The 54,232-nt window shown below is 66.7% G+C and carries 58 protein-coding genes (2 of these 58 cut by a window edge); 26 read left to right on the top strand and 32 right to left on the bottom strand.

Going from position 1 to position 54,232, the window contains the following annotated elements; genetic code table 11:
- The 3 genes in view from rimM to trmD are tightly spaced (at most 3 nt apart) and all read left to right on the top strand, a layout consistent with a single transcriptional unit that may run on beyond the window.
- Window positions 1-262: the 3' portion of a ribosome maturation factor RimM gene (gene rimM, locus BMZ69_RS18465; protein WP_092159260.1), read on the top strand. The gene continues 260 nt to the left of window position 1, outside the view; only the last 262 of its 522 coding nucleotides appear in the window; its start codon lies off the left edge, out of view; the stop codon is at window positions 260-262.
- On the top strand, window positions 252-923 hold the full coding sequence (locus BMZ69_RS18470; RefSeq protein ID WP_092159262.1) for an HAD family hydrolase: 672 nt from the start codon (window positions 252-254) through the stop codon (window positions 921-923). Before rimM ends, BMZ69_RS18470 begins: the two co-directional genes overlap by 11 nt.
- A 3-nt stretch (window positions 924-926) precedes the next feature.
- A complete protein-coding gene (trmD, locus tag BMZ69_RS18475; RefSeq protein WP_092159264.1) occupies window positions 927-1,646 on the top strand; it encodes a tRNA (guanosine(37)-N1)-methyltransferase TrmD in 720 nt (239 codons plus the stop codon).
- A gap of 100 nt (window positions 1,647-1,746) precedes the next feature.
- Here the strand turns inward: trmD and BMZ69_RS18480 are convergent, their stop codons facing one another.
- On the bottom strand, window positions 1,747-2,169 hold the full coding sequence (locus BMZ69_RS18480; protein ID WP_092159266.1) for a rhodanese-like domain-containing protein: 423 nt from the start codon (window positions 2,167-2,169) through the stop codon (window positions 1,747-1,749).
- A gap of 54 nt (window positions 2,170-2,223) precedes the next feature.
- Window positions 2,224-3,426 (bottom strand): pyridoxal phosphate-dependent aminotransferase, encoded by a 1,203-nt coding sequence (locus tag BMZ69_RS18485; RefSeq protein ID WP_092159268.1) that lies wholly within the window; start codon window positions 3,424-3,426, stop codon window positions 2,224-2,226.
- A gap of 266 nt (window positions 3,427-3,692) precedes the next feature.
- On the opposite strand from BMZ69_RS18485, the gene BMZ69_RS18490 reads away from it, so the two are divergent.
- Entirely contained in the window at window positions 3,693-4,508 is an 816-nt protein-coding gene (locus tag BMZ69_RS18490) for a transglutaminase-like domain-containing protein (protein WP_092159270.1), read from the top strand.
- Between the two features lie 12 nt (window positions 4,509-4,520).
- Here the strand turns inward: BMZ69_RS18490 and BMZ69_RS18495 are convergent, their stop codons facing one another.
- The 5 genes from BMZ69_RS18495 to BMZ69_RS18510 form a co-directional block, all read right to left on the bottom strand.
- Window positions 4,521-4,724 (bottom strand): hypothetical protein, encoded by a 204-nt coding sequence (locus tag BMZ69_RS18495; RefSeq protein WP_092159272.1) that lies wholly within the window; start codon window positions 4,722-4,724, stop codon window positions 4,521-4,523.
- Window positions 4,721-4,855, bottom strand: coding sequence for a hypothetical protein (locus BMZ69_RS32385; protein WP_280142117.1), 135 nt, complete (start codon window positions 4,853-4,855; stop codon window positions 4,721-4,723). Before BMZ69_RS32385 ends, BMZ69_RS18495 begins: the two co-directional genes overlap by 4 nt.
- 218 nt (window positions 4,856-5,073) lie before the next feature.
- Window positions 5,074-5,307: a hypothetical protein gene (locus BMZ69_RS18500; RefSeq protein ID WP_092159274.1), complete on the bottom strand. Its 234-nt coding sequence runs from the start codon at window positions 5,305-5,307 to the stop codon at window positions 5,074-5,076.
- 4 nt (window positions 5,308-5,311) lie between these two features.
- A complete protein-coding gene (locus BMZ69_RS18505) occupies window positions 5,312-5,542 on the bottom strand; it encodes a hypothetical protein (protein ID WP_092159276.1) in 231 nt (76 codons plus the stop codon).
- 10 nt (window positions 5,543-5,552) lie between these two features.
- The gene (locus tag BMZ69_RS18510; protein WP_139219088.1) at window positions 5,553-5,738 is read right to left on the bottom strand and encodes a hypothetical protein; all 186 of its coding nucleotides are present in this window, start codon (window positions 5,736-5,738) and stop codon (window positions 5,553-5,555) included.
- Window positions 5,739-5,864: 126 nt separating this feature from the next.
- Here BMZ69_RS18510 and BMZ69_RS18515 point away from each other — a divergent pair, with 126 nt between their 5' ends.
- The 5 genes from BMZ69_RS18515 to BMZ69_RS18535 all read left to right on the top strand — a co-directional run bounded on the left by BMZ69_RS18515 (window position 5,865) and on the right by BMZ69_RS18535 (window position 10,637).
- Window positions 5,865-6,344 (top strand): YaiI/YqxD family protein, encoded by a 480-nt coding sequence (locus BMZ69_RS18515; protein WP_092159280.1) that lies wholly within the window; start codon window positions 5,865-5,867, stop codon window positions 6,342-6,344.
- 95 nt (window positions 6,345-6,439) lie between these two features.
- Complete coding sequence (locus tag BMZ69_RS18520; RefSeq protein WP_092159282.1) at window positions 6,440-7,414, top strand: Bug family tripartite tricarboxylate transporter substrate binding protein; 975 nt, start codon at window positions 6,440-6,442, stop codon at window positions 7,412-7,414.
- Window positions 7,415-7,422: 8 nt separating this feature from the next.
- On the top strand, window positions 7,423-8,016 hold the full coding sequence (locus BMZ69_RS18525; RefSeq protein WP_092159284.1) for a histidine phosphatase family protein: 594 nt from the start codon (window positions 7,423-7,425) through the stop codon (window positions 8,014-8,016).
- A 25-nt stretch (window positions 8,017-8,041) separates the two neighbouring features.
- Window positions 8,042-9,346, top strand: a complete 1,305-nt coding sequence (locus tag BMZ69_RS18530) for an NAD(P)H-dependent oxidoreductase (RefSeq protein ID WP_092159286.1) — start codon at window positions 8,042-8,044, stop codon at window positions 9,344-9,346.
- Window positions 9,347-9,521: 175 nt separating this feature from the next.
- Window positions 9,522-10,637 (top strand): PQQ-dependent sugar dehydrogenase, encoded by a 1,116-nt coding sequence (locus BMZ69_RS18535; protein ID WP_092159432.1) that lies wholly within the window; start codon window positions 9,522-9,524, stop codon window positions 10,635-10,637.
- Window positions 10,638-10,835: 198 nt separating this feature from the next.
- On the opposite strand, the gene BMZ69_RS18540 is transcribed toward BMZ69_RS18535, so the two are convergent.
- From BMZ69_RS18540 to BMZ69_RS18555, 4 genes are read right to left on the bottom strand one after another with little or no spacing between them, the layout of a single operon-like run.
- On the bottom strand, window positions 10,836-11,138 hold the full coding sequence (locus BMZ69_RS18540; RefSeq protein WP_139219089.1) for a hypothetical protein: 303 nt from the start codon (window positions 11,136-11,138) through the stop codon (window positions 10,836-10,838).
- 32 nt (window positions 11,139-11,170) lie between these two features.
- Window positions 11,171-11,932 (bottom strand): class I SAM-dependent methyltransferase, encoded by a 762-nt coding sequence (locus BMZ69_RS18545; protein ID WP_092159290.1) that lies wholly within the window; start codon window positions 11,930-11,932, stop codon window positions 11,171-11,173.
- Window positions 11,933-11,936: 4 nt separating this feature from the next.
- Window positions 11,937-12,293, bottom strand: a complete 357-nt coding sequence (locus BMZ69_RS18550) for a DMT family protein (protein ID WP_092159292.1) — start codon at window positions 12,291-12,293, stop codon at window positions 11,937-11,939.
- Window positions 12,294-12,332: 39 nt separating this feature from the next.
- Window positions 12,333-12,593, bottom strand: a complete 261-nt coding sequence (locus BMZ69_RS18555; RefSeq protein ID WP_091831449.1) for a SemiSWEET family sugar transporter — start codon at window positions 12,591-12,593, stop codon at window positions 12,333-12,335.
- 145 nt (window positions 12,594-12,738) lie between these two features.
- Between BMZ69_RS18555 and BMZ69_RS18560 the strand changes: the two genes are divergently transcribed.
- Both BMZ69_RS18560 and leuB read left to right on the top strand, forming a co-directional pair.
- A complete protein-coding gene (locus BMZ69_RS18560; RefSeq protein ID WP_092159294.1) occupies window positions 12,739-13,920 on the top strand; it encodes a lytic murein transglycosylase in 1,182 nt (393 codons plus the stop codon).
- A gap of 80 nt (window positions 13,921-14,000) precedes the next feature.
- Window positions 14,001-15,110, top strand: a complete 1,110-nt coding sequence (leuB, locus tag BMZ69_RS18565) for a 3-isopropylmalate dehydrogenase (protein WP_092159296.1) — start codon at window positions 14,001-14,003, stop codon at window positions 15,108-15,110.
- A 19-nt stretch (window positions 15,111-15,129) separates the two neighbouring features.
- On the opposite strand, the gene BMZ69_RS18570 is transcribed toward leuB, so the two are convergent.
- From BMZ69_RS18570 to BMZ69_RS18595, 6 genes are all read right to left on the bottom strand, one after another.
- Window positions 15,130-16,854: an ABC transporter ATP-binding protein gene (locus tag BMZ69_RS18570; RefSeq protein ID WP_092159298.1), complete on the bottom strand. Its 1,725-nt coding sequence runs from the start codon at window positions 16,852-16,854 to the stop codon at window positions 15,130-15,132.
- Window positions 16,855-16,994: 140 nt separating this feature from the next.
- Window positions 16,995-17,288, bottom strand: a complete 294-nt coding sequence (locus tag BMZ69_RS18575; protein WP_092159300.1) for a hypothetical protein — start codon at window positions 17,286-17,288, stop codon at window positions 16,995-16,997.
- Between the two features lie 17 nt (window positions 17,289-17,305).
- Entirely contained in the window at window positions 17,306-19,261 is a 1,956-nt protein-coding gene (locus BMZ69_RS18580; RefSeq protein WP_092159302.1) for a bifunctional 2',3'-cyclic-nucleotide 2'-phosphodiesterase/3'-nucleotidase, read from the bottom strand.
- A 181-nt stretch (window positions 19,262-19,442) separates the two neighbouring features.
- Window positions 19,443-20,291 carry an HTD2 family dehydratase gene (locus tag BMZ69_RS18585; RefSeq protein ID WP_092159304.1) on the bottom strand — a complete coding sequence of 283 codons (849 nt, stop codon included), beginning with the start codon at window positions 20,289-20,291 and terminating at the stop codon, window positions 19,443-19,445.
- A gap of 5 nt (window positions 20,292-20,296) precedes the next feature.
- Window positions 20,297-21,454, bottom strand: coding sequence for an acyl-CoA dehydrogenase family protein (locus tag BMZ69_RS18590; RefSeq protein WP_092159433.1), 1,158 nt, complete (start codon window positions 21,452-21,454; stop codon window positions 20,297-20,299).
- Between the two features lie 7 nt (window positions 21,455-21,461).
- Window positions 21,462-22,604, bottom strand: a complete 1,143-nt coding sequence (locus tag BMZ69_RS18595) for a CaiB/BaiF CoA transferase family protein (protein WP_092159306.1) — start codon at window positions 22,602-22,604, stop codon at window positions 21,462-21,464.
- A 372-nt stretch (window positions 22,605-22,976) separates the two neighbouring features.
- Between BMZ69_RS18595 and BMZ69_RS18600 the strand changes: the two genes are divergently transcribed.
- The 7 genes from BMZ69_RS18600 to BMZ69_RS18630 all read left to right on the top strand — a co-directional run bounded on the left by BMZ69_RS18600 (window position 22,977) and on the right by BMZ69_RS18630 (window position 30,170).
- Window positions 22,977-24,272 (top strand): ABC transporter substrate-binding protein, encoded by a 1,296-nt coding sequence (locus tag BMZ69_RS18600; RefSeq protein WP_092159308.1) that lies wholly within the window; start codon window positions 22,977-22,979, stop codon window positions 24,270-24,272.
- A gap of 165 nt (window positions 24,273-24,437) precedes the next feature.
- Window positions 24,438-25,343: a branched-chain amino acid ABC transporter permease gene (locus BMZ69_RS18605; protein ID WP_092159310.1), complete on the top strand. Its 906-nt coding sequence runs from the start codon at window positions 24,438-24,440 to the stop codon at window positions 25,341-25,343.
- On the top strand, window positions 25,343-26,293 hold the full coding sequence (locus BMZ69_RS18610; protein WP_092159312.1) for a branched-chain amino acid ABC transporter permease: 951 nt from the start codon (window positions 25,343-25,345) through the stop codon (window positions 26,291-26,293). The genes BMZ69_RS18605 and BMZ69_RS18610 overlap by 1 nt, the downstream gene beginning before the upstream one ends.
- Window positions 26,290-27,039, top strand: a complete 750-nt coding sequence (locus BMZ69_RS18615; protein ID WP_092159314.1) for an ABC transporter ATP-binding protein — start codon at window positions 26,290-26,292, stop codon at window positions 27,037-27,039. The genes BMZ69_RS18610 and BMZ69_RS18615 overlap by 4 nt, the downstream gene beginning before the upstream one ends.
- A gap of 1 nt (window position 27,040) precedes the next feature.
- Window positions 27,041-27,736 (top strand): ABC transporter ATP-binding protein, encoded by a 696-nt coding sequence (locus BMZ69_RS18620; protein WP_092159316.1) that lies wholly within the window; start codon window positions 27,041-27,043, stop codon window positions 27,734-27,736.
- Window positions 27,737-27,902: 166 nt separating this feature from the next.
- Complete coding sequence (locus BMZ69_RS18625; protein ID WP_092159318.1) at window positions 27,903-29,336, top strand: aldehyde dehydrogenase family protein; 1,434 nt, start codon at window positions 27,903-27,905, stop codon at window positions 29,334-29,336.
- 111 nt (window positions 29,337-29,447) lie between these two features.
- On the top strand, window positions 29,448-30,170 hold the full coding sequence (locus tag BMZ69_RS18630; RefSeq protein WP_175506863.1) for a class I SAM-dependent methyltransferase: 723 nt from the start codon (window positions 29,448-29,450) through the stop codon (window positions 30,168-30,170).
- A gap of 3 nt (window positions 30,171-30,173) precedes the next feature.
- Here the strand turns inward: BMZ69_RS18630 and BMZ69_RS18635 are convergent, their stop codons facing one another.
- Complete coding sequence (locus BMZ69_RS18635; protein ID WP_092159322.1) at window positions 30,174-30,728, bottom strand: Lrp/AsnC family transcriptional regulator; 555 nt, start codon at window positions 30,726-30,728, stop codon at window positions 30,174-30,176.
- A gap of 48 nt (window positions 30,729-30,776) precedes the next feature.
- Between BMZ69_RS18635 and BMZ69_RS18640 the strand changes: the two genes are divergently transcribed.
- On the top strand, window positions 30,777-31,958 hold the full coding sequence (locus BMZ69_RS18640; protein ID WP_092159333.1) for an MFS transporter: 1,182 nt from the start codon (window positions 30,777-30,779) through the stop codon (window positions 31,956-31,958).
- A 3-nt stretch (window positions 31,959-31,961) separates the two neighbouring features.
- Here the strand turns inward: BMZ69_RS18640 and BMZ69_RS18645 are convergent, their stop codons facing one another.
- Together BMZ69_RS18645 and BMZ69_RS18650 are read right to left on the bottom strand one after the other, a co-directional pair.
- On the bottom strand, window positions 31,962-33,086 hold the full coding sequence (locus BMZ69_RS18645; RefSeq protein ID WP_092159335.1) for a zinc-dependent alcohol dehydrogenase family protein: 1,125 nt from the start codon (window positions 33,084-33,086) through the stop codon (window positions 31,962-31,964).
- A gap of 209 nt (window positions 33,087-33,295) precedes the next feature.
- Window positions 33,296-34,258, bottom strand: a complete 963-nt coding sequence (locus BMZ69_RS18650) for a LysR family transcriptional regulator (protein ID WP_092159337.1) — start codon at window positions 34,256-34,258, stop codon at window positions 33,296-33,298.
- Window positions 34,259-34,466: 208 nt separating this feature from the next.
- Here BMZ69_RS18650 and BMZ69_RS18655 point away from each other — a divergent pair, with 208 nt between their 5' ends.
- A complete protein-coding gene (locus BMZ69_RS18655; RefSeq protein ID WP_092159339.1) occupies window positions 34,467-35,453 on the top strand; it encodes an MBL fold metallo-hydrolase in 987 nt (328 codons plus the stop codon).
- A 109-nt stretch (window positions 35,454-35,562) separates the two neighbouring features.
- Here BMZ69_RS18655 and BMZ69_RS18660 read toward each other — a convergent pair whose 3' ends face one another.
- The 8 genes from BMZ69_RS18660 to BMZ69_RS18695 form a co-directional block, all read right to left on the bottom strand.
- Window positions 35,563-37,458: a bifunctional sugar phosphate isomerase/epimerase/4-hydroxyphenylpyruvate dioxygenase family protein gene (locus tag BMZ69_RS18660; RefSeq protein ID WP_092159341.1), complete on the bottom strand. Its 1,896-nt coding sequence runs from the start codon at window positions 37,456-37,458 to the stop codon at window positions 35,563-35,565.
- Window positions 37,459-37,624: 166 nt separating this feature from the next.
- A complete protein-coding gene (locus BMZ69_RS18665) occupies window positions 37,625-38,362 on the bottom strand; it encodes an ABC transporter ATP-binding protein (RefSeq protein ID WP_092159343.1) in 738 nt (245 codons plus the stop codon).
- Window positions 38,363-38,373: 11 nt separating this feature from the next.
- Window positions 38,374-39,117, bottom strand: coding sequence for an ABC transporter ATP-binding protein (locus BMZ69_RS18670; RefSeq protein WP_092159345.1), 744 nt, complete (start codon window positions 39,115-39,117; stop codon window positions 38,374-38,376).
- A complete protein-coding gene (locus BMZ69_RS18675; RefSeq protein ID WP_244543434.1) occupies window positions 39,114-40,127 on the bottom strand; it encodes a branched-chain amino acid ABC transporter permease in 1,014 nt (337 codons plus the stop codon). Before BMZ69_RS18675 ends, BMZ69_RS18670 begins: the two co-directional genes overlap by 4 nt.
- Window positions 40,124-41,002: a branched-chain amino acid ABC transporter permease gene (locus BMZ69_RS18680; protein WP_092159347.1), complete on the bottom strand. Its 879-nt coding sequence runs from the start codon at window positions 41,000-41,002 to the stop codon at window positions 40,124-40,126. The genes BMZ69_RS18675 and BMZ69_RS18680 overlap by 4 nt, the downstream gene beginning before the upstream one ends.
- A gap of 226 nt (window positions 41,003-41,228) precedes the next feature.
- On the bottom strand, window positions 41,229-42,365 hold the full coding sequence (locus BMZ69_RS18685; RefSeq protein ID WP_092159349.1) for an ABC transporter substrate-binding protein: 1,137 nt from the start codon (window positions 42,363-42,365) through the stop codon (window positions 41,229-41,231).
- A 66-nt stretch (window positions 42,366-42,431) separates the two neighbouring features.
- Window positions 42,432-43,316, bottom strand: a complete 885-nt coding sequence (locus tag BMZ69_RS18690; RefSeq protein WP_092159351.1) for a shikimate dehydrogenase — start codon at window positions 43,314-43,316, stop codon at window positions 42,432-42,434.
- A 116-nt stretch (window positions 43,317-43,432) separates the two neighbouring features.
- The gene (locus BMZ69_RS18695) at window positions 43,433-44,347 is read right to left on the bottom strand and encodes a LysR family transcriptional regulator (protein ID WP_092159353.1); all 915 of its coding nucleotides are present in this window, start codon (window positions 44,345-44,347) and stop codon (window positions 43,433-43,435) included.
- A gap of 151 nt (window positions 44,348-44,498) precedes the next feature.
- Here BMZ69_RS18695 and BMZ69_RS18700 point away from each other — a divergent pair, with 151 nt between their 5' ends.
- Window positions 44,499-44,954 carry a hypothetical protein gene (locus BMZ69_RS18700; RefSeq protein ID WP_092159355.1) on the top strand — a complete coding sequence of 152 codons (456 nt, stop codon included), beginning with the start codon at window positions 44,499-44,501 and terminating at the stop codon, window positions 44,952-44,954.
- Window positions 44,955-44,964: 10 nt separating this feature from the next.
- Complete coding sequence (locus BMZ69_RS18705; protein ID WP_092159357.1) at window positions 44,965-46,197, top strand: HlyD family secretion protein; 1,233 nt, start codon at window positions 44,965-44,967, stop codon at window positions 46,195-46,197.
- 33 nt (window positions 46,198-46,230) lie between these two features.
- Here BMZ69_RS18705 and BMZ69_RS18710 read toward each other — a convergent pair whose 3' ends face one another.
- From BMZ69_RS18710 to BMZ69_RS18725, 4 genes are all read right to left on the bottom strand, one after another.
- On the bottom strand, window positions 46,231-46,470 hold the full coding sequence (locus tag BMZ69_RS18710; protein ID WP_175506864.1) for a hypothetical protein: 240 nt from the start codon (window positions 46,468-46,470) through the stop codon (window positions 46,231-46,233).
- A gap of 68 nt (window positions 46,471-46,538) precedes the next feature.
- Window positions 46,539-48,134: a bifunctional aspartate transaminase/aspartate 4-decarboxylase gene (locus BMZ69_RS18715; protein ID WP_092159361.1), complete on the bottom strand. Its 1,596-nt coding sequence runs from the start codon at window positions 48,132-48,134 to the stop codon at window positions 46,539-46,541.
- Window positions 48,135-48,151: 17 nt separating this feature from the next.
- Complete coding sequence (gene aspT, locus BMZ69_RS18720; RefSeq protein WP_092159363.1) at window positions 48,152-49,837, bottom strand: aspartate-alanine antiporter; 1,686 nt, start codon at window positions 49,835-49,837, stop codon at window positions 48,152-48,154.
- 212 nt (window positions 49,838-50,049) lie between these two features.
- Window positions 50,050-50,718 carry a GntR family transcriptional regulator gene (locus BMZ69_RS18725; RefSeq protein WP_092159437.1) on the bottom strand — a complete coding sequence of 223 codons (669 nt, stop codon included), beginning with the start codon at window positions 50,716-50,718 and terminating at the stop codon, window positions 50,050-50,052.
- A gap of 261 nt (window positions 50,719-50,979) precedes the next feature.
- Between BMZ69_RS18725 and BMZ69_RS18730 the strand changes: the two genes are divergently transcribed.
- From BMZ69_RS18730 to BMZ69_RS18745, 4 genes are all read left to right on the top strand, one after another.
- Window positions 50,980-52,008, top strand: a complete 1,029-nt coding sequence (locus BMZ69_RS18730) for a 4-hydroxythreonine-4-phosphate dehydrogenase PdxA (RefSeq protein ID WP_092159365.1) — start codon at window positions 50,980-50,982, stop codon at window positions 52,006-52,008.
- A gap of 68 nt (window positions 52,009-52,076) precedes the next feature.
- Window positions 52,077-53,072 (top strand): Bug family tripartite tricarboxylate transporter substrate binding protein, encoded by a 996-nt coding sequence (locus BMZ69_RS18735; RefSeq protein ID WP_092159367.1) that lies wholly within the window; start codon window positions 52,077-52,079, stop codon window positions 53,070-53,072.
- Window positions 53,073-53,226: 154 nt separating this feature from the next.
- Window positions 53,227-53,715, top strand: a complete 489-nt coding sequence (locus BMZ69_RS18740; protein ID WP_092159369.1) for a tripartite tricarboxylate transporter TctB family protein — start codon at window positions 53,227-53,229, stop codon at window positions 53,713-53,715.
- Window positions 53,716-53,737: 22 nt separating this feature from the next.
- Window positions 53,738-54,232, top strand: partial view of a tripartite tricarboxylate transporter permease gene (locus BMZ69_RS18745; protein WP_092159371.1) — the start only. It continues 1,023 nt past the right edge of the window; 495 of the gene's 1,518 nt are visible here — the first part of the coding sequence; it begins with the start codon at window positions 53,738-53,740; the stop codon falls past the right edge of the window.

Here is a 54,232-nt window from a genome sequence, read left to right on the forward strand (position 1 = left end):
GCCCGCGCCCGAGGACGAGGACGAGTTCCTGCAGGCCGACCTCGTCGGCTGCAGCGTCATCGGTCCTGACGGAGCCATTCTCGGGACCGTCACCGCCGTCGCCAATTACGGCGCCGGCGACCTCATCGACATCGAGACGCCGGATGGCCGCTCGGTGCTGATGCCGTTCACCAAGGCCTATGCGCCACGCATCGACATCGCCGCCAAGCGCATCGAGGCCCTGCCTCCCGCCGGTCTGTTCGAGGATGACGATGCTGCCTGAGACGCCGGCCAAGGGCCTGATCTTCGACATGGACGGCACCATCGTCGACAATATGCGCTACCACGACGACGCCTGGGCGAGCTGGCACCGCAAGCACGGCCTGCCCTTCGAACGCGCGACCTTCTCGGCGCGCACCGCCGGCATGGCGGTCGCTGACATCATCGGCCCGCATTTTCCCGGTGTCGACGCGGCCGAGCTCCACCGGCTCGCCGAGGAGAAGGAAGAGCTCTATCGCGAGGTCTACGGCCCGCTGGTCAAGCCGCTCGGAGGATTGATCGACCTGCTCGACCGGGCGCGCGATCATTCCGTCCCGATGGCGGTCGGCACCGCCGCCGCTCCGCCGAATATCGCCCTGATCCTCGACACGCTGTCACTTCGCCAGCGCTTCGCCACCATTGTCTCGCCGAGCCAGGGCTATCCCGGCAAGCCGCATCCCGACATGTTCCTGGCGGCGGCCGAGCGCATGGGCGTCGCCCCGGCCGACTGCATCGTCTTCGAGGATGCGCCGAACGGCGTTGAAGCCGCACGACGCGCCGGCATGCGCGCGGTAGCGGTGCTGACCATGCTGCCGGCGCAGGCTTTTGCTGCCTTCGACAACGTCATCGCCAGCGTCAATGACTATGCGGCGCTGGACGGCAATCCGGCGCTGCGCTTTGCTTGAGCGATGGCATTCCGCGCCTCGGTCCTGACCCTCTATCCCGAGATGTTCCCCGGCCCGCTCGGCGCCTCGCTGGCGGGTGAGGGCCTGCGCACCGGGCTCTGGTCGCTGGAGGCGCACCAGATCCGCGAGCACGGCATCGGCCGCCATCGCAATGTCGATGACACGCCTGCCGGCGGCGGCGCCGGCATGGTGCTGCGCTGCGATGTGCTGGCGGCGGCGATCGATGCGGCGGTTCCGGCCGACGATACTCGGCCGCGCCTCCTGATGTCGCCGCGCGGCCGGCCGCTCAGCCAGCGCATGGTGCGGGACTATGTCGCCGGGGACGGTGTCGTCATCGTCTGCGGCCGCTTCGAGGGCGTCGACGAGCGCGTGATCGAAGGGCGTGGCCTGACAGAGATCTCGGTCGGCGACTACATCCTCTCCGGTGGCGAGATGGCCGCCATGGTGCTGCTCGATGCCTGCGTGCGCCTGATCCCCGGCGTGATGGGCAAGGAAGCTTCCGGCGCCGAGGAGAGCTTCGAGAACGGCCTGCTCGAATACCCGCACTACACCCGCCCGCGCGAATGGGAGGGCAGGGGTCTGCCCGAGGCGCTGCTCTCCGGCGACCATGCCCGCATTGCGAGGTGGCGGCGCGAGCAGGCGGAGGCGATCACAAGGGAGAGAAGGCCGGATCTCTTGAACCCTTCTCCCCTCGGGGGAGAAGGTGGCAGCGCGAAGCGCTGACGGATGAGGGCAGGACAGGCTCAGTTGGTCCTTGTCTCACCCCGTCGTACCGCCCTCATCCCCTGCCGGACCTTCTCCCCCGAGGGGAGAAGGAAGCGCGTCATTGATAGCTCGTCACCGGCAGGCCTTCCGCCAGCCAGCCCTTGTCCTTGGGATTGCCGAGCAGGCCGCCGCGAACATCGACCAGCTCCTTCCAGCCGCGCGCGGTGAGCGTCTTCTGCAAGGTCGAGGTCCGGTTTCCGGTCCGGCAGATCAGGGCGATCGGCTTGCCGGGATGGTCGAGCTTCAGGGCCGCCAGTCTGACCTCGAAGGCGCTGCCGGTCATGTCGAGCTTGATCGCGCCGTCCGGCACGCCGGTATCGGCCCATTCCTCGGGCGTGCGGATGTCGACGAGGACGAGCTTGCCGGCCTTGTTCGCCTCATGCGCCTCGCGCACTGAGAGCGAGGGCGGGGCAGATTGCGCCCGTGCCGGCCCGATGACGGCTGTGGTGGCAAGGCTCAGCAGGAAGGAACGGCGATCCATACCGCAAGCGCTAGCCTGTTGGCGCGCTTGCGGCAATTCACAAGTCGATGCGCCTCAGCGCAGCTCGGCGCAGAAGCGCTGGATGCGGCGGCAGGCCTCTTCCAGCTTCTCGTCCGAGGTGGCGTAGGAGATGCGGAAGTTCGGGCCGAGGCCGAAGGATGAGCCGTGCACGGCCGCGACCGCCTCGTTCTCCAGCAGGCCCATGACCAGATCCTCGTCGGTCTCGATTGTCTTGCCGTTCGGCAGGGTCTTGCCGATCAGCTCCGAGCAGTCCGGATAGACGTAGAAGGCGCCTTCCGGCGTCGGGCACTTCAGCCCGCGAGTCTGATTGAGCATGGAGACCACGAGGTCGCGCCGACGCTCGAACGCCTTCTTGAACACCGGGATGTGCTCCTGCGTGCCGTCGAGCGCCTCGACCGCGGCCCATTGCGAGATCGCCGAGGTGCCGGAGGTCTGCTGGCCCTGGACCAGGTCCATGGCGTTGATCAGGTGCTGCGGACCGGCGGCGTAGCCGATGCGCCAGCCGGTCATGGCGTAGGACTTCGAGACGCCGTTCATGGTCAGCGTGCGCTCGTAGAGGCCGGGCTCGACCTGCGCCGGGGTGACGAACTTGAAATCGCCATAGACGAGGTGCTCGTACATGTCGTCGGTCAGCACCCAGACATGCGGATGGCGCATCAGCACCTCGGTCAGCGCCTTCATCTCGGCATGGGTGTAGGCGGCGCCCGACGGGTTCGACGGCGAATTCAGGATCAGCCACTTGGTCTTCGGCGTGATCGCGGCCTCGAGATCGGCCGGCTGGAGCTTGAAGTTGTTCTCCAGGCGCGCCTCGCAGAAGGTCGGCGTGCCCCCGCAGAGCGCGACCATCTCGGGATAGCTCACCCAGTAGGGCGCGACGCAGATCACCTCGTCGCCCGGGTTCAGCGTGGCGAGCAGGGCGTTGTAGATGACGTGCTTGCCGCCGGTGCCGACGATGGTCTGCGAAGCCTTGTAGTCGAGGCCGTTCTCGCGCTTCAGCTTGCGGGTGATCGCCTCGCGCAGCTGCGGGATGCCGGGGACCGGCGTGTACTTGGTCTCGCCGCGGCGGATGGCGGCGATCGCCGCTTCCTTGATATTGTCCGGCGTGTCGAAATCGGGCTCGCCGACGGAGAGCGAGATCACGTCCTTGCCCTGCGCTTTCAGATCGCGCGCCTTCTGCGTGATGGTGATGGTCGCAGACGGCTTCACGCGCTTCAGGGCGTCGGCAAGGAAAGCCATGATCCAGATCTCCGGGAGAACAATGGCGCCCGTCGCGGGCGCGGGGCGTGGTTTAGGCCCCCGGGGCGGGCACTGCAAGCGACACTGCTTGATATCGGCCAGAAACGACAGGAATGGCAGCGGGGCGTGCCCATGATCCGGGGGGCGAAAACGGCCTATCCCCGGCAGACGCCCGCAGCTGTATCGCCTTGGCCCGAAACGTGCTTGGTAGAGCAGGCTGGGGAGCCAAAAAGAATACAGCGCGCTGACGCGCAGAAGGCTCATGCATGAAACTCCGGATCGGCTACGAGCTCGACTACGTCATTCCGCAGCCGACCCCGATGATCTTGATGCTGAACGTGCATTTCAGCCGGGTCTCCGATCTCTCGGCGCCGGATCACATGCGCATCCAGCCTCCGACGCCGGTGACCGCCTATCGCGACGGCTTCGGCAACTGGTGCAGCCGCCTCGTGGCGCCGCAGGGCACGATGCGCATATCCGCCGATGCGGTGATCAGCGATAGCGGCCTGCCGGAGGCGTTCGACCGCAAGGCCGGGCAGGTGCCGGTCGAGCGCTTGCCGGAAGAGTGCCTGGTCTTCCTGCTCGCCAGCCGGTTCTGCGACAGCGATCGCCTGCTCGATCTCGCCTGGGAGCTTTTCGGTCACACGCCGCCCGGCGCTGCGCGGGTGCAGGCGATCTGCGACTTCGTCAACCAGCGCATCGCCTTCGATTATATGGACGCCAGCGTCACGCGCAGCGCTTCCGAGGCCTATCGCGAAGGGCGCGGCGTCTGCCGCGACTATGCTCATCTCGCCATCGCCTTCTGCCGGGCGATGAACATCCCGGCGCGCTATTGCACCTGCTATCTCGGCGATGTCGGCACGGAGCCACCCTATCCGCCGGGCGATTTCGCCGCCTCCTTCGAGGCCTTTCTGGATGGCGGTTGGCAGATGTTCGACCCGCGCAACAATGTCCCGCGCATCGGCCGGGTGCTGATTGCGCGCGGACGCGATGCCGCCGATGTCGCGATCGCCACCACCTTTGGACCGAATACGCTGACCGGATTCAAAGTCTGGACGGACGAGGTCAGCGAGGCGGCCTGAGGCCGCCCGGCCTCACTTGTCGAAGAGCGGGGCAGCCTCGGTCTTTTTCTTCGCCCGTAAAGGCGTCCTGCGGGTCAGGCCCTTGCGGTTCGCCGGAGTGGCGCTTGCATCCTCCGGCTTCGACGCTGCTGCTGCGGTCGCGACAGGCTTCACAATGGCGGGCTGCGGTGCCGGCTTCTCGGGCTGGACAGGGTCGATCGTGCGGAAGCGGATCATTTCTTCTTCGGACCCGCCGCTGCCTTGGCGACGGCCGAGGCGAAGCCCGCCGGAGGGGTCGCGCTCGCCTTCGGCTTGATCTGCTTGGGCTTCTTGGCCTCGCGATTGCTGCGCTGCTCGCCTTTTGCCATGTCTCGTCTCCTTCGGTCGGGATGACAGGTATCGCCACTTCGAATCGAAGGGGCTCGAACCTGCGCTGGTCGGGACGGCTGCGGGTCTCAACTCATGGCGGCCGGCTTCCGGCTGCCGCGGCCGGCCCGCGGAAATCGGGCCGTGAAGTCGAAGCAGAAGCGGAGCCTAGGGCAGAGTCGCGGCGAGAGCACGCGCTTTCTTCACGAGAACGCCCCGCTCAGGCGGCCTCGCGCAGGCGCTCCCGCCGGCGCAGCACGGTCGAGACCGCGACGGCGTTCCAGCGCGGCCGGCCGAAGCAGGGGAAGCCGCGGCGGTTGAGGCGGCGGGCGATGTCGGCGGGATCGGTGATGCCGGCGCCGACGAGCTGATCGATCAGCGCGCCTGCGGCTTCGAGGAAAACGGCGAGCAGCGCCCTGTCGAGGTCGCGGCTCGCCTTGTTACCGGCGGACATCCCGTCAATGGATGCCCAGGCCATAGCTCGGCTCGACCTCGTTCGGGGAGAGCAGCACGGCATTGGGGTGGCCGCCCTCCGACAGCGCGAATCGGACCGCGTCCTTCTGGTTGCGGAAGATGCCCTCACTGCGGCCTTCGAGATCGCGCGCGACCCAGAAGCCGTGGCTGGACTGGCCGACCAAGAAGAGATGGCTCTCGCTATTGAGCGGCTGCAGCGGCTTGAATTGTCCCATTGTGGCGTCCTCAGTTCGGCAAGGCGAACCAGGCGCGCAGGCCGATGAAGGCTGCAGCTGCCAGTGCGAACACGGCGAGCGCAACCATCTCGGCACAGAGGATTCCGACGGCCGGGCGGCGGCTGGCGACGCTGTCATAGACGGCGCGGGCGCGGCGCTGCTGGCTGGTGCGGAACAAGGTGTTGTTCATCGACATATCGACCTCCATCGATGCCGATGATGTAGGTCCGGCCCCGGTAAGGCCGCCATGCGGAAGGCGATCGGGCGCATAAGGCCGGCATAAAGGCTTGCGCAGCGTCGTCGCGACTGCGATGCCGGCGACATGGACGCTCCCCCGAACACCGTCGCGATCTATGTCGACGCCGATGCCTGCCCGGTGAAGCCGGAGGTCTATCGCGTCGCCGAGAGGCACAAGCTCAAGGTCTTCGTCGTCGCCAACAGCTTCCTGCAGGTGCCGCGCGAGCCCTGGATCGAGCGCGTCGTCGTGTCCGGCAATTTCGATGCGGCCGATGACTGGATCGCCGAGCGCGCACGCCGCGGCGCGATCGTGATCACCGCCGACATCCCGCTCGCCGACCGCTGCATCAAGGCCGGCGCCGACGTGATCGGCCCGACCGGCAAGCCCTTCACCGAAGCCTCGATCGGCATGGCGCTGGCGACCCGCGACATGATGGAGGACCTGCGCGCCATGGGCAGCGTCGGCGGCGGGCCGAAGCCGTTCTCGCAGAAGGACCGCTCGGCCTTCCTGCAGGCGCTCGACGTCGCGGTGCAGCGCCTGAAGCGGGCGGGGTTCACCGCCTGATGAGCCTCGCGCTCGGGCCGCTGGACGAAAAATCTCTTTGCCCCTAATCCTGCCGCGAAAGCCCGTCTCCCAATCGGGCTCCCGGGAGGAAATTCATGTCGCTGACCCGCCGTTCCACGCTCGGCCTCGTTGCCGGCGCCGTCTTCGCTCCGGCCATCGTGCGGGCGCAAAGCTATCCGTCGAAGCCGATCACCCTGGTCGTGCCCTATCCGGCGGGCGGGCCGACCGATGCGATCGCGCGCTTCGTCGCGCAGGACCTCTCGACCTCGATCGGCCAGAACGTCGTCGTCGACAACCGCGCCGGCGCCTCGGGCGCGGTCGGCACCCGCGCCGTCGCGCATGGCGCTGCCGACGGCCACACCTTCATCTTCGGCAACAACCAGACGCACGGGAACAACATGTTCCTGCTGAAGGACCCCGGCTATGACGCGGTCAAGGACTTCGCGCCGGTCGCCGGTGTCGGCGCCTTCGAGCACGCCTTCGTCGTCCGCAACGACCTGCCGGCGAAAAGCATCAAGGAGCTGATCGCGCTCGCCAAGGCCGATCCGGGCAAGCTCAACTATGGCTCGACTGGCGTCGGCTCCGGCTCGCACCTCGCCATGGAGCTGTTCATGCAGCGCACCGGCATCAAGATGACGCATGTGCCGTTCCGCGGCGCGGCGCCTTTGGTGCAGGAGATCATCGGCGGGCGCATCGACATCGCCAATTCGACGCTGCCGTCCGTGCTGGAGCAGATCAATGCCGGCACGCTGCGCGCGATCGCGCTGGCGAGCCCGGAGCGCAACCCGCGCGCCAAGGACATCCCGACCCTGCGCGAGCAGGGGGTGAGCGATGCCGACGCCGACAGCTGGGCCGCCTTCTTCGCCCCAGCCGCGACGCCGGCGCCGGTCCTCGACACCCTGTCGAAGGCCGTATTGGCTTCGCTCGCCAAGCCGGCTGTCGCCGAGCAGATCCTGAAGCTCGGCTTCACCCTCAAGGTCCGCGATCCCGCCGCCTTCCGGCCCTATCACCAGCAGGAGATCGCGACCTGGGAGAAGATCATCAAGGAAGCCGGCGTCAAGCCGGAGTGAGCCTTCCGATGGGCGTGCCCGCGTCGCTGCCGCGCCGGCTCGTGCTGGTCGCGCTCGCCACGCTGCCGCTTGCGGCGACTGGGGCGGCGCGTGAGAGCGCAGACGCCCTGTGGGATGCGCTTGCCACGCCTGGGCACATCGCGCTGCTGCGTCATGCCGACGCTCCCGGGGTCGGCGATCCGGCCGGATTCCGGATCGGCGACTGCGCGACACAGCGCAATCTTGGCGAGCAAGGCCGGGCACAGGCCCGCCGGATCGGGGATGAGTTTCGCCGGCGCGGCGTGCGCGTCGGCCTCGTGCTCACGAGCCAGTGGTGCCGGGCGCGCGACACGGCGCAGCTTATGGGCCTGGGGACCGTCGAGGACGCACCCGAGGCGCTGAACTCCTTCTTCGGCCGCTCCGGCGAGCGCGAGGCCGCAACGAATGCACTCCGACGGCGGCTGTCCGGCCTGCCGCGCGATGCGGGAACGGTCGTGATGGTGACCCATCAGGTCAACATCACCGCGCTGACCGAAGTGTTCCCCAGGTCGGGCGATATCGTGGTGCTGCGTCGCGAGCCTGACGGAGGCATCAGCGTGCGCGGCACGATTCCTGCGCCGTGACGACCAGCGAGAAAAGGGCGATGCGATGAATCTGATGCCGAAACTGGTCGCCCGCGCCGAGGCCGGCCGGCCCGTCCGCTGTGCCTTGATCGGCGCCGGCAAGTTCGGCTCGATGTTCCTGGCGCAGGTGCCGCATATCGAAGGGCTGGAGGTCGCCGCGATCGCCGATCTCGATCCCGAGCGGGCGAAGACTGCCTGCCGCACCGTCGGCTGGGACGAGGCCCGTATCGCCGCGACGCGCTTCGTCGATAGCGGCGTCACCGCCGCCGAGATGGACGGCGTCGAGGTGGTGATCGAGGCGACCGGGCATCCGGCCGCCGGTGCCCGCCACGCGCTCGCCGCGATCGCGGCAAAGCGCCATGTCGTCATGGTCAACGTCGAGGCCGATGTGCTGGTCGGTCCGCTGCTGGCGGCGAAGGCCAGGGCGGCCGGCGTGGTCTATTCCATGGCCTATGGCGACCAGCCGGCGCTCGTCGCCGAGATGGTCGACTGGGCGCGCGCGACCGGATTCACTGTCGCGGCCGCCGGCAAGGGCACCAAATACCTGCCGGCCTATCATCGCGTCACCCCGGACGAGGTCTGGAGCCATTACGGTTTGACGCCGGAGGCGGCGAAGGCCGCCGGCATGAACCCGCAAATGTTCAACTCCTTCCTCGATGGCACGAAGTCGGCGATCGAGATGGCGGCGATCGCCAATGCCAGCGGGCTCGACGTGCCGGAGGGTGGCCTTACCTTTCCGCCCTGCGGCGTTGACGACCTCGCTCATGTCCTGCGGCCGAAGGCAGTCGGCGGCCAGCTCGATCATGACGGCATGGTCGAAGTCGTCTCCTCGCTGGAGCGCGACGGCCGGCCGGTCTTCCGTGACCTGCGCTGGGGCGTCTACGTCGTCCTGAAGGCGCCGAACCCTTACGCCGCCGCCTGCTTCAAGCAATACGGTTTGCCGACCGATTCCACCGGCCTCTATGCCGCAATGTACAAGCCCTTCCACCTGATCGGGCTCGAGCTCTCGATTTCGGTGCTGAATGCGGCTTTACGTGGCGAGCCGACCGGCACGACCAGGAGCTGGCGCGGCGATGCGGTAGCGACCGCCAAGCGCGACCTTAAGGCCGGCGAGATGCTGGACGGGGAGGGCGGCTACACCGTCTACGGGAAGCTGATGCCGGCCGCCGCCAGTCGCGCTGCGAAGGCGCTGCCGATCGGTCTGGCGCATGGCGTGGCCTTGAAGCGGAACGTTGCCGCCGGCGCGGTCGTCAACAGCGCCGATGTCGCGCTCGATGAAACCTCGCAAATCGTCTCACTTCGGCGTGAGCTCGAGGCAACCGGCGTCTGAATCGTGCATTCTTCCTAGGCTGGTGGTCCCGGGCGACCGAAGGGAGACCCGGGACCCATTTCCGGACCCTCTTTCGGCAAGGCTCCGGAATGGGTCCCGGATCGGCGCGGCTTCGCCGCTTGTCCGGGGCGACACTGGATTGGTGCTAAAGCCTAACCGCCATCAGGAGATGTCGATGCGTTTCGTTCTCGCCGCAGCCCTCGCGCTGGCTCTCACCATTCCGGCGACAGCACAGCAGCGCTACCCGTCGAGCGCCGGCGAGCTCGCGGTCGAGACGGTCGCGAGCGGGCTGGAGAACCCCTGGGGCCTCGCCTTCCTGCCGGACGGACGCATGCTGGTGACCGAGCGGCCGGGCCGGTTGAGGCTGGTCGGCAGCGACGGCAAGCTCTCGGCGCCGATCTCCGGTGTCCCCAATGTCGTTGCGCGCGGGCAGGGCGGCCTGCTCGATGTCGTGCTCGATCCGAACTTCGCCCAGAACCGCTACCTCTATCTTTCCTTCGCCGAGCCGCGCGCCAACGGTAACGGCACCAGCGTCGCTCGCGCCAGGCTGAGCGCCAACGGCACTGCGCTTGAGGGCCTCAGCGTGATCTTCCGGCAGATGCCGACGATCGCCAGCAACATGCATTTCGGCTCGCGGCTGGTCTTCGACCGGACGGGAGCGCTGTTCGTCACCGTCGGCGACCGCTACAGCCAGCGCGACCAGGCGCAGAACCCGGAGAACCACATCGGCAAGGTCCTGCGCATCAAACCGGAAGGCGGTGCGGCGGAAGGCAATCCGAAAAAGTCGGGCTGGGCGCCGGAGATCTGGTCGATCGGTCATCGGAATGTGCAGGGCGCTGCTCTCAACCCGCAGACCGGCCAGCTCTGGACGGCCGAGCACGGCGCACGCGGCGGCGACGAGATCAACACGCCCAAGGCCGGCCTTAACTATGGCTGGCCGGTGATCACCTATGGCATCGACTATTCCGGCGTGAAGATCGGCGATGGCACCAGCAAGCCCGGCATGGAACAGCCGCTGTTCTACTGGGACCCGTCGATCGCGCCTTCCGGCGCCGCCTTCTACACCGGCGACACTTGGCCGGCCTGGAAGAACTCGCTCTTCGTCGGCGCGCTCGCCGGCCAGTTGCTGTCGCGCCTCTCGACCGATGGCGAGAAGGTCACGGGCGAGGAGCGCCTGCTGAGCAATCTCGGCGAGCGCATCCGCGACGTCCGGCAGGGGCCGGATGGTTTTCTCTACCTGCTCAGCGACGATTCCAATGGCAAGGTGCTGCGCGTCCGGCCGGCGCGGTGAACTCCGCTGTCATTCCGGGGCCTTGCGCAGCAAAGAGCCTGGAAACCGCGAGAACGACACTGCTCCAGTTCGTCATGCTCGCCCTTGTGGCGAGCATCCACGTCTTGAACACCGCACTCGTCGAAGGAAGACGTGGATGGTCGGGACAAGCCCGACCATGACGGGAGGTGGTGGTGATGGCTCAGTGAGCAGCCAACCTCACGGCCCGCAATCCCATTCGCGCTCGACGACGAAGACCTTGCGGTTCGCAAGGTGCCCGTTCGTGTCGTAGAGGTCGCCGACATAGTACTCGGTGCCGGCGGCGTCGCGCACGCTGCGGTCGACCTGCAGCGACCAGCCATAGCCGACCCGGCTTCCGCCCTTCCAGTCGCGATGCAGATTGCCCGTCGAGGCCGAGGCGAGGATTCGGGCGCGCTCGTCGCTCGGTGAGCAGGTCGGCCCGGCAAGGGCAGCGCCTGACAGGGCGGCAAGGCACAGGGCGAGCGTCATCGGCTTGAGCAAGGCAGGCATCCTTCAGGGGAATCCGAGCAGAATCAGGTGATCTCGGCGAGCCGCGTATCGAGCGACAGAACGAGGCACCAATGTGGCTCGAAGTCGGCTCCCAGCGGCCAGATCTGCTCCTTGAAGACCGTCAGCATGGCCGCTTGATAACGCTCGAACCAGTCGCGCTGGCAAAGCACGAACTTGGTCGCGCCGACAATGGTCTCCCGGTCGATGATGCACAGCGGAACGATGCCGGAATTGGCCGAAAGATACTCCTGCACCGCGACCATCAATGTCGGGTAGCCGGGGTGGAGCATGTCGTCGAGCACGATCAGCCCGCCCTCGGCGAGGCATGCGGTGGCGAGCGTGAGGTCCTTGCTTAACGCCGCGCGTGAATGCTCGCCATCGATATGGATGAAGCGCAACTTCTCCCCGCCGGCATGGCCGATCAGCTCGACCGGCGACATCGCGCCGGCATCGGCCTTGATGGTGATGCGGCGCTCCGGGCCGATGCCGTGCCTCTGGCAGTTCGCCTCGAACCGGTCCTGCACCTGCGGGTTCGGCCATTCGAAGATGTCGATGCCCAGAGCGATCTCGCCGGGTTCGAGCGCATGGGCCAGCGCGATGAAGAAGCGGCCTTCGAAAGCGCCGATCTCGGCGATCGGGCCGGCGACGCCTTCCTCCGTCTGCAACCGCAATAGCCGCGCGCAGACAGCCGCCGCGAAGCGCGAGGACATGCCGACGACGCGGTCATAGCCCTCGGTCAGATAGGCCTCGACGGCGGGATGGCCGGAGTGTGGGAGCGGCGCCATCGCATCAGCCCTTGGCGTGGAAGATGAAGAAGGCGCCGGCTGCGATCAGCGCGAAGCCGATCGCATGGTTCCAGGTCAGCTGCTCCTTCAGCCAGAACACGGAGAAGCCGGCAAAGACGCAAAGCGTGATCACCTCCTGCATCGTCTTCAGCTCGGCAGCCGAATAGACCCCGGAGCCGATGCGATTGGCCGGCACGGCGAGCATGTATTCCGGCAGGGCGATCATCCAGCTCGCCAGGATCGCCAGCCAGATCGCCGTGCTCTTGTAGGAGAGATGGCCGTACCAGGCGAAGGTCATGAACACGTTCGAGGCGATCAGCATGCCGATCGGCAAGAGATGGGCGGTGCTGAGAGCTGGCATGGCAGGTTCCGGAAACGTGACGTCGGGGGGAGAAACGGCTCAGCCGTAGCGCAGTTTCATCGTCAGGATGATCAGCACCAGCGCGAGCGTCACCGTATTGGCGCCGATCAGCGGCCAGGAGGCGATCAGCACGCCATAGATCAGCCAGAGCACGATGCCGGTGGCGAACAGCGCCTGCGTCCACAGCGAGATGCCGCTGGTGTCGCGCGTCTTGATCGTCTGCCAGGCCTGCGGCAGCCAGCAGAAGGTGGTCAGCAGGGCGGCGCAGAAGCCGAGCGCTTCGATGGCGGCGGTGGACATGCGGGCTTGCGGCGATTCGCGCGGGAGTGGAGGTTCATGAGACATAGCCGGTTTCGGCGCACCGCGCGCTCCCCGGACGTGCATGGTTAACCTCCGTTAACCGCAGCGCCCTAGTTTTGCGTCAATCCTGCGATTCGGTGGACTTATGCGCACATTGATCCTGGCCTTGCCTCTCGTCCTCGCCGCCGCGACCGCGGCCCGGGCCGATTTCGACTCCTGCGTCGCCGGCCTGCGTTCTGCCGCTGCGGCCAAGGGCGTCTCCGGTGCCACCTTCGACCGCGCCATGGCGGGCGTCACGCCCGACATGAAGGTGATCGAGGCGATGAACAACCAGCCGGAGTTCAAGACGCCGATCTGGGACTATCTCGGCACGCTGGTCGACGATGAGAAGGTCGCGGAAGGCCGTTCGATGATGCGCCAGCACGCCTCGACGCTCGCCGCCGCCGAACAGCGCTTCGGCGTCGACCGCCACACGATCGCGGCGGTCTGGGGCGTCGAAAGCGATTTCGGCAAGGCGCGGGGCAAGATGCCGCTGGTCCAGGCGCTCTCGACCGGCGCCTGCCTGGCGCCGCGCCGCAACGCCTTCTTCAAGGGCGAATTGATCGCCACCCTGCAGATCATCCAGCGCGGCGATGTCCGCCCCGAGCGGTTGTTCGGCTCCTGGGCCGGCGCCTTCGGCCACACCCAGTTCATCCCCTCCACCTACATGCGGCTTGCGGTCGACGGCGATGGCGACGGAAGGCGCGACCTGGTCGATTCCATCCCCGACGCGCTGCACTCGACCGCGAACTTCATGGACAAGGCCGGCTGGGTCACCGGCGCGACCTGGGGCTATGAGGTGCGGGTTCCGGGTAGCTATTCCGGCGGGACGGGCCGCAATCCCAAGCGGCCGGTGTCGCATTGGGCGAGCCAGGGCATCGTCAAGTTCGACGGTTCGGCGCTCTCCGGCTCCGGCAATGCCGGCCTGCTGATGCCCGCCGGCCGCAACGGCCCGGCCTTCCTCGTCTTCAAGAACTACGATGCCGCCTACAGCTATAACGGTGCGGATTCCTATGCCTTGGCCATCTCCCTCCTGTCCGATCGCCTGCGCGGCCGGCCGGGCGTGCAGGGCGACTGGCCGACAGACGACCTGCCGCTCTCGCGCGAGCAGCGCCGCGAACTGCAGCGCCTGCTGATCCAGCGCGGCTACAATGTCGGCGAGCCCGATGGCGCCGTCGGCGCGCTGACGCGCGCCGCGATCAAGGAGATCGAGGCCAGGATCGGCATGCCGCAGACCGGCCGTCCCGGCGAGAAGGTCCTGCGCGCGCTGAAGGGCGGGCGCGTCTGAGGCGCAGCCGTCCCGTGCTTGCGCACGAACGCTGCGCCTCGTAAGCAGCCAGCGCATTTCTGTTGCGCGAGGCTGAACCCATGGCGAACCACAAGCTCCTGCTGCTCCCCGGCGACGGCATCGGCCCCGAGGTGATGGGCCAGGTCGAGAAGATCGTCTCCTGGTTCGAGAAGCAGGGCCTCGGCTCGTTCTCGCTCGAGCGCGGCCTCGTCGGCGGCGCCGCCTACGACGCCCACAAGGCGGCGATCTCCGAAGGGGACATGAAGCTCGCCCAGGACGCCGACGCCGTGCTCTTCGGCGCGGTCGGCGGCCCGAAATGGGCCGATGTGCCCTATCAGCACCGGCCAGAGGCTGGCCTGCTGCGCCTGCGCAAGGATCTCGGCCTGTTCGCCAATCTTCGTCCGGCGATCTGCTATCCGGCGCTGGCCTCGGCCTCGTCGCTGAAGCCCGAGGTGGTCGAGGGCCTCGACATCCTGATCGTGCGCGAGCTCACCGGCGGCGTCTATTTCGGCGAGCCGAAGGAGATCGTCACGCTGGAGGACGGCAGCAAGCGCGGCGTCGACACCCAGCTCTATACGACTGGCGAGATCGAGCGCATCTGCGCCGTCGCCTTCGAGCTGGCGCGCACCCGCCGCAACAAGGTCTCCTCGGCCGAGAAGCACAACGTCATGAAGACCGGCGTGCTCTGGAAGCAGACGGTCACCGCCCAGCACGCCCGTGACTACAAGGATGTCGAGCTCGAGCATGTGCTCGCCGACAACTGCGCCATGCAACTGGTGCGTTGGCCCAAGCAGTACGACGTCATCGTCTGCGACAACCTCTTCGGCGACATCCTCTCCGATGTGGCCGCGATGCTGACCGGCTCGCTCGGCATGCTGCCCTCCGCCTCGCTGGGCGCCGAGGACCCGGCGACCGGCAAGCGCAAGGCGCTCTACGAGCCCGTCCACGGCTCGGCGCCCGACATCGCCGGCAAGGGCCTCGCCAACCCGATCGCGATGATCGGCTCGTTCGCCATGGCGCTGCGCTATTCCTTCGGCGCCGGCGAGGCGGCCGATCGGCTCGAAGGCGCGATCGCCGACGTGCTCGGCGCCGGCACCCGCACCAAGGACATCGCCGCGCCCGGCGCCAACGCCGTCTCGACCACCGAGATGGGCGACGCCATCGTCAAGGCGCTCGAAGCGCGGGGGTGATATCCGGTGGGCGGCGGCTCTACCGCCGCCCACTGCCATATTGCGCCTCGTGCAGGCGGCGGTAGATGCCCGGCCGCTGCACCAGCTCCTGATGCCGGCCCTGCTCGGCGACGCCGCTCTCGTCGATGACGATGATGCGGTCGGCGTCCTGGATCGTCGCTAGGCGATGGGCGATCACAAGCGTGGTCCGGCCCTTCGACAGTTCGGCGAGCGAGGCCTGGATCGCCCGCTCGGTCTCGGTGTCGAGCGCCGAGGTCGCTTCGTCCAGGATCAGGATCGGCGGGTTCTTCAGGAACATCCGGGCGATGGCGAGGCGCTGCTTCTGTCCGCCCGAGAGCTTGACGCCGCGCTCGCCGATCACCGTGTCAAGACCATCCGGTAACCGCGCGATCATCTCGTCGAGCCTTGCGCGCCTGGCAGCCTCGACGATCTCGTCCTCATTCGCCGTCAGCTTGCCATAGGCGATGTTCTCGCGCAGCGTCCCGGCGAAAAGGAAGACGTCCTGCTGGACGATGCCGATCTGGCCGCGCAGCGAGGCCAGCGTCATCTGGCGGATGTCGATCCCGTCGATCGTGATGCGCCCGCCTTCGACATCGTAGAAGCGCGGCAGCAGCGAGCAGATCGTCGTCTTGCCGGCGCCGGACGGCCCGACGAAGGCGATGGTTTCGCCGGCGCGAATCGTAAGGTCGATCCCCTTCAGGATCTTGCGGTCGGGCGTGTAGCCGAAGCTGACATTCTCATAGGCGATATCGCCCTTCAGGCCCGAGACCGCGATGGCGCCGGGCAGGTCGGCGATATCGGGCCGCGTATCCAGGAATTCGGTGTAGCGCCGGAAGCCGGCGATGCCCTTCGGATAGGTCTCGATCACCGAATTGATCTTCTCGATCGGCCGGAAGAACACCGTCACCAGCAGCAGGAAGCCGACGAAGCCGCCGGCGCTGAGATCGCCGATCAGCACGTAATAGGCGCCGGCGATCATCACCGCCATCTGGGTCAGGCGCATGCCGAAATAGGAGAGCGAGGTCGAGGCCGCCATCAGCCGATAGGCGTCGAGCTTGGTGCGGCGATAGCGCTGGTTGTCGACCGCGAACAGGCTGCGCTCATGCTCCTCATTGGCGAAGGCCTGGACGACGCGGATGCCGCCGACATTCTCCTCGATTCGGGCGTTGAACGAGCCGACGCTGCCGAACAGTTTTTGCCAGTTCGCCGTCATCCGCCGGCCATAGCGGCTGGTCAGCCAGGCGATCAGCGGCACGATCGTCGCGGTGATCAAGGCGAGCTGCGGGTGCACCATCAGCATCAGCACGAAGGCGCCGATGAAGGTCATCACCGCGATGAACAGGTCCTCGGGGCCGTGATGGGCGACCTCGCCGATCTCTTCGAGATCCTTGGTCAGGCGCCCGACGAGATGGCCGGTCTTCTGGTTGTCGAACCAGCCGAAGGACAGCTTCTGCAGATGGTCGAACGCCTTGCGGCGCATCTCGGTCTCGATGTTGATGCCGAGCATGTGGCCCCAATAGGTCACCACCACCATCAGGCCGGCGTTGACGAGATAGATCATCAGCAGGCCGAGCGAGGCCAGCACGATCAGGCTCCAGTTCCCGCTCGGCAGGAGCTGGTCGACGAACAGCTTCACCGCGATCGGGAAGCCGAGCTCGAGCAGGCCCGAGATCACGGCGCAGCCGAAGTCGAGCATGAAGAGCCCGCGATGGGGACGGTAATAGGCGAAGAAGCGACGCAGCATGGCGGCCTGTTAGCATATTGGCGGCAAGCTGGTCAGGTGACGACAAACGGAGCGTTACGCACCGGCCGCATCGCGGCGATCGGGCGAGGAGGTTCGGCGGAGGTACCGACCCTGCTTCGTTGACGCGCCCATCGTGCGCGTCACGATCGTTGCTCGGTCGCGGAGGGGGTGGGCATGAATAGATTGGCGATCATGACAGGCATAGCGGCGTCGTTCGTCATGCTTCTGAATGGCCCCGTGCAGGCCCAGGATGGTTGCAAGCAGGTCACCAGCTCCTGCTCTGCAATGTTCAAAAGCTGCGAGCAGAATTGCAACAAGGTCAGCAACAACGCGTCCGCCTGCATCGCCCGCGTTTGCAGCCAGCCGCTCGAAGGCTGCAAGGCGAACGGTGTCTGGCGCAGTGTCCAGAGCGGCTCGGCCTGCTGGGCGACCAAGAACAGGTCCTGAGCGGTTAGCCGCCCAGCCGGTACTTCACGAAGCCTTCCCCGGCATCGCCGACCGGCTGCGCATTCAACGCCTCCGGCTTCTTGCTCACGGCGGCCGGCGCGGTCGGGAAGGTGACGTTGACGTTCGCCGGCAGCGGCTTCAACGACCAGTTGCCGTCGGCGGCCGGGTTGATCGTCTTCTTCTCGATGATGTAGCGCACGATCACGTCGCGATTGAGGTCGGGCGCCTCCAGCACCACCGTCGTCTTGGTGCCCGGGAAATTGCCGCCGCCGGAGGCGCGGTAATTATTGGTGACGACGATGAACTCAGCCGTCTCGTTGATAGGCTTGCCCTGATAGGCGAGGTCGACGATGCGGCGCGCGTCGGGCGCCGCGAGCTTGCCGTCGCCATCATAGCGCGAGGCTTGCGTCACATCGATCTGGTAGCTGACGCCGTCGATCACGTCGAAATTGAAGGCCGGGAAGCCGGGATTGATCAGCGGCTGCTCCTCGGTTTTCGCCACGTCGATCCGGTTGAAGATGCCGGCCGAGCGCTCCAGCCATTCGCGGATCTGCGCGCCGGTGACTTTTACGATCTGCACGGTGTTCGGGTAGAGATAGATGTCGGCGACGTTCTTGATCGCGATCGGCCCGGCCGGGATGTCGGTGAAGAAGGCCGGCCCGGCGCGTCCGCCCGATTTGAACGGCGCGGCGGCCGAGAGCACGGGCAGGTCCTTGTGCGGCGTCTGCGCCAGCAAGGGCTTGGCGTAGGCGATCTGCGCCTCGGCCACGATCTGCACCGACGGGTCGTCGGCGACGAGGGCGAAATAGCTGTTGATCGGAGCGCTCGTCGTGCCGACCGGCTCGCGCATATAGCTCAGCGTCGCCTCGTGGTCGGCCTTCACCGTGGCGAGCACGGCCGCCTCGACCTCCGCCCTCGGCACGATCTTGCGGTCGGGCGTGCGCTCATAGATCGGCTTGGGATCGACCTTGAACTCGGCGACGCGCCAGCGTCCGTCGCGCTTCTCCAGTTCGAGGTCGACGATGCCGACATGCGAGCCCCAGAAGCCGGGCTGGCAGGCCGGCTTGCCGTGCAGCGAGCCCTTCTTGTTGTCGACGCCGGGAATGCCGTCGAAGGCCTTGCCGCCGGGGAAGACGAGATGCTGGTGGCCAGTCAGGACGACGTCGATGCCGTCGAGCCTGGCGAGGTGCAGCGCCGCGTTCTCCTCGCCGCCCTTGCGCTCGCCGCCGGCGATGCCGGAATGGCAGAGCGCGATGGTGAGGTCGGGGTGCGCCTGCGCGATCTCCGGCAGGTATTTCTGCGCGGCGTCGACGATATCCGTCGCGGTGACCTTGCGGTCGAGATTGCCCTTGTCCCACTGCATGATCTGCGGCGGCACGAAGCCGATCACCGCGATGTTGAGGACATGCTTCGTCCCAGCCTCGTCCTCGAAGCTCTGCTCGAAGATGCGCCAGGGCTCGATCAGCGTACCGCCGCCGACCTTGTCGACATTGGCGCAGACGATCGGGAACTCGGCACGGGCGAGGCCGTGCTCGAGGAAGTCGAGCCCGTAGTTGAACTCGTGGTTGCCGAGCGTGCCGCATTGATAGGGCAGGGCGTTCATCGCGGCGATCATCGGATGGGTCTCGCCGGCCTTCAGCCCCTTCTTGTAGGCGACGAAATCGCCGAGCGAGGAGCCCTGCAGGAAGTCGCCATTGTCGAAGAGCAGGCTGTTCTTCGCCTCGGCCTGGGCGGCCTTGATCAGGTTCGCCGTCTTGGCGAGGCCGACCGTGTCGTCGGGCGCGTCGCGGAAATAGTCATAGGGCACGACGTTGACGTGGAGGTCGCTGGTCTCCAGCAGCCGGAGCTTGAGCCTGGCCGGCGCCTGCGCAGCCAAGGGGCTGGAAAGCGCTCCGGCCGTGGCGATGGCGGCCCCGGCCTTGAGCGTGTCGCGGCGGCTGAAACGGGGGGCGCGGTCCATCATCGGCTCCTGAAGCAAGGTGCTGCGACAGACGCTAGCACCATGGCAGGACCGTGACACGGGGGTAAACGTCATGCTCGGGCTTGACCCGAGCATCTCAGACCGGAAGAGGCTGCCATCAGCGCCTTCTCGTCATGAGATTCTCGGATCTGCGCTTCGCTCCGTCCGAGAATGACGTGCTTCAGCGGCTCACGCCCTCCATCCGCACCCGCCCGTCGGCGCCCTCGGTCCAGGCGGCGATGGCGCCGTCCGGGAGCCGTTTCGCCTTCACCTGGAACGCCTCGCCGGCGATCAGCGGCGCGAGCCCGCGATAGTCGAGCCGGATCGGCTCGCCGCCGGAGAGCGTCGCGATGATGTTCATGATCAGCGTCGCCTGGATCGGCCCGTGCACGACGAGCCCGGCATAAGCCTCGACGCCGGTGACATAGGGCTGGTCGTAATGGATGCGGTGGCCGTTGAAGGTGAGCGCCGAATAGCGGAACAGCAGCACCGGATCGGCCTCGACCGTCCAGGTCAGGTCGGCGGCGCGTGGCTGCGGTGGTTGGGGCGGGGTCGGAGCAGGTGCTGGTTCGGCACCTGGCCTGGCGGCCTCGCGGTAGACGATGTTGTGGCGCTCGCGCAGCGCGACTCCGCGGGCCGTGACGAGCTCGTGATCGACAGCGACGAAGCAGAGCGGGCCGCTGCGGCCATCCTTGTAGCTGACGTCGCCGATGGTCGAATGGCGGGTGACCTCGTCGCCGGTCCGCAACGGGCCGATCGTCTCGATCCGCCCGCCCGCCCACATCCGCCGCGGCAGCGGCACAGGTGGCAGGAACTCGCCCTTGGCGGCGTGCCCGTCCTGGCCCAGCGCCGCCATCGGTGAGATCGGCGGGGCGAGGCACCAGTGCAGGGCGAGCGGCGCTTCGCCTCGCTGGTATGGCGCCAGATGAGGAGAGAACGTCGCCTCATAGCTGGCGACGAGCCGCGGCGTGATCAGGTCGGAGGCTTCCTCGGTCTTGCCGATCCAGGACTTCAGATGATCGATATTCATCGGGCTCAGTAGCTTCTCGGCATGCCGAGCACATGCTCGGCGAGATAGGACAGGATCAGGTTGGTCGAGATCGGCGCGACCTGGTAGAGCCGCGTCTCCCTGAACTTGCGCTCGATGTCGTATTCCTCGGCGAAGCCGAAGCCGCCATGGGTTTGCACACAAGCATTGGCCGCCTCGAAGGAGGCATCCGCCGCCAGCATCTTGGCCATGTTGGCTTCCGCGCCCGGATTGGCGCCGGCCTCGTAGAGCCGGATCGCCTCGCGCACCATCAGTTCCGCCGCGCGCATATTGGCGTAGGCTTTCGCGATCGGGAACTGGATGCCCTGGTTCTGGCCAATCGGCCGGCCGAAGACCTGGCGCTCCTTGGCGTAGCTCGACGCCTTGTCGATGAACCATTTCGCATCGCCGACGCATTCGGCGGCGATCAGGATGCGCTCGGCATTCATGCCGGAGAGGATGTAGCGGAAGCCCTTGCCCTCCTCGCCGACGAGGTTGGCGGCGGGGACCCTGACATTGTCGAAGAAGACCTCGGTGGTGGCGTGGTTCATCATCGTGCGGATCGGCCGGATGGTGAGGCCGGCCTGAAGCGCTTCGCGCATGTCCAAGATGAAGACCGAGAGTCCGTCGGTGCGCTTTTGCACCTGGTCGCGCGGCGTGGTGCGGGCGAGCAGCAGCATCAGGTCGGACTGCGCCGCCCGGCTGGTCCAGATCTTCTGGCCGTTGACGATGTAGTGGTCGCCCTCGCGGCGGGCGGTGGTGCGCAGCGCGGTGGTGTCGGTGCCGCTGGTCGGCTCGGTGACGCCGAAGGCCTGCAGGCGCAACTCGCCCGAGGCGACCTTCGGCAGATAGCGCTGCTTCTGGTCCTGCGTGCCGTGGCGCAGCACCGTGCCCATCACATACATCTGGGCATGGCAGGCGGCACCGTTGCAGCCCTGCCGTTGGATCTCTTCCATGATGACGGCGGCGGCCGAGAGCGGCAGGCCGGCGCCGCCGTATTCTTCGGGAATCAGCGCCGAGAGGAAACCGCTCTCGGTGAGCGCCGTCACGAACTCGCTGGGATAGGCCATCTCGCGGTCGAGCTTGCGCCAGTATTCCCCGGGAAAGCCGGCGCAGAGCCTGGCGACCGCCTCTCGGATGTCGGTGTGATCGTTCGGTGTCGTCATGCTCATCTCAGGCTGATCGTGCCGCCTTCGCCGCAAATTCGCGGCGCAGTGCTTCGTCATGCTCACCAAGGCTAGGTGGCGCCCGCATCGGCACGCGCTTGCCATCGACCAGTACCGGCGGCGCCAGCACCTCGATGGGGCCGTTCGGGGTCGGGACGGGCAAGGCGGTCGCGGCCGGATGGTCGATCAGATCGGCCATCGTCGAGACGGTGCCATAGGCGATGCGGGCGGCATCGAGCCCGGCCGCCGTCTCGGCGTAAGAGCGGCTGATCAGGATCGCCTGGATCGCGGCGTCGAGGGCAGGGCGGTTGCGCACGCGCAGGACATTGCTGGCGAAGCGCGGGTCGTCGAGGAGGCTGGGATCGGCCAGCACGTCGCGGGCGATGATCTGCCATTCGCGCTCGCTCTGGATCGAGATCAGCACCTCGGCATCGGTGAGGCGGAAGACGCCATAGGGCGCGATCGAGGGGTGGGCGAGGCCAAGCCGCGGCGGCTCGATCCCGCCATAGCGCCGGGTCAGATAGGGCACGTTCATCAGGTCGGCGATGGTGTCGAACAGCGAGAGCTGGATGCGCGAGCCTTCGCCGGTGCGCTCGCGCCGGATCAAGGCCTCAAGGATCGCGGCATAGGCGGCATTGCCGGTGGCGATGTCGGCGATCGAGATGCCGATCCGCGTTGGCCCGGAGTCAGGGCTGCCGGTGACGGCGGCAAGGCCTGTTTCCGCCTGGATCAGGAGATCATAGGCCTTCTTGGTGTAGTGCGGCGTGCCCGGCGCATAGCCGGAGATGTCGCAGGTGATCAGCTTGCGGTGGCGCTTCCGCAAGGCCTCGCTGCCGATGCCGAGCCGGTCGGTCGCGCCAGGCGCGAAGTTCTGGATGAAGACGTCGGCTTCGGCGAGCATCGCCTCGACCAGGGCGAGGTCATTCGGATCCTTGAGGTCGACCCGGCAGGATTCCTTGCCGCGGTTGATCCAGACGAAATAGGAGGAGAGGCCCCCGGCATAATCGTCATAGCCGCGCGAGAAATCGCCCTCCTCGCGCTCCAGCTTGATGACGCGCGCACCGGCATCGGCGAGCCGGCAGCTCGCCATTGGAGCGGCCACCGCCTGCTCCAGCGCCACCACCAGGATTCCATCGAGAGCATTCGTCATCTTTGGTCTGCTTCGTCCGCCAGCCGTCGCCTTCTTGCCCCACAAGCCCTCATCCTGAGGAGCGAGCAAAGCTCGCGTCTCGAAGGATGCTTCAGGAGGCTCCGGAACCAGCTGGAGCATCCTTCGAGACGCGCTCCTCAAGGAGCGCTCCTCAGGATGAGGGCTGAGGATGTGGCGAGAGGTGGCTTTCGGCCTCGGGAAGTCAAATAGCGTTTCGCGATGGCGGCCATAGCGCCCGGCTCCATAGAAAAACCCTATGGCCTTCATCGCTTTATCCTTCTTGTCCGACTGCGGGCTCTATGCGCCCCTTTTCGCCGGACGAGGCGCCGCCGAAGAGCGCCCGATGTCATGCGAGATTCAGGGAGGATGCTCATGAAGACGATGAAACTGGCGCTGGTCGCGCTGGCTAGTACGCTGCTCGCAAGTTCGGCCATGGCGCAGGACAAGCCGAAGGAGCTGGTGGTCGGCATTGCCACCTTCCTGTCGGGCCCGGCCTCCGTGTTCGGCGTACCCGGCCGTAACGCTGCCGACCTCCTGATCGCGGAGATCAACGCCAAGGGCGGTGTGCTCGGCGTGCCGGTGAAGCCGGTCTATGTCGATGAGGGTGCCGGCACCAATCAGCTCCTCTCCGAATATCGCCGCGTCGTGCAGGAGCAGGGCGCGCAGGTGATGCTGGGCGCAATCTCCTCCGGCTCCTGCAATGCGCTCGCCCCGGTCGCGGAGGACCTCAAGGTCGTCAACGTGATGTGGGATTGCGGCACACAGACCATCTTCGAGGACGGCAAGTGGAAATACTCCGTCCGCACCCAGGCTCATGCCGGCGCCGAGATGATGGCGACCTTGCTCTACCTGATGAAGGTGAAGCCCGACTTCAAATCGGTCGCGGTGGTCAACCAGGACTATGCCTGGGGCCGTGAATCCTGGGCGCTGCTGCAGGCCGGCCTCAAGGCGCTGAAGCCCGACGTCAAGGTCGTCGCCGAGCTCTTCCCGAAATTCGGCGCGCCTGATTTCTCGACCGAGATCACCCGCCTCTCGGCGCTGCGGCCGGACGTCGTGATCTCGACCTCCTGGGGCGGCGATCTCGACACCTTCGTCCAGCAGGCGGCGGCGCGCGGTCTCCTGAAGCAGTCGACCTTCGTGCTGCCGCTGGCGGAAAGCTCGCTGGAGCGGCTCGGCAATGTCCTGCCGGAGGGCGTCATCGTCGGCAGCCGCGGCGACCATTACTGGCGCCATCCCAAGCACAAGGATGCGCCGGAGATGCAAGCCTTCGTCAAGGCGTACAAGGACAAGACCGGCGTCTATCCGATCTACCCGACCTTCCACATGCAGCAGGCCCTGACTGGCCTGGTGAAGGCCTATGAGAAGGCCGGCGCCGGTGGCAAATGGCCGAGCAAGGAAGAGGTCATCGCCGCCTTCGAGGGGCTGGAGTTCAAGTCGCTCACCGGCACGATCACCATCCGTGCGGATCATCAGGGGCTGGAGGACCAGCTGCTCGGCACCACCAAGCGCGTGCCGGAATTCCCCTTCGCGGTCTACGACAAGATGGCGCTCTATCCCGGCAAGCTGGTGACCACGCCGCTCGGCGAGAAGTCGCTCGACTGGTTCGCCAAGGTGAAGCCGGACCTCGTCACCGACAAGTCGATCGAGACCTTCGACTACGCGAAGTAGGCCCCGTACATACTCGCCGTCATCCCGGACACGCCGCGAAGCGGCGCTGATCCGGGATCCATTCCTGAACCGTTCCGGAATGGATCCCGGGTCTCCCTGCGGTCGCCCGGGATGACGGCGCTCTCGTAGACGGCTACTCGATCGGCTTTCTGAAGAACGGACCGCATGCCTCCTGAAATGCTTCTCCTCGCCGCGCTCGACGGCCTGGCTTATGGCTCGCTGATCTTCCTGGTCGCGGTCGGGCTGTCGCTGATCTTTGGCGTGCTCGGCATCGTCAATGTCGCCCATGGCTCGTTCTATGCGATCGGCGCCTATGTCGCGGCAGCTGCCGTGCTCGCCCTCGGCGCCGCCGGCCTGCCGACCTGGCTCGCCTTCCCGGCGCTGCTGCTCGCCGCCGCGCTGGTCGGCATCCTCGTCGGCGGCCTCGTCGAGATCGCCCTACTGCGCCGGGTCTACGGCAAGGAGGAGGTGCTGCAGCTGATCGTCACCTTCGCCGTCTTCATGATCCTGGAGGATGCGCAGAAGGTCGTCTTCGGCGTTCAGCCCTATTTCGCCAACGCCCCGATGAACTGGCTCGGCACGGTCGAGGTCTTCGGCATCTTCTACACCACCTACCAGCTCGTCCTGATGCCGCTGGTCGCCCTCGCGGTGCTGCTCGGCCTGCGTTTCTTCCTGCGTCGCACCAGCTTCGGCCGCGCCATCGTCGCGGTGACGCAGGATCGCGAGGCCGCGACCGCGATGGGCATCGACGCGGCGCGCGTCTACCTGATCACCTTCATCATCGGCGCCTCGCTGGCAGCGCTCGGCGGCGCGCTCGCCTCGGCCACGACCTCGCTGACGCCCGGCATCGGCGCCGGGACGCTCGTCCTGTCCTTCGCGGTCGCGGCGACGGCCGGGCTCGGCCGCATCGAGGGCGCGGCGGTCGCTGCGCTGCTGATCGGCCTCGGACGCTCGGCCGCAGTCTATTTCGCGCCGGAGTTCGACGTGCTGATCCCCTATCTCATCATGATGCTCGTGCTGCTGGTCCGTCCCCAGGGCCTGTTCTCGACAGTGCAGACGAGGAAGGTGTGATGGCGCGCCAGCTCGTCTTCGGCCTCGCGCTGATCGCGGCGCTCGCGGTCTTCCCGCTGTTCTCGCCCTGGTCGACGGTGATCCTGACTGTGGCCTTGTGCGAGGGCCTCGCGGCGCTCGGCATTATGGTGCTGCTGCGCGCCGGGCAGGTCTCCTTCGGCCACGGCCTGTTCTTCTCGTTCAGCGCCTATGCGGTGGCCTTCCTGGCGGCGGCCAAGCTCGGGCATGAGGCGCTGATCCTGATCCCGGTCGGCATAGCGGCCTCGGGGCTGCTTGCGGCGATCGTCGGCCTCTTCGTCGTGCGCTACCGCGCGATCTTCTTCGGCATGCTCAACCTCGCCATCTCCATGGTGTTCTTTTCCTTGCTGGAGAAGCTCTTCCCGATCACCGGCGGCGCCGACGGCAAGCGCGTGCCGCGGCCGACCTTCGCCGGCATCGAATTCGGCCGCGAGCAGTTCGAGCTCGCGACCTTCTATGTCACGCTGGTGCTCTGCATCGTCGCCGCGCTCTTCGTCGCGCGCTATCTGCTCTCGCCCGGCGGCAAGGCGCTGGAGGCGATCAAATCGAACGAGACGCGGCTCGAATATCTCGGCGTCTCCCCAAGAAAAGTGCTCTACGGCGCCTATCTGCTCTCCGGCCTGCTGGCGGGGCTGGGCGGCGCGATCATCGCGCTGGTTTCCGGCCACGTCACGCCGGAGCTGGCCTATTGGGTGCGCTCGGGCGAGTTCGTCTTCATCGCGATCCTTGGCGGTATCGGCGGCGTCGCCGGGCCGTTCCTGGGCGCGCTGATGTTCCAGATCATCCGCGGCTATGCCGCGGTCTATGCGCCCGAGACCTGGCATGCCGTCCTCGGCGTCATGCTGCTGGTCATCATCTTCTTCGCGCCGGCGGGCCTCTACGGCATCGTCGCCGGCAAGAGCAGGCCGCAGCGCGAGGAGGGCGGGCGATGAGCGGCGTCATCCTCGAGGCGGATGACCTCCATCTGCGCTTCGGCGGCGTGCAGGCGGCGAATGGCGCCTCGCTCAAGGTCGCGGCGAACGAACGCATCGCCATCATCGGCCCGAACGGCGCCGGCAAGACCACCTTCATCAATCTCTGCACCGGGTATCTCAAGCCGCAATCCGGCCGAGTGGTCTTCAACGGTCAGGACGTGACGAAGTTGTCGCCGCAGGCGATCACCCGCCTCGGCATCGGCCGCTCCTTCCAGATCCCGCAGCTCTTCCTCGACAACACCGTGATCGAGAACCTGCTGCTGACGCTCTCGGCGCGCGAGGGCTCCTGGTCGCCCTTCCTCGCCATGCAGCGCCACCCCAAAGCCGAGGAGATGTGGGCGCTGCTCGATCTGGTCGGCCTGAAGGCGACCGGCAACCGCATCGTCCGCGAACTGCCGGAGGGCATGCGCAAGCTGATCGACATCGCCGTCGCGCTCGCGCTCGAACCGAAGCTGATCTTCATGGACGAGCCGACCAGCGGGGTGTCCTCGACCGAAAAATTCCAGGTGATGGACACGCTGACCCGCGTGCTCGACGCCCGCGCCACCACCGCGGTCTTCGTCGAGCACGACATGGATGTGGTCGCCCGCTACGCCAATCGCGTCGCGGTCTGGACCGGCGGGCGCATCGCCCATCAGGGCACGCCGGAGGAGATACTCAGCCATCCGGAAGTCCGCGAGACCGTGATCGGGGTGGGGGTCTGAGATGCTGGAGATCAGGGAGCTCTCGGCCGAGATCGAAGGCGTGCAGGTGCTGCGCCGGGCCTCGCTGTCGCTGGAGGAGGGCGCGACCGTCGCCCTGATCGGCCGCAACGGCGCCGGCAAGACCAGCCTGCTGCGCGCCATCATGGGCTTCATGACGGTGACCGGCGGCGCGATCAGCTTCGACGGCAAATCGCTCGACAGCGTGAAGGCGCATGAGCGGCCGCGTCTTGGCATCGGCTATGCGCCCGAGGATCGCCGGCTGTTCTCGACCTTCACCATCGAGGAGAACATCCGCCTGCCGGCCGAGGTGATGAAGCTCGGCGAGGCGGAGATCGTAAGAAGGCTGGAGCGCATCTATGCGGTGCTGCCCGAGCTCGCCGATCTGCGCCAGCGTCCCGCCGCCGGCCTCTCCGGCGGCCAGGGCAAGATGGCGGCGCTCGCCCGCGCGCTGATGGTCGGCAGCCGCGTCATCCTGCTCGACGAGCCCTTCCAGGGTCTCGCCCCGGTTCTGGCCAACCGCTATGCCGCCGCCCTGCGCGCCTTGCGCGACAGCCATCCCGACATCGCCTTGCTGATCACCGAATCCAACCCCAGTCTGCTGCGCAACTTCGCGGCTAAGGCTTATGCGATCGAGCGCGGCGAGGTCAGCGAAACGCAATTGGCCGAAAGCTCGCTCGCCGCAGCCGGGCTGCATTGAATTGTAAGCCCTCATCCTGAGGAGCCGCGTAGCGGCGTCTCGAAGGATGCTTCAGGAGGCTCCGGTACGAGCTGGAGCATCCTTCGAGACGCGATCTGCGATCGCTCCTCAGGATGAGGGCTGAGGAAAAGGTGCTTTGGGGCACTAAGAATTTGAGGAGACCATCATGACCCAGCATTTCATCAACGGCCGGCACGTCGCCGGCCGCACCGGCGAGACCATGGCGGTGCTCGCCCCGGCGACCGGCGAGGAGTTCACCCGCATCGCCTGCGGCACTGCCGAGGACATCGATGATGCGGTGCGTGCCGCCCGCGCCGCTTATGAAGGCGCCTGGGGCAAACTGACCGCGGCCGAGCGGGGCCGGCTGATCTCCAAGCTCGCGCTCAAGGTGCAGGACCATTTCGACGAGCTGGCGCGGATCGAGGCGCAGGACACCGGCAAGCCGATGGCACAGGCGCGCGCCGATATCGAGGCGACCGTGCGCTATTTCGAGTTCTATGGCGGCGCCGCCGACAAGGTGCATGGCCACATCATCCCGTTCCTCAACGGCTATAATGTCAGCGTCGTGCACGAGCCCTATGGCGTCACCGGCCATATCCTGCCCTGGAACTATCCGGCGCAGATGTTCGGCCGCTCGCTGACCGCCTCGCTCGCCATGGGCAATGCCGTGGTGCTGAAGCCGGCCGAGGACGCCTGCCAGACGGCGCTGCGCCTCGCCGAGCTCGCTACGGAAGTCGGTTTCCCGGACGGCGCCATCAACATCGTCACCGGCCGTGGCCATGAGGCAGGCGAGGCGCTCTGCCGCAATCCTGGCGTCGGCTTCATCTCCTTCACCGGCTCGCCGCAGGTCGGCCAGATCATCCAGAAGGCCTGCGCCGACAACTTCATCACCTGCACGCTGGAGCTCGGCGGCAAGTCGCCCCAGATCGTCTTCGACGACGCCGATTTCGATACGGCCGTGCCGATCGTCTGCAAGGCGATCGTCCAGAACACCGGGCAGACCTGCTCGGCCGGCAGCCGCGTGCTGGTCCAGAAGACCATCTATGACGATTTCGTCGGCGCCGTCGCCAGGCAGTTCTCCAAGCTGCGCGCCGGCACGCCCGAGATGGATCTCGATTGCGGACCGGTGATCAACGCCAAGCAGCGTGGCCGGGTGCAGAGTTTCGTCGATCAGGCCCGCGAGCAGGGCATCCCTGTGCTCGCTGAGGGCGCGATCGCGCAGGGCGTGCCCAATGGCGGCTTCTATGTGACGCCGACCCTGTTCGGCCAGGTGCCGCGCGGCAACCGGCTGGAGCAGGAAGAGGTCTTCGGCCCCGTGCTCGCCGCCTTCTCCTTCGACGACGAGGAGGATGCGGTGAAGCTCGCCAACTCCACCCCTTACGGCCTCGTTGCCGGTGTCTGGACCAATCATGGCGGGCGCCAGCAGCGCGTCGCCAAGCGCGTCCGCGCCGGCCAGGTCTTCATCAACGGGTATGGCGCCGGCGGTGGCATCGAATTGCCCTTCGGCGGCACCGGCAAGAGCGGCCATGGCCGCGAGAAGGGCTTCATGGCGCTGGAGGAGTTCGCCGTCGCCAAGACGATTGTGCACAAGCACGGGTGACAGGGAACGCGTAGAACGCGGCCAGGTTGTCATCCGTAAGGAGTAGCTTGGGATCGTGCGGGAGCAGGTCTTGCGCCCGGTAGCGGGCGCAAGCATTGATTTGTCATGGGCATGCGGCCGGTAGGTGATACCGTCGATATCCTGGGAGGATTGCTTGCGCCGCTGCAGGGCCGGCGCATCCTCGATATCGGCTGCGGCCGTGGCGATCTGCTGCAGGCGCTGGCCGAGCGTGGCGCCAGCGTCGCCGGGCTCGATCCCGATGAGGCCATGCTCGAAGTCGCACAGGCGCTCGTCCCGAAGGCTGCTCTGAAGCACGGCTGCGCCCAGCTTTTGCCCTGGGGCGACGCCAGCATGCACGCGGCGATCTTCCTCAACAGCCTGCACCATGTCCCGGTGCCCGACATGCTGCTGGCGCTGGAGGAGGCAGCTCGCGTCGTCGGCAAGGGCGGCAGCGTCATCGTCGTCGAATCGCTCTCGGAAGGCTCGTTCTTCGACACGCTGCGGCTGATCGAGGACGAGACCGAGGTCCGGCAGGCGGCTCAGGATGCGATCGTCAGGGCGAGGCGCCGCGGCATCGTCAGCGAGATCAGGCAGATCGAATACGACCGGATCGAGGCTTTTCCCGATGCCGCCGCTTTCATGGCGCGCGCCGTGGCGATCGACCCTTCGCGCGAGGAGCGGGCCCAGGCGGCGCAAGACAAGCTGATCGCCCGCTTCGAGGCGCTGTCTGAGCACGAGAAGGGCGGCTATGTCCTGCACCAGCCGCTGCGGCTGCATCACCTCAAGGCGCCGATCGGACCGAAGCCCTCGGTCAATCCCGCGATGTTTGGCTGAGGCTCAGGCCGCGCCGGCTGGGGCCGGCAGCCGAGGGTCCTTGACCCGCCCTGGCCATTCGCCGGTGATGCCGGGCTGGACCGGCCGCTCCAGATAGGTCGAGAGCACGACATAGCTGCGGGTCGCGGTGACGCCGGGCACGTCGTAGATCTTCGCCAGCAGGCCTTCGAGCGCATGCGTGCTCTCGGTCCGCACCTTCAGCATCATGCAGGTGTCGCCCGCGACCGAATGAATCTCCTCGACCTCGGGATGCGCCTCGATCGCCAGCAGCGTCGTCGTCTTGCCCCAGCCGGTGGTGTCGACATGGACGAAGGCGAGCAGCGTCTTGCCGGTCGCCTCGGGCTCGATCAGCGCCGCCACCCGCTTGATCGCGCCCGAGCGCCGCAGTCGCTTCACCCGCTCATGCGCCGCCGGCGGCGACAGGCCGACGCGCTCGCCGAGATCGGCGTAGCTGATCGTCGCATCCTCGACCAGGACACCTAACAGTTTTCGGTCCATCGCATCGAGTTCGCGCTCCGCTCCCCGGCTGCGCCGAACGCCATCTGTTTTTTCGAGCATTCGTCGATCTCCGATTGAACCAGAATTTCATTCGGTCATTCTGTCGAAATGACGAATAGAAATCAAACGAGCTTGGAAGCACCCCACATCCCCGCGGCAGCTTATGCGCTCTGCCTGTGCATCGGGCTCGTCGGCGCGAATTCGCTGGCGCTGGGGCCGATCGCGCCGCGCGTCGCCGAGAGCTTTGCCAGCGGTGTGCCGGCGGTAATGACGGCCTCGGCAGCCTTTGGCATCGGCACGGCGGCGAGTGCGCTGCTGCTCGCCGGGCTGATCGACCGCTTCGGCGCGGGCCGCGTGCTGCGCTATGCCCAACTGGCTTTTCTTGCCGCTCTCGCCGCGAGCGCGGTTGCGCCGGTCCTGCCGGCCTTCGTTGGCGCGCAATTGCTGGCCGGGCTCGCCGCCGGCCTCGCGCTGCCGGCGATCTATACGCTTGCCGCTCTGGCCGCGCCGCCCGGCCGCGAGAGCGACGCGCTCGGCGTCGTCCTGTTCGGCTGGACGCTCAGCATGGTCGCCGGCGTCTCGCTCTCGGCGGTGATTGCCGACTTGTTGGGGTGGCGCATGGTCTACGCCATCGTCGTCGCCGCCGGGCTCGCCGCCATGGCGGGGACCACGAAGCTGACCGCGGGTGGAACTGCGACCGGACGCGCCGCGCCGTCGCCGCTCTCTGCGCTACGGGTGCCCGGCATCGCGCCGCTGCTGCTCGCATGCGCCGCCTTCATGGCGTCGTTTTACGGCGTCTACGGCTATGTCGGCGATCATCTTCATCGCGGGCTCGGCCTGCCGGTCAGCGCCGGCGGCCTGCTGGCACTGTGCTATGGGCTCGGCTTCGGTGCGACGACCTTTCTCGACCGCTGGATCGATCGCCTCGGCCCAGCCCGTCTGCTGCCGCTGTTCTTCGCGCTTGTCGGCGGCGTCTATCTGGCGATGGCCATAGCTGCGATCTCCTATGTAGCCCTGCTCGTCGTCGTCTTCTGCTGGGGCATGGCCAATCACGCCGCGCTGAACGTGCTGATCCTGCGGCTGGGAGCACTCGATCCCGGCCGCCGCGGCGCGATTATGGGTCTCAACAGCGGCGTCACCTATCTCGCGCTCTTTGCCGGGACGACGGGCTTCGGGCCGCTCTATGCCAGCGCCGGTTTCGCAGCGCTCGCCGGGCTTGCGGTCGCGCTGATGCTGGTGGCGGCGCTCGCCGCTGCGCTCGCGCCGCGCGCGGCAACGGCAAGCGCCTGATTCCTACATCTGGATGACGTGCCGGATCGTGCGGCCTTCATTCAGTGCGTCGAAGCCCTCGTTGATCCCCTCGAGCGGGCTCGAGCTGGTCCAGAGTCTGTCGACCGGCATGCGGCCGCGCTGGTAGAGGTCGATGAACCGGGGAATGTCGCGCACCGGGATGCAGGAGCCGACATAGGAGCCCTTGAGCGTGCGCTCCTCGCCGACGAGGCGGACCGGCGCCAGCGCCATAGTGTGAGCGGGATTGGCAAGGCCGGCCGTCGTCGTCGTGCCGCCGCGCCTGGTGATCTGGTAGGCGAGCTCCAGCGCCTTGACCGAGCCCGCCATCTCCAGCCCGTGGTCGACGCCGCCCTTTGTGGCGGCCCGAATCGCCTCGACCACATCGGGCGCGCCGGCATTGAAGGTGTCGGTCGCGCCGAGCTCGCGGGCGATCCGGAGCTTTTCGTCCGAGAGGTCGACCGCGATGACGCGCGAGGCTCCGCAGGCGACGGCGCCGAGCAGGGCCGCGAGGCCGACGCCGCCTAACCCGACGACTGCCGCCGTCTCGCCGGCGCGGACCTTCGCGGTGTTCACCGCAGCGCCGACGCCGGTCAGCACGGCGCAGCCGAAGAGCGCGGCGATCTCGTGGGGGATGTCGGCCTCGATCTTCACCAGCGAATGGCGCGACATCACCGCGTGCTCGGCGAAGGCGGAGACGCCGACATGATGGTTGACCGGCTTGCCGTTCTGCGAGAGCCGGCGCCCGCCCGCCATCAATTCGCCGACGCCATTGGCGGCATTGCCGGGCTCGCACAGGGCGGGGCGCCCCTCGCTGCAAGGTGCGCAATGGCCGCAGGAGGGCACGAAGACCATGACGACGCGGTCGCCCTTCCTGAGGTCGGTGACGCCGGGCCCGACCTCCTCGACCTCGCCGGCAGCCTCATGGCCGAGCACCATCGGCACCGGGCGCGGCCGGTTGCCGTCGATCACCGAGAGGTCGGAATGGCACAAGCCCGCGGCGCGGACCTTGACCAGCACCTCGCCCATCGCGGGCGGGGCGAGCTCGACCTCCTCGATCCGGAGCGGCTTCGACTGCGCATAGGGCGCGGTGACGGGGCTGGCGTGCAGCACGGCGGCGCGGGTCTTCAAGGCGGGTCCTCGTGGCTTCGATGTTCCGTCTCTCAGCCCTCATCCTGAGGAGCAGCCTTCAGGCTGCATCTCGAAGGATGCTCCAGATGGTTCCGGAGCCTCCTGGAGCACCCTTCGAGACGCCGCTGACGCGGCTCCTCAGGATGAGGGCTGAGGATGGTTGCGAGAGTGGGCGGCGGCGCTGCCGCCTGTCAAAGACGAAATCCCGATCAGCCGTATAAGGCCGGCGGATCGGTCTCGTCGCCGAGCGTCGCGGTCCAGCTCTCGTCGATGACGAGGCCGCGCAGGATCTCCCAGGAGAGCTGGCCGATGGCGCGGGCGGCGGCGGTCATCGGCCGCTCGGTCGAATAGGCGAGGTAGACCTTGCGATAGAGCGAGGGCTGCTCGATCGGCCAGGTCTGGAAGATGCCGGCCTTCTCCTGCGCCCTGACCGCCATGCGCGGCAGGATGCCATAGCCGAGGCCGCGCTCGGCCAGGCGCTTGATCTGCGCATAGGATTCGATCTCAACCGCGGCGTGGACGGTAGCGTTGATGCCGGCAGCGGCCTCGTCGATCTGGTCGCGCAGGCCATGGCCCGGCCCGGGCAGGATCAGGTCGAGCCCGGCGGCCTCGCCCAGCGTTACCGCCTGGCCGGGCGCCGTCTTCAGCGCCGTCAGAGCCGGCACGCCGAACAGGCAGAGCTCTTCCGTCAGCACATGGTGGATGCCGAGCCCTTTCGGGTCGGAGGTCGAATAGATCACCGCGAGATCGACCTCGCCCTTGCGCAGCCAGTCGAGCACGAAGCCGCTCATCGCCTCGGCGATGCGGATGCGGACGTCCGGAAAGCGCTCCTGCGTCGCCTCGATCAGCGGCACGCTGAACTGCTCGCTGACGGTGCCGGGCAGGCCGATGCGGACCTCGCCGGCAGGCATCGCCTGTTCGCCGCGCACGCTGTCGCGCAGTTCGGCGAACTCGGCGAGAATGGTGCGGGCCTTGGCCAGCAGGCGCTCGCCGGCTTCCGTCGGCTGCACGCCGCGCGTGCCTCGGTGCAGCAGGGCGACGCCGAGCTCGTCCTCCATATGGCGCAGATGCTGGCTCAGGGCCGGCTGCGCCACCCGGAGCTTGAGTGCCGCCTTGGAGAACGAGCCCTGTTCGACGATGGCCGTGAAATAGCGCAACTGGCGCAGATCCATCGCCGCCCGATCCCCCAATGACCCTGTTTAGCCGCCGCCATGCGGGGCGGCAGCAGCTTTCGCTTATGCAGACTAGAGCGAAGCCTTATTGGCCGTCCACTCCGCAGGCGTGCATCTTTCCCCTCCGGCAAGGCCTGACCGAACGCCAGGCCTCCCGCGCGAAGAAGACGGCGCCCGACGCCGCGCCCTTTTGTCCCGGAGGAACGCCATGTCGAAGCTGCTCACCCCTTCCCTTGATCGCCGCGCTTTCCTCACCGGCGCGGCGGCGCTCGCCGCCGGCGCGGCCTTGCCTGGCGGCGCCGCCGCCAAGGCCCCGCTGGCGAACAGCCAGGTGCCATATTACTACCGCTTCGCGCTCGGACAGGCCGAGGTCACGGTCGTCTCAGACGGCCCGCTGCCGCTCGGCGATCCCGGCTCCAGCTTCCTCGGCCTGCCGAAGGAGCAGGTCTACGGCCTGCTCGAGGCCAATTTCCTCGCCAAGGACAATGTCGTGCTCGAGCAGAACATCCCGATCGTCAATTTCGGCGACCGGCTGGTGATGTTCGACACCGGCATGGGCTTCTCCAAGGCTTTCGGCCCGACAACCGGCCGGCTGCTGAAAAGCATGCAGGAGGCCGGCATCGACCCGGCCTCGATCGACGCCATCGTCTGCAGCCACGCCCATATCGACCATACCGGCGGCATCTGTTCGGCCGAGGGCAAGCCGAACTTTCCCAATGCGCAGATCTATATCAGCCAGGTCGATCATGATTACTGGCTTGACGACGCCCGGCTCGGCACGCCGTTCAAGGCCTTCGGCGAACATGCCCGCGCCAATCTCCGCCCGGTGCGCGACCGCGTCGTCTTCTTCAAGGATGGGCAGGAGTTCCTGCCGGGCATCACCGCGATCTCGGCGCCGGGCCACAGCCCCGGCCACACCATCTTCAACGTCTCCTCGGGCGGAAATTCCTTCGTCTTCCTAGGCGATCTCACCCACCACCCGATCCTGCTGACCGAGAATCCGCGCGTCGAATTCGCCTATGACTGGGACCCGAAGATGTCGGTGCAGTCGCGGGTGAAGCTGCTGACCATGCTGGCCGAGCAGAAGACGCCAGTGATGTCCTATCATTTCGCCTGGCCGGGCTTCGGCAATCTCGCCAAGGCCGGCGATGGTTTCCGCTATTATCCCGCTGCGATGCAGATGCTGCGCGGCTGAGCCGGTCCTCCCCAAGGCTCAGTCAGTGCGGCGGCCATGGGTGCCTGGGCGCGGCCCCAGGCACCCATGGCCACAATCATCGTCAGACAATGGCCGGCGCTGCGGGGCGTCAATCCTCATGCAGCGGGCGCGGCACCGTCACCGGCCGCGCCTCGCGCGCCTGTGCCGCCAGCCTGACCGGCGCATTGACCGCGCCGAAGCCGGCATAGCCGCCGCGCCGCTCGACGATCTCGAAGAAGAAGCGCTGGGCGAAGACGTGGGTGTAGACCTGCAGGAACTCGGCCTCGCCGTCGCGGTCATAGAGGATGTAGTGCTCGCGCAAACGGTCGAGGAATTCCGGCTCCAGCCCGTAGCGGGCTTCGAGGTCGTCGTAATAGTTCTCGGGGATATCGAGGAAATCGAGCCCGGCGGCGCGCATCGCCGCCACCGCTGCGAAGATGTCAGGCGAGGTGAAGGCGATGTGCTGCACGCCCGAGCCGAAATGCTCGGAGACGAAGCGCGAGGACAGGGTCCGCGTCGCCTGCGAGCCGTTGAGAATGAGGCGCACCGAGCCATCGGCATTGACCAGCGGCCGGCTCTGCACCAGCCCGGCCGGGTCGGCGATGGCGAGCTGCGGAATGCGGTCGAGCGCGAAGAGCGAGGTGTAGAACAGCAGCCAGGACAGCATCTCGTCATAGTCCATCGACTGCGAGATGTGGTCTACTTCGGTGAGCAGGGCAGGAGCGTTTTTGTCTTCACCGGTGGCGATGAAATCGTCATGCCAGCTCTGGGCGCCGTCCGGGCGCGGTTCGGTGAAGTAGATCAGGCTGCCGCCGACGCCGCGGATCGCCGGGATCTCCATCTCGCCCGGTCCGACCGATTGCTCGAAGGTCGTGTCCTTCAGCGCCCGGGCGCGGACCATCGTCGCCGCGACATCGGCGACGCGCAGCGCCAGCGCGCAGACGCCGGGGCCATGCATGATCGCATGCGACTGGGCAAAGCCGTCCTTCTCGGTGTTGACGATCAGGTTGATGCCGCCCTGGCTCCAGCGCGTCACCGACTTGCTGCGATGCTCGCCGCTCTTGTGGAAGCCGAGCGCGCTGAACAGGCTTGCCAGCGCCTGCGCCGGCTCTTCGTCGAGCGCGAACTCGATGAACTCGACACCGAGCAATGGCGCCCGGTCCGGCATCTCCGCCTTGGCCGGATCGTTCAGTCGCGCCGTCTGGTCGGCGAGCTGGATCAGCGAGCGCAAACCGTCGACCGCGACGCGCTTGGCCGAGCCGGCGCGGAACTGGTCGTTGAAGATCTCGAGCGAGAGCGGGCCGGAATAGCCGGTCGCCTCGACCGCCTTGAGGAAGTCGGCGACGGGCAGGTCGCCCTGGCCGGGGAAGTTGCGGAAATGCCGGCTCCAGCTCAGCACGTCCATGTCGAGCTGCGGCGCGTCGGCAAGCTGGACCAGCTCGATCCGGTCGCCGGGGATCGAGGCGATCGGCTCCACCGGCGAGCGCCGCGCCAGCGTGTGGAAGGAATCGAGGATCAGCCCAATGCGCGTATGGTCCGCCCGTCGCACGATCTCCCAGGCGTCGCGATAGTCGTTGACGTGGCGGCCCCAGGCCAGCGCTTCGAAGCCGACACGCACATCGTATTTCGCCGCGAGGTCGCCGAGCTCGGCGAGGTCGTGGGCGGCGCGGTCGATACCCCCGAGCGATTGCGGCGAGACGTTCGAGCAGATCAGCATCAGCTCGGCACCGAGCTCGTTCATCAGCTCGAACTTGCGCCGCGCCCGCTCGAAGGTGCGCCCGCGCAGCGGCTCCGGCATGCCCTCGAAATCGCGGAAAGGCTGGAAGGCGACGATGGCAAGGCCGAGATCGGCGATCATCTTGCCGACATCGCGCGGATTGCCGTCGAAGGTCAGGAAGTCGTTCTCGAAGACCTCGACGCCGTCGAAGCCGGCGGCGGCGATGGCGCGGAGCTTGTCGGCGAGGTCGCCGGAGAGCGAGACGGTGGCGATCGAGGTCGGGTTCATTGATGTCCTCGGCTGACCTGAAACAAAGCCCTCATCCTGAGGAGCGATCCTGCAGGGAGCGCGTCTCGAAGGATGCTCCAGATGTCTCCCGAGCCTACTGGACCATCCTTCGAGACGCCGCTTCGCGGCTCCTCAGGATGAGGGCTGAGGGGGCAAAAGCCGGTCATCACGCCGCTTCCGTCATTGCGCCGCCGAGGAAGAGCTGGGCGACACGGGGATCGGCGAGAATGGAGGCGGCCGGGCCCTGCATGCGGGTCTGGCCGAGCTCCAGCACCAGGCCCTCATCGGAGATTTCCAGCGCCGAGCGGGCGTTCTGCTCGATCATCAGGATGGTGACGCCCTTGGCGCGCAGCTCCTTCAGGATGTCGAAGGTTTCCTGCACCAGCATCGGCGAAAGACCGATCGAGGGCTCGTCGATCAGCACCAGCTTGGGATCGAGCAGCAGGCCGCGCACGATCTCGAGCTGCTTCTGCTGGCCGCCGGAGAGGGTCGAGGCCTGAACGTTAGCCTTGGCCCTGAGCGACGGGAAGCGGTCGAGCGCCGCTTCGATCCGCTTGGGCATGTCGGTGATGTGGCTGCCGGCCGCGACCGCGCCGAGCTCGATATTGTGGCGCACTGAGAGCTCGGGGAAGATGTTGCGGCCCTGTGGTACATAGCAGATGCCGGCTTCGAGCAGCTTGCGCTGGTTCCAGTTGGTGATCTCCCGGCCTTCCAGCCGGATATGGCCCTCGCGCACCTTGAGCAGGCCGAAGATCGCCTTGAACACGGTCGACTTGCCGGCGCCGTTCGGGCCGATCACGGTGGTGATCGCGGCGCGCGGCACCTTGAACGTGGTGCCGTTGAGGATGGTCATGGCGCCGTAGCCGCCGACCACGCCGTCGAGTTCGAGGATGGGTGTGGTCATGGGATCGCTCCTCAATGGCCGAGATAGGCTTCGATCACGGCCGGATTGGCGCGGACCTCGGCCGGGGTGCCCTCGGCCAGGACCTTGCCTTCGGCCAGCACGATGACGCGCGAGCACAGCGACATCACGAAATCCATGTTGTGCTCGATCACCACGAAGGTTGCGCCCTGCTCGGCATTGATGGCGCGCAGGCGCTCCTTGAGATCGCCCAGCATGGTGAGATTCACGCCGCCGGCCGGCTCGTCGAGCAGGACGAGGCGCGGCCCGGCCATGAAGGCCATGGCGGCGTCGAGCAGCTTCTGCTGGCCATAGGAGAGCCCGCCGGCCTTGGCGTCGGCAAGGTGGCCGAGCTTGAAGAAGCCGATCATCTGCTCGGCCTTGGCCGAGAGCCCGGCATCGCGCGGCCCGAAGAAGCGCGAGAGCATGGTGCCCTCATGCTCCTGCCCGGCCAGGATCAGGTTCTCGCGCACCGAAAGCTCTGGGAAGACCTGCAGCAGCTGGAAGGTGCGGCTGACGCCGAGCCGGTTGAGCTCGGAGGGACGCATGTTCGTGACGTCGCGGCCGTCGAGCTTGACCGCGCCATCGGTCGGCTCGAGCTGGCCGAGGATGCAGTTGAACAGAGTCGACTTGCCGCAACCATTCGGGCCGATGATGCCGAGGATCTCGCCTTCGTTGACCTTGAAGGAGACGCCGTTCACCGCCTTGATGCCGCCGAAGGCCTTGTGCAGGTTCAAGACTTCGAGGACCTGGTTCATCGGGCGCCCCCCTTCTTGCCGGTGAGCTTCGCCCAGCCGCGTTCGAGCAGGCCGCTCATGCCCTGCGGGCAGGCGATCAGCAGCAGCATGACGATCGCCGCGAAGATGATCAGGTAGAGCGAGCCGGCAAAGCGCAGCCATTCCGGCAGCACGACACCGAGCAGAGCCCCGATGAACGGGCCGAGCAGGTAGCCGGCGCCGCCCGCGACCACCATCAGCAGCAGGAAGAAGCTCTGCGACAGCGAGAAGGGCGAGGGGTCGATGAACTCGACCAGCGGCGCATAGAGCGCTCCGGAAAAGCCCGCATAGGCCGAGCCGATGGCGAAGGCGAGCAGCGTGTACATGCGGGTGTCGATGCCGAGGCTCGCGGCGCGGATCGGGTTCTCGCGCAGCGCCGTGAAGGCGCGGCCCCAGGGCGAGCGGATCATCCACCAGAGCACGACGGCGAGCAGGAAGGTGACCACGACGACGAAGCGGTGGAAGGCCAGAGCGCCGTCGAGCTTGAGCCCGAAGAAGCTCGGCCGCGGGATGTTGGAGAGGCCGAAGACGCCGCCGGTCAGCCATTGCTCGTTGCGCAGGACGAGCCAGATCAGCGTCGAGAAGGCGAGAGTCACGAAGGCGAGATAGTGCGCCTTGACCCTGAGCGCCGGGAAGCCGAGCACGAGGCCGACCGCGAAGGTGAGCAGGCCCGAGATCGCGAAGGAGGCGTACCAGTTGAGCCCGACCTTGCTGGTCAGCAGCGCCGTCGCATAGGCGCCGATGCCCATGAAGGCGGCCTGCGCCAGCGACTTCAGGCCGGCATAGCCGAGGGTCAGGTTGAGCCCCATCACGGCGACGCTCATCACCAGCCAGAGCGAGAGCACATAGGTGCCGTAGCGGCCCATGCCTGATGGTGCGAACCAGAGGATCACCGCGGCGGCGGTGAGCGTCAGCAGCGTGCCGTCGACGAAGCCGGGCAGGGGCAGGCGGCGTGCCGCCGGGGTGGCGCTGTGGGTGGCGGGCGCGGTCATACCCGGCGCTCCTCTTTGCGGCCCATCAGGCCTTCCGGCTTGACGAGGATGACGATGACCAGGAGCACGAGCGGCACGGCGAGCCGGTAGGAGGTCGAGATGTAGGCCGCGGCCATGCTGTCGACGATGCCGACGATCAGCCCGCCGACCAGGGCGCCGCGGACCTGGTTGAAGCCGCCGACGATCGCCGCGATGAAGGCGAACAGGCCGATCACCTCGCCATTGGAGAACTTCGCCAGGTAGATCGGCGAGATCAGCACCGAGGCGACGACGGCGAGCGCCGCATTGATCACGAAGGTCAGCAGCACCATGCGCTCGACCGGTATGCCGAGGATGCGCGCCACCGTCGGGTTCTGCGCGGTCGCCTGCATCTGGCGCCCGAGCTTCGTCCCGCCGACGAACCATTGCAGCAGGCCGATGACGGCGAAGGCGACCGCGATGATCGCGACATGCTGCAGCGAGATCGCCGCGCCGAACACCGAGATCGTCTCGGTCGGCACGAAGGAGGGGAATTTCTGCGCCTCGGCCGAGAAGCCGTCCTTAGCACCTTCCTTCATGATGATCGACAGCGCCATGGTGGCGATGGCGAGCGGCAGGACGCCGTGCCGGATCATCGGATCGACCACTGCGAGCTTGAAGCCGACGCCGAAGATCAGGATGAAGGCGGCGATGCCGATCAGCGCTCCCAGCCAGATCGGCGCGCCGAAGAGCTTGATCGCGAGCAGCACCAGCACCGCCGGCAGCATGACGAACTCGCCTTGGGCGAAGTTGATCGTCTGCGAGGTCTGCCAGACCAGGGTGAAGCCGATTGCGGCGAGGGCATAGATCGCGCCCGTGGCGATGCCGGCGATGAGATAGGCGAGGAATTCGGCCATGGCGGTGTCTCGCTCGTTTGGCGCGTCGAAAGCAGGTTCTTCCCTTCTCCCCTTGCGGGAGGAGGTGGCCTGAAGGGCCGGATGAGGGGTCGCTCAGGTCTATCCGGCGAACGCCATATCCGACGCGATGAAAGTTGCGAGCGTTGCGCGACCCCTCATCCGTCTCGGCTTCGCCGAGCCACCTTCTCCCGCAAGGGGAGAAGGGAAGGGTCGCGGCTCGCCGGCCTTACGGGTTGATCTTCGGCAGCGTCGCCGTGATCACCTGCTTGCCGTCCTTGACCTCGGCGAGGAAGCTCTCGCGGTCCAGGTCGCCGTTCTTCTCGATCGTGGTCTCGATCAGGATGCCCGGTTCGTCCGAGGTCTTGATGGTGGCGCCGCGCAGCGTGTCGGCGACGCCCTTCTTGTCGAACTTCTTCTGTTTCTCGGTCGCCCACTTCACCATATAGACGGCCATGTAGCCCTTCAGGCCGTTATGGTCGGAGGCGTAGTTGTACTTCGCCTGGAACTTCTTGCCGAACTCCTGGAAGGCCGGGATCGGCGCGTCGATCGAAAGGCCGACATGGCCCTTGACGCCGTTGGCGGCATCGCCCGCGAGCTCGATCACCTTGGCGCCGAGCAGGGTGGTCTCGCCGACCATCGGCTTGGCGATGCCTTGCTGCTTGGCGGCGCGCAGGAAGCGGGCGCTCTCCTCCTCGTTCAGATAGACGAAGATCGCGTCGGCATTGGAGTTCTTGACCTTGATCGCGTCGGCGGCGAAGTCGGCCTGGCCCTGCTCGGTCGAGACGTCGACCGCGAGCTTGATGCCGGCTTTCTCCAGCTCCGGGATGATCGCGTCGCGGCCGCCCTTGCCGAAGTCGTTGTTGACCCAGACGACGGCGACCGAGCCGGCCTTGACCGTGTCCTTCAGATATTTGGCGATCTTCGGCATCGCCGCGCTCTGGCTGAGCGAGGTCCGGAACAGGTACTGGTTGCCCTGCTTGGTCAGGCCGGCCGCCTCGCCGCCGACGAGCTGCGCAATCTCGGCGCGCTGGGCGATCTGCATGGAGGCGCCGATCGGGCCGGAGAAGACCGGGCCGAGCACGGCATAGGTGCCCTCGTCGATGGCGCGCTGCACCGCGGCGCGGGTGTTGCCCGGATTGGTCTGGGTGTCGTAGTGGACGATCTCGATCTGCTTGCCGAGGATGCCGCCCTTGGCGTTGATGTCGGCGACGGCGAGGTCGATGCCGTTCTTCCAGTTGGTGCCGGCGGTCGCGCCCGCACCCGAGAGCTCGACGACGTCGACCAGCTTGACCTTGTCCTGCGCCAGGGCGGGCAGGCTGACGGCCATGCCGAGCGCGGCAGCGATGATCCAGTGCTTCTTCATGTTCGTCTCCTCCACTTGTCCTTTAAGTTTCTTTATCCCCGCCCGGTGCTGTCCGGGTCGTCTTGCTCACGTGGCGCGGCCGGTTCCCTCGCGCGCCGCGATCACGGCGTCGAAACTCGCGCCGATCACCGTCTCTGACGCCTCCAGCCCGGTGAACAGCCGGAAGGCGTCGACCGCTTGATGGATGGCGAGCTCGCGCCCGGTCATCACCGTCGCGCCGGCTGCCTGCGCCGTCTTCAGGAACGGTGTCCAGAGTGGGTTGTAGACCGCGTCCGCCACCCATTGCGAGGCGTGGATCGCCCGCGCTTCGATCGGCATGTCGCGGTTGGGCAGCATGCCGATCGGCGTGCCATTGACGATGCCGGCGGCGCCTTCGGCTGCAGCTTCCGCGCTGTCGAAGATCGCGATCTGCGCCCGCCCGCCGATGGCGGCGGCAAGCGCTTCAACCTTGCCGCGATCGGTGTCGTAGAGTCCGAGCCGGCTGACGCCGCTGCCGGCGAGCGCAAAGGCGATCGCCTTGCCGACGCCACCGGCGCCGATGATCGCGACCGGCTTGTCGCGATCCTGCCGGCCGAGCCGGCGATAGGCGGTGGCGAAGCCGGAGGCGTCTGTGTTGTGGCCGACCAGTCTGCCGTCGTCGACGACGACGGTGTTGACCGCGCCCATCGCCGCAGCCTGCTCCGACAGACCGTCGAGCAAAGGCACGACCGCTTCCTTATAGGGGAAGGTGACGTTGATGCCGGAGAAACCCAGCCGGCGTACGCCGTCGAGCATGGCGGCGAGATCGTCGCGCCCGGCGCCGGCGACCTCGATCAGATGGTAGTGGGCTTCGATGCCGGCTGCCCGCGCCGCCGCTTCCTGTGCCGCAGGCGTCGCCGAATGGGCGATCGGCGAGCCGATCAGCCCGAGCAGAACCCGCTTGCTCTTCCTGGCGGTGACGATGGCCGACATTCCGGTCCCTTCGGGCGCCCGTCTTGGCAGGCTTCCTCAATCGCTCCGACATAAACCGATTTGAACTGCTAACGCGATAACCAATTTATCGCGAATACCTAACCTGATGTTATCTTTCAGGGCGAACGTACCAGCCTTGGTCCGACCACAGCGTTCATTTCCTCGCGCAGCAGCTTCACGAAGGTCTCGGCATAGAGCGAGAGCGCCTTGTCGTTCTTCATCGCGACATAGGTCTGGAAATGGGTCGGTTCCTCGATCGGGATCGTGGCGATGCCCTGCATCGAGCCGTGGGCGACGGTGAACTGGTCGATGATGGCGATGCCGAGCCCGGCCCGGACCAGCGAGCAGACCGTGGTGCCGAAGCGGGCCTTGATCGCCATCTCGTAGCGCAGGTTCTGGCGCTGGAAGATCTCGCTCATGATCCGGCCATAGGGGTCGTTCGGATCGATGCCGATCAGCGGATGCTGGACGATCTCGCGGGCCGAGATGCTGCTGTAGCCAGCGAGCGGATGGCCTTGCGGGACGATGCAGAGCAGCTCGCCCATGGCCAATGGCATGAAATCCAACCCGGGATGATCGAGCTTGTAGCTCATCGCCACGATCTCGCCCTTGCCGAGCAGGAGATAGTCGAGCGCCTCCTCGATCTTCAGGATGTTGATGTCGATGCGCAGGTCGGGATGCTTGCGCCGGAGGCGCTCGATCGCGCGCGGCACCATGACATGGCAGATGCTCGGCACCGAGCCGAGCTTGAACTCGACATCGCCGCCGCGCTCGATCCGGGCCAGCATCGAGTGGAGGTCGTCGACCTTGCGGTAGACGCCGTTGATCTGCTCGAAGATGTCCTTGGCCTCCGGCGTCGGCACGTAGCGGCCGTGCCGGCGCTCGAACAGCTTGAGCTTGAGCGTGCGCTCGGTGTGCTTCATCAGCCGGCTGATGCCTGGCGCCGAGACGTTGAGCAGCTTCGCCGCACCGGCGATCGTGCCGGTGATCATGATCGCCCGGATCACCTCGATCTGGCGCAGCGTGAGCATGGATGGCGGTTCCTCGCCGGCTTCCTGGCGGTAGCGGAGGCGAGCGGCGCGGGCCTGTCAAGACGATACACATTGTCCGTTGGGGCTGATTGACTTCGGCGCTTTTACCCGTCACTTGACCGTAGGTCGTCGATGGCTCCGGGGGATCGATATGGCGGACCAGGCTCACCCGGCGGCGCCGCATCATCTGCCGTCGTTCATAACCGCTCCGGGCGGCACGGATGTCCTGATGGTCGTCGCGGCGATCATTCTGCTCGCTGCCGTGCTCGGTGTCGGCCTGCTCTTTCTGCGCCTCCACACCTTGCCGGAGCGCATGGCGCACAAATCGCACAAGCTGCAGTTCGAGATTGTCGCCGTGCTCGGTTTGCTCGCCTTGTTCACGCATGTGCATATGTTCTGGGTGATCGGCCTGCTGCTCGCTCTGATCGACGTCCCCGACTTCACGGGCTTGTTCGGCCGCATGGCCGGCTCGCTCGAGAAGATTGCCGGCATCGCGCCCGGCCGAGGCGGCGATGCGGCGTCCGACGTGGAGCATGGCATCGCCCCGCCTGAGAGTGAGCCGCCGTCTGCGCCAGTCGTGGCTGCTGCCCCGGCCGGCCGGCACTGAGGAGGGGGCGATGCTCGAACTGCTCGTCTGCGCGCTCTTCACTATCGTCCCCGATTACCTCTATCGCCGCTATGGCCAGGGCAAACGGCTGGGCAAGGAGATCACGCTCTATTCGGTCTGGTTCGAATTGCGCTGGGGCATCGTCACCTGCGTGATGCTGACGGTCGGGCTGATCACGGTGATCTTCTACAACCACCCCTCGACGACATCAGCGACAGTGTTCTTCCGCAGCGTCCCCATCATCTCCGAGACGAACGGCCGGGTCGCGCAGGTTCACGTCGGCACGAGTGAGAAGGTGGAACAGGGCGCGCCGATCTTCACGCTCGACAGCACCAGCCAGCGAGCGGCGGTCGAAACGGCGCGACGCAAGCTCGCGGAGGTCGAGGCCGAACTGGTGGTCGCAAAGGCCGATATCCTGACCTTCGACGGCAAGATCCAGGAAGCCAGGAGCTCGCTGCAGCAGGCCTTGGACGAACTGCAGACGAAGCGCGAACTGAGGCGGCGCAACGACGACATCGTCGCAACCCGTGAGATCGAGAAACTCGAGAACCTCACTGCCGGGCGCGAGGCAGCGCTTGCGGCGACGATGGCATCGCAGGTGGCTGCCCAGACGAAGATCTCGACCCTGCTTCCGGCCGAGCGCGCCAGCGCCGAGGCCGCGCTGGCGCAGGCCGAGGTCGAGCTGAGCAAGACCGTGGTGCGGGCCGGCTTCAACGGGCACATCGAGCAGTTCACGCTGCGGCCCGGCGACATCGTCAACCCGTTCATGCGCCCGGCTGGCGTGATCATCCCGGAAGAGGCTGGCCGTGGCCGGCTTCAGGCCGGTTTCGGGCAGATCGAGGCGCAGGTGATGAAGGTCGGCATGGTCGCCGAAGTCACCTGCATCTCGAAGCCCTGGACGGTGATCCCGATGGTGGTGACCGGTGTGCAGGACTTCATCGCTGCCGGTCAGGTCCGCAGCGGCGACCAGCTGATCGACGCTCAGCAGGTGGTGCGGCCGGGAACGATCCTGACCTATATGGAGCCGCTCTATCCGGGCGGGCTCGACGGCGTGACGCCTGGGTCGAGCTGCATCGCCAACGCCTACAGCAACAATCACGACATCATCGCCGACAAGAACACCGGTACACTACGCCGGATCGCCCTGCACGCGGTGGACGCCGTGGGGCTGGTGCACGCAATTCTGCTGCGCATCCAGGCGCTGGTGCTGCCGATCAAGACGCTGGTCTTCAGCGGGCACTGAGCTCGGCGGACGGGGCTCCTGGTCCTGGGCAGGTCAGCGGCGTCGCTCCGGCCGACGAGATATGGCCTGCCGGGGCGGTGTCTGCTGGCTGGCCGTCGTCCCCGATCGAAATGCTTCGATATTGGCCGAGCCATCGCGTATTGCCGCACCCATGCCGCCGTCATGCATCATCTTGTAGTTCTCGAGCTGGGCGTCATGGATGCAGCCATCCATCCGGTTGCAGGCGGCAGCGGGGCCGGCCGACAGGCTTGCGGACAAGGCGATGATGGCCAAGGCGGCGAATGCGCCGGCGGTGACCCGTGGGATCATCGGCGTTCTCCACGGTCGTCTGGCGTTGCGATCTATTTCCGGCCCTTCTTCTTGTATTGGGCATAGAACTGGTCGGCCATGCTGCGCAGGGCCCGGCCGATATTGGCGTATTCGTACTCGTTGAGATTGGCGAGCGAGGCGCGGCCCGCGGGCTGCTTGGTGCCGAAGCCGCGCCCCGGCAGCAGCACGATCCCGGTCTCGTCGGCGATGCGGAACAGGAAGTCGCCAGCGGCTGAACGGTCCAGGACCCATTTGGCGAAGTCGTCGCCATAGAGCTTGCGGGCGATCTCCTCAAGGTCGAGCAGGGTGTAGTAATCGACGGCATTCGGGTCGCTATCCTGTTCGATGCCGAGCTCGCGATAGAGCGCGGCCTCGCGCCGGCGAATCAGCTTCTTCAGCTCGGCCTTGTAGCTGTCGCTCTCGTCCATCAGCGCGAACAGCGAGAACAGCACCATCTGGACCTGCTGCGGGGTCGAGAGGCCGGCGGTGTGGTTGAGCGCCACCGCCCGGCTATCGGCGACGATGCGGTCGATGAAGCGCAGCGAGCGCACATCGGGCAGGAGCGAGCCATAGCGGTGGTCGAGGCCCTTCTTGGCCTTTTCGGGCAGGGCCTCGAGCGCATTGTCGAAGACGTTCTGCTTGTGCGTGGCGATCACGCCGAGGCGCCAGCCGGTGGCGCCGAAGTATTTCGAGAACGAGTAGACCAGCATGGTGTTCTGCGGGCAGGTCGCGAACAGCGAGCGGAACTCGTCGGCGAAGGTGCCGTAGACATCGTCGGTCAGGATGAACAGGTCCGGCCGGTGCTCCCTGACGATCGCGGCGACGCGGTCGAGGCTGCGATCGTCCATCTTCACGGAGGGCGGGTTGCTCGGGTTGACGCAGAAGAAGATCTTGACCGCCGGGTCCTTGAGCTTGTCGAGCTCCTCGTCAGGGAACTGCCAGCCTTTGGCGGGATCGGCGTTGATCGCGACCTCGACGAGACCGTATTCGTCGAGCTCGGGGATCTCGATATAGGGCGTGAACACCGGCAGGCCGATCGCGACCTTGTCGCCGCGCTTGAGCAGCCCGTTCTGCTTCAGCGTGTTGAAGATATAAGCCATCGCCGCCGTGCCGCCCTCGACGGCGAAGAGGTCGATGCTGCCGGCCGGCAGGAAGCCGCCGATCATCTCCTTGACGATGTACTGCTTGACGATCTCCTCGCTGATCCGAAGCATCCGCGGCGGCACGGGATAATTGCTGCCGAGTATGCCCTCGACCATCTCGTGCAGGAAGTCGGAAGGGGGCAGTCCGAGTTGGTCGCGGACATAGCTCAGGGCCCGGCCGAGGAAGAGGACGCCGGGCTGGTCGCGATGCTCGGCCGTGAAGCGCTCGAACCGGCCCTCGATGCCCTCGATCTTCGGCAGGCCGCCGACGCCGTTCTCCATGTAGGAATAGGAGAGCTCGGCCTCGGCCACGGCGAACAGGCCGAGCCGGAAGAAGGCGCGGCGGGGCAGGGTGGCCAGGAAATTGGGATTGCCGCGGCCGGCATTGAGCATCGTGCGGTTCGCCTTGCCGGCGGCCAATTTGATCAGCTCGTCCTTGAGCTCAAACGGGCTGAGCTTGGCGTATTTCGAGTAGTCGGTGGCCATGGCAAACTCCGATCGGTTCAGGCGAAGGCGACGACGAGCGGTCCGAGCAGGGTCAGGAAGACGTTGGCGAGGGCATAGGTGATGGCGAAGGGCGTGGTCGGAATCGAGTTCCCGGCCTTGTCCAGGATCTCGCCGAAGGCCGGGTTGGCGCTGCGCGAGCCGGACAGCGCGCCGGCGAAGATCGCGGTGTTGTCGTAGCGCAGGACATAGCGGCCGAAGACCATGGTGATCAGCAGCGGCAGCAGCGTCACCACGACGCCGATCAGGAAGATCGACAGGCCCTTGTCGGCGATCGTGCTGACGGCCTGGAGGCCAGATTGCAGGCCGACCACCGCCACGAAGCCGGCGAGGCCGAGATCGCGCAGCAGCGTCGAGGCGGCGGTCGGCATGTTGCCGAGGGTCATGTTGCGGCTGCGATACCAGCCGAAGGCGAGGCCCGAGAGCAGGGCGCCGCCGCCGCTGCCGAGCGTCAGCGGGATGTCGCCGAACCGGACCACGACGAGGCCGATGAGCAGGCCGACGACCAGGCCGAAACCGTGGAAGACGAAATCGGTCTTGTCGCTCGGGATGATGATGCTGCCGACCTGCCGCGCCACACGCTGCACGTCATCGGCCGTGCCGTAGAGCGTGGCGACGTCTCCCGGCTCGATCACAGTCCCGCTCTCCAGTGGCAACGGAGTGCCGGCCCGCTTGACCGCGACCACGTAGACGCCGTGGCGCAGATCCGCGGCGGTCGAGGTACGGATCTCTGCGACGGTGCGCTTGACGAACTCGGCCGCGGTGATCGCGACGTCGCGTGTCACGACGACGACATCCATGCCTTCCGAGGATTCGAGCTCAGGGCCGAGCTGCTGCGACAGGCCGACCACGCCCGAGCGGCGCCCGACCAAGAGGATGATGTCCCCGGCCTGGAGCTTGAGCGACGGCTCCGTGCCGATCAGCGCGCCGGCGCGCTTGATACGCTCGATGCTGATCGGCTGGGCGCTGGCGCCTTCGATCTCGGCGACGCTGCGGCCGGCCGCAGCGTCGATGCGATAGATGCGCCCGACCAGATCGGGCGTCGCCGCATATTCGCCGACGCCATAGCTGCGCGCTCCGGCCAGAAGCTCGGCTTCGGCCTTGATCGCGTCATCGCGGATGCTCCGGCGCATGAACCAGGGCAGGATGTTGACGCAGACGATGATCGCGCCGAACGAGCCGAAGATATAGGTAACCGCGTAGCCGATCGCGACATTGGCCTGGAGGCGCTGGGTCTCGTCGGCGGCGAGGCCGAGCTTGCCGATCGCGGCGCCGGCTGTGCCGATGATCGCCGACTGGGTCAGGCCGCCCGCCGCGATCCCGGCCGCCAGCCCCTTGTCGAGGCCGAACATGCGCGCCAGCACGACGACGGTGATCAGGCCGCTGACGGCCAGGACCGTCGCCATCGCGATCTCGCGCAGCGACTGGCGACCGAGCGAGCGGAAGAATTGCGGCCCGCTCTCATAGCCGACGGCATAGATGAAGAGAGCGAAGAGGACGGATTTGATGCCGTTGTCGATGGAGACGCCGACCTGGCTGATGATCACCGCGGCCAGAAGCGAGCCGGCGACGCCACCGAGCTGGAATTTGCCGAACTGGAACTTGCCGATCCAGTAGCCGACGGCCAGCGACAGGAAGAGCGCGATCTCGGGCGATTGGGCGAACAGGGCGTGCAGCCAGGACATAAGCGCTTCCCACGCAGCGAAGTCTGCGGAAACCAACTCGTCTGCTTGCTGTTATTGACTTAAATTATAATCTCTTTGATTGTACCGATGTATACTAAGCAACCGAAGCGGGTATTGTCCAGCATGGTCGTCTGCTGAACGTCGCCGTGCTGCAGCGTCAGGCGCAGCCGGTGGCTGTCAGCAGAGTACTATAGGTTCAGAGCACCTTAATTTTAGAGCACGTCGCGCACGCGTACCAGCGTCGAGTCCATGTGCTTGCCGATCACGGCCGCCAGCGCTTCGCCGTCGCGCTTCAGTAGCGCCTCGATCATCTCTTCGTGCTCGGCCACAGCGCCGGCCCATTTATCCGGGCCTTCGTTGCCGATGAAGCGCAGGCGCTTGATCCTCGCCTGCAAGGTGCCGTGCATCTCGACCAGCACGCCGTTGCCTGAGGCGGCGACGATGGCGCTGTGGATCGCCTGGTTGAGCTTGAAGTATTCGAGGCGGGTCCGGGAGCGGTAGAGCTCCATCATCTCGTCGTGCAGCGCCTTGATCGCGGCAATGGTCGCATCGCTCGCCTGCGCGCAGGTCATCCGGCCGCCGAGCTGCTCCAGCGTCTTCAGCACTTCGAGTATTTGCAGGAGGTCGTGCGCCGAGAACTTGCGCACGATCGCGCCCTTGGCCGGCTGGATCTCGACCAGCCCCTCGCTCGCCAGCGTCTTGATCGCCTCGCGTAGGGGGGTGCGGGAGACGCCTAGCTGCGCACCGACGGCCCCTTCATTGATGCGCTGCCCGGGGGCGAGTCGTCCTTCGATGATCATGTCGCGCAGCCGCTCCAGCACCTCTTCGTGCAAGGTGCGGCGCGTGATGCGCGGATAGAGCTCCTGCGCCTCGCTGGACATGCCGGCCTCGTTCGTCATCGCGGCTCTCCTTTGTCTTCTGTACGGCATGGCGCTTTCGCGCTGTCAACGCGACCGGCCCCGCTCCGACAGTGACCTCCCGACCGGAAGCGACCTCCGCTGTGGACAGGCGAGGTCGCAGCCTGACTCGCGGCAGAGTAGTGCCATTTGGTTATGCTGCATACAGCATACTTGCTTTCGTCATCCGCACCATGATAGGCCGAAGGCAAGCAGCCGGCTTGAAGCCGGCCTCGGGAGGACGAGATGGACACGAACGTTTCCTTGCCGGTGATCGCGGTCGCGATGGGCGACCCCTCCGGCATCAGCCCTGAACTCACCGCTCGTATCCTGGCCGAACCCGATCTGAGCAAGGCTGCCCGCTATATCGTCTTCGGCGATTATCGTCTGTTCCAGCTTGGCGCCGACGATGCCGGCCTCACTCCCGATCTCCACGTCATTATGGAGAGCGATGCGATTCCGGCCGACGCCGGTAAGCCGGTCTTCGTCGACCTGAAGAACCACGATCCGGCCGATCTCCAGCGCGGCAAGGCGACTCTCGCCGGCGGTAAGGCCGCGACCGACAATTTCCGCCGCGCGCTGCGCCTTGCGGCCTCCGGCCAGGCCGATGCGGTGTTCTTCACGCCTTTCAACAAGGCGGCGATGCGCTTCGCCTATCCCGGCTATGACGACGAGATTCGTTTCGTGCGCGACGCGATCGATTTCGAGGGGCCGGCCAGCGAATTCAACGTGCTGGAGAAGCTCTGGAACGCCCGCGTCACCTCGCACATCCCGCTTTCCGAGGTGGCGCAGAACATCACCCAGGAGCGCATCCTGCGCGCCCTCGACCTTGCCGATAAGAACCTGCGCGCCGCCGGCTTCAACCCGCCGCGCATCGCCGTCGCCGGTATCAATCCCCATGCCGGCGATGGCGGCAATTTCGGCCGCGACGAGATCGAGACGATCGAGCCGGCGGTGAAGGCGGCGAAGGCCAAGGGCTATGTGGTGGAGGGGCCGTTCCCGTCCGACACGGTGTTCCTGCGCGCCAAGAACGGCGATTTCGACGCGGTGCTGACGATGTATCACGACCAGGGCCAGATCGCGATGAAGCTGATGGGCTTCGATCGCGGCGTCACCCTGATCGGCGGCTTCCCGTTCCCGATCTGCACCCCGGCTCATGGCACGGCCTATGAGATCGCCGGCAAGGGCATCGCCAATCTTGGCGCGACCCGTGCGGCGCTGTCGCTCGCAATCAAGATGGCGGGCGAGGGCAGGGCGGCACGCAAGGCCGCCTGACAGAAAATCCCGGCGCAGCGGCCGCAAAGAGCCGCGCCAGTTCCAACGATCATCCAGGGAGAAACAGCATGAAACGTTTCTGTATTGCGGCCAGCGCCGCGCTCGCTTCCGTCATCGCCGCGGTGGTTCCGGCCGCGGCCTGGCAGCCGACCAAGCCGATCGAATTCGTGGTGACCTCGGGTCCCGGTGGTGGCACCGACAATTTCGCCCGCATCGTCCAGTCGATCATCACCAAGCACAAGCTGGTCGAGCAGCCGGTCGTCGTGCTCAACAAGGGCGGCGGCAGCGGCGCCGAGGGCTATATCTACGGCAAGGGCGCCAAGGGTGATGCCCACAAGGTCGTCTTCGGGACCAACAACGCCTATCTGCTGCCCTATGTCGCCAAGCTCGGTTACAAGCTCTCCGACCTGACCCCGGTCTCGGCGCTGGCGCTCGACGAGTTCCTGATCTGGGTCAAGGGCGATGCCCCCTATGCCGACGCCAAGGCCTATGTCGAGGCGGCCAAGGCCAAGCCGGGCAGCCTCAAGATGGCGGGCAGCCAGTCCAAGGACACCGACCAGACGCTGACCGCGATGATCCAGGAGGCGACCGGCGCCAAGTGGATTTACGTTCCCTTCCAGGGCGGTGGCGCGGCGGCGACCCAGCTTGCCGGCGGCCATGTCGATTCCAACACCAACAATCCGAACGAGAACATCGGCCAGTGGAAGGCCGGCCAGGTGAAGCCGCTCTGCGTCTTCTCGCCGGTGCGCCTCGCCAAGAGCGACCCGATCCATGACGGCAAGGGCTGGGGCGACATCCCGACCTGCAAGGAAGCTGGCCTGCCGCTCGAATCCTTCCAGATGCCGCGCACCGTCTGGCTGCCGGCCGAGGTGCCCGCCGATGCGGTCGCCTTCTATGCCGACGTGATGGAGAAGGTCAGCAAGACCCCGGAATGGGCCGAGTTCATCGCCCGCACCGCGCAGACCGCCCGCTTCATGAAGGGCAAGGAGTTCACCGACTTCGTCGCCAAGGACGAGGCCGCCAACGCCAAGGTCTTCAAGAACGAAGGCTGGGTCGTAAACTGACCTCGTCAATCTCCGGTCATCCCGGACAAGCGGCGAAGCCGCGCTGATCCGGGATCCATGCCAGAACCGTTCCGGCATGGGTCCCGGGTCTCCCTTCGGTCGCCCGGGACGACATGGTCGGGCTGGGCGTTCGACGTTTGCAGGAGGAAAGCCGATGATCAGCCGTTTCCAGGCCGAGATCGCGACCGCGCTGGCGACACTCGCCTTCGGCCTCGTCATCGTGGGCGGCGCCCGCGAGTTCGGCATCGGCTGGGATTCCTCCGGCCCGCAGCCCGGCGCGTTCCCGTTCTATTGCGGCCTGCTTATCGCGCTCGCCAGCACGGGCACGATCGCAACGACGATCGGCCGACGCATGGGCGGCTCGGCGGCGCTCGCCGGCATTGTCCTCGACAGGGAGCAGGGCAAGCGGGTGCTCGCCTTCTTCCTGCCGATGCTCGCCTTCGTCGTGCTCAGCGTCACGCTCGGCATGTATGTCGCGATGCTGCTCTATCTCGTCTTCGCGATGCGCTTCCAGGGCCGCTATGGCTGGCTGCCCTCGCTCGCGACGGCCTTCGGCACCGCCGCCTTCTTCTATCTCGGCCTCGAGAAATTCGCCCAGGTCGGCCTGCTCAAGGGGCCGGTCGAGGCGATGCTCGGCCTCTGACGCAGCGAGCCGGAGCCATCCCATGGAAAACTTCGCCTCGCTCCTCCACGGTTTCCAGATCGCGCTGACGACCCATCACGTCGCGCTGATGATGGCCGGCGTGCTGCTCGGCATCCTTGTCGGCGTCCTGCCGGGCCTTGGCGCGCCGAACGGCGTCTCGCTGATGCTGCCGCTGACCTTCTCGATGGACCCGGTCTCGGCGATCATCCTGTTGACCTCGCTCTATTGGGGCGCGCTCTTCGGCGGCTCGACCACCTCGATCCTGTTCAACATCCCCGGCGAGCCTTCCTCGGTCGCGACCACCTTCGATGGCCACCCGATGGCCAAGCAGGGCAGGGCGACCGAAGCGCTCTCCTTCGCCTTCCTCTCGGCCGGCATCGGCGCCATGGCCGGCGTCATCCTGATCACGCTGCTTTCGGGCTGGGTCGCGCGCTTCGCGCTGAAATTCTCCTCGCCGGAGTATTTCGCTGTTTATTTCATGACCTTCGCCAGCTTCGTCGGCCTCGGCGGCGCCTCG

Origin of the sequence: Allobosea sp. CRIB-10 (genome assembly GCF_900112185.1) — a bacterium.
Lineage (GTDB): Bacteria > Pseudomonadota > Alphaproteobacteria > Rhizobiales > Beijerinckiaceae > Allobosea.

Coding starts and splice junctions, on each gene's coding strand:
- BMZ69_RS18470 (WP_092159262.1), top strand. CDS start 252: ATGCTGCCTGAGACGCCGGCCAAGGGCCTGATCTTCGACATGGACGGC.
- trmD (WP_092159264.1), top strand. CDS start 927: ATGGCATTCCGCGCCTCGGTCCTGACCCTCTATCCCGAGATGTTCCCC.
- BMZ69_RS18480 (WP_092159266.1), bottom strand. CDS start 2,169: ATGGATCGCCGTTCCTTCCTGCTGAGCCTTGCCACCACAGCCGTCATC.
- BMZ69_RS18485 (WP_092159268.1), bottom strand. CDS start 3,426: ATGGCTTTCCTTGCCGACGCCCTGAAGCGCGTGAAGCCGTCTGCGACC.
- BMZ69_RS18490 (WP_092159270.1), top strand. CDS start 3,693: ATGAAACTCCGGATCGGCTACGAGCTCGACTACGTCATTCCGCAGCCG.
- BMZ69_RS18495 (WP_092159272.1), bottom strand. CDS start 4,724: ATGATCCGCTTCCGCACGATCGACCCTGTCCAGCCCGAGAAGCCGGCA.
- BMZ69_RS32385 (WP_280142117.1), bottom strand. CDS start 4,855: ATGGCAAAAGGCGAGCAGCGCAGCAATCGCGAGGCCAAGAAGCCCAAG.
- BMZ69_RS18500 (WP_092159274.1), bottom strand. CDS start 5,307: ATGTCCGCCGGTAACAAGGCGAGCCGCGACCTCGACAGGGCGCTGCTC.
- BMZ69_RS18505 (WP_092159276.1), bottom strand. CDS start 5,542: ATGGGACAATTCAAGCCGCTGCAGCCGCTCAATAGCGAGAGCCATCTC.
- BMZ69_RS18510 (WP_139219088.1), bottom strand. CDS start 5,738: ATGTCGATGAACAACACCTTGTTCCGCACCAGCCAGCAGCGCCGCGCC.
- BMZ69_RS18515 (WP_092159280.1), top strand. CDS start 5,865: ATGGACGCTCCCCCGAACACCGTCGCGATCTATGTCGACGCCGATGCC.
- BMZ69_RS18520 (WP_092159282.1), top strand. CDS start 6,440: ATGTCGCTGACCCGCCGTTCCACGCTCGGCCTCGTTGCCGGCGCCGTC.
- BMZ69_RS18525 (WP_092159284.1), top strand. CDS start 7,423: ATGGGCGTGCCCGCGTCGCTGCCGCGCCGGCTCGTGCTGGTCGCGCTC.
- BMZ69_RS18530 (WP_092159286.1), top strand. CDS start 8,042: ATGAATCTGATGCCGAAACTGGTCGCCCGCGCCGAGGCCGGCCGGCCC.
- BMZ69_RS18535 (WP_092159432.1), top strand. CDS start 9,522: ATGCGTTTCGTTCTCGCCGCAGCCCTCGCGCTGGCTCTCACCATTCCG.
- BMZ69_RS18545 (WP_092159290.1), bottom strand. CDS start 11,932: ATGGCGCCGCTCCCACACTCCGGCCATCCCGCCGTCGAGGCCTATCTG.
- BMZ69_RS18550 (WP_092159292.1), bottom strand. CDS start 12,293: ATGCCAGCTCTCAGCACCGCCCATCTCTTGCCGATCGGCATGCTGATC.
- BMZ69_RS18555 (WP_091831449.1), bottom strand. CDS start 12,593: ATGTCCACCGCCGCCATCGAAGCGCTCGGCTTCTGCGCCGCCCTGCTG.
- BMZ69_RS18560 (WP_092159294.1), top strand. CDS start 12,739: ATGCGCACATTGATCCTGGCCTTGCCTCTCGTCCTCGCCGCCGCGACC.
- leuB (WP_092159296.1), top strand. CDS start 14,001: ATGGCGAACCACAAGCTCCTGCTGCTCCCCGGCGACGGCATCGGCCCC.
- BMZ69_RS18570 (WP_092159298.1), bottom strand. CDS start 16,854: ATGCTGCGTCGCTTCTTCGCCTATTACCGTCCCCATCGCGGGCTCTTC.
- BMZ69_RS18580 (WP_092159302.1), bottom strand. CDS start 19,261: ATGGACCGCGCCCCCCGTTTCAGCCGCCGCGACACGCTCAAGGCCGGG.
- BMZ69_RS18585 (WP_092159304.1), bottom strand. CDS start 20,291: ATGAATATCGATCATCTGAAGTCCTGGATCGGCAAGACCGAGGAAGCC.
- BMZ69_RS18590 (WP_092159433.1), bottom strand. CDS start 21,454: ATGACGACACCGAACGATCACACCGACATCCGAGAGGCGGTCGCCAGG.
- BMZ69_RS18595 (WP_092159306.1), bottom strand. CDS start 22,604: ATGACGAATGCTCTCGATGGAATCCTGGTGGTGGCGCTGGAGCAGGCG.
- BMZ69_RS18600 (WP_092159308.1), top strand. CDS start 22,977: ATGAAGACGATGAAACTGGCGCTGGTCGCGCTGGCTAGTACGCTGCTC.
- BMZ69_RS18605 (WP_092159310.1), top strand. CDS start 24,438: ATGCCTCCTGAAATGCTTCTCCTCGCCGCGCTCGACGGCCTGGCTTAT.
- BMZ69_RS18610 (WP_092159312.1), top strand. CDS start 25,343: ATGGCGCGCCAGCTCGTCTTCGGCCTCGCGCTGATCGCGGCGCTCGCG.
- BMZ69_RS18615 (WP_092159314.1), top strand. CDS start 26,290: ATGAGCGGCGTCATCCTCGAGGCGGATGACCTCCATCTGCGCTTCGGC.
- BMZ69_RS18620 (WP_092159316.1), top strand. CDS start 27,041: ATGCTGGAGATCAGGGAGCTCTCGGCCGAGATCGAAGGCGTGCAGGTG.
- BMZ69_RS18625 (WP_092159318.1), top strand. CDS start 27,903: ATGACCCAGCATTTCATCAACGGCCGGCACGTCGCCGGCCGCACCGGC.
- BMZ69_RS18630 (WP_175506863.1), top strand. CDS start 29,448: ATGCGGCCGGTAGGTGATACCGTCGATATCCTGGGAGGATTGCTTGCG.
- BMZ69_RS18635 (WP_092159322.1), bottom strand. CDS start 30,728: ATGCTCGAAAAAACAGATGGCGTTCGGCGCAGCCGGGGAGCGGAGCGC.
- BMZ69_RS18640 (WP_092159333.1), top strand. CDS start 30,777: ATGACGAATAGAAATCAAACGAGCTTGGAAGCACCCCACATCCCCGCG.
- BMZ69_RS18650 (WP_092159337.1), bottom strand. CDS start 34,258: ATGGATCTGCGCCAGTTGCGCTATTTCACGGCCATCGTCGAACAGGGC.
- BMZ69_RS18655 (WP_092159339.1), top strand. CDS start 34,467: ATGTCGAAGCTGCTCACCCCTTCCCTTGATCGCCGCGCTTTCCTCACC.
- BMZ69_RS18660 (WP_092159341.1), bottom strand. CDS start 37,458: ATGAACCCGACCTCGATCGCCACCGTCTCGCTCTCCGGCGACCTCGCC.
- BMZ69_RS18665 (WP_092159343.1), bottom strand. CDS start 38,362: ATGACCACACCCATCCTCGAACTCGACGGCGTGGTCGGCGGCTACGGC.
- BMZ69_RS18670 (WP_092159345.1), bottom strand. CDS start 39,117: ATGAACCAGGTCCTCGAAGTCTTGAACCTGCACAAGGCCTTCGGCGGC.
- BMZ69_RS18675 (WP_244543434.1), bottom strand. CDS start 40,127: ATGACCGCGCCCGCCACCCACAGCGCCACCCCGGCGGCACGCCGCCTG.
- BMZ69_RS18680 (WP_092159347.1), bottom strand. CDS start 41,002: ATGGCCGAATTCCTCGCCTATCTCATCGCCGGCATCGCCACGGGCGCG.
- BMZ69_RS18685 (WP_092159349.1), bottom strand. CDS start 42,365: ATGAAGAAGCACTGGATCATCGCTGCCGCGCTCGGCATGGCCGTCAGC.
- BMZ69_RS18690 (WP_092159351.1), bottom strand. CDS start 43,316: ATGTCGGCCATCGTCACCGCCAGGAAGAGCAAGCGGGTTCTGCTCGGG.
- BMZ69_RS18695 (WP_092159353.1), bottom strand. CDS start 44,347: ATGCTCACGCTGCGCCAGATCGAGGTGATCCGGGCGATCATGATCACC.
- BMZ69_RS18700 (WP_092159355.1), top strand. CDS start 44,499: ATGGCGGACCAGGCTCACCCGGCGGCGCCGCATCATCTGCCGTCGTTC.
- BMZ69_RS18705 (WP_092159357.1), top strand. CDS start 44,965: ATGCTCGAACTGCTCGTCTGCGCGCTCTTCACTATCGTCCCCGATTAC.
- BMZ69_RS18715 (WP_092159361.1), bottom strand. CDS start 48,134: ATGGCCACCGACTACTCGAAATACGCCAAGCTCAGCCCGTTTGAGCTC.
- aspT (WP_092159363.1), bottom strand. CDS start 49,837: ATGTCCTGGCTGCACGCCCTGTTCGCCCAATCGCCCGAGATCGCGCTC.
- BMZ69_RS18725 (WP_092159437.1), bottom strand. CDS start 50,718: ATGTCCAGCGAGGCGCAGGAGCTCTATCCGCGCATCACGCGCCGCACC.
- BMZ69_RS18730 (WP_092159365.1), top strand. CDS start 50,980: ATGGACACGAACGTTTCCTTGCCGGTGATCGCGGTCGCGATGGGCGAC.
- BMZ69_RS18735 (WP_092159367.1), top strand. CDS start 52,077: ATGAAACGTTTCTGTATTGCGGCCAGCGCCGCGCTCGCTTCCGTCATC.
- BMZ69_RS18740 (WP_092159369.1), top strand. CDS start 53,227: ATGATCAGCCGTTTCCAGGCCGAGATCGCGACCGCGCTGGCGACACTC.